The organism is Nocardia sp. NPDC058244 (genome assembly GCF_042882065.1).
Taxonomy (GTDB): Bacteria; Actinomycetota; Actinomycetes; order Mycobacteriales; family Mycobacteriaceae; genus Nocardia.
This window is the reverse complement of record NZ_JBHVWX010000007.1, coordinates 344,079-400,410: the sequence shown is the minus strand read 5'-3', so window position 1 is coordinate 400,410 and position 56,332 is coordinate 344,079. Positions and strand designations below refer to the sequence as shown.

General features: G+C 70.0%; 53 protein-coding genes and 1 tRNA gene (1 of these 54 running past the window's edge). 31 read left to right on the top strand and 23 right to left on the bottom strand.

Features of this window, described 5'->3' with window-relative positions; translation table 11 throughout:
• Positions 1 to 330 carry an acyl-CoA carboxylase epsilon subunit gene (locus ACFVW6_RS24045; RefSeq protein WP_355271681.1) on the top strand — a complete coding sequence of 110 codons (330 nt, stop codon included), beginning with the start codon at positions 1 to 3 and terminating at the stop codon, positions 328 to 330.
• Between the two features lie 7 nt (positions 331 to 337).
• Positions 338 to 973, top strand: a complete 636-nt coding sequence (locus ACFVW6_RS24040) for a nucleoside triphosphate pyrophosphatase (protein WP_365011019.1) — start codon at positions 338 to 340, stop codon at positions 971 to 973.
• Here ACFVW6_RS24040 and ACFVW6_RS24035 read toward each other — a convergent pair.
• Positions 899 to 1,678 carry a helix-turn-helix transcriptional regulator gene (locus ACFVW6_RS24035; protein WP_378829961.1) on the bottom strand — a complete coding sequence of 260 codons (780 nt, stop codon included), beginning with the start codon at positions 1,676 to 1,678 and terminating at the stop codon, positions 899 to 901. The two genes, ACFVW6_RS24040 and ACFVW6_RS24035, sit on opposite strands and share 75 nt — an antisense overlap.
• A 153-nt stretch (positions 1,679 to 1,831) precedes the next feature.
• Here ACFVW6_RS24035 and ACFVW6_RS24030 point away from each other — a divergent pair, with 153 nt between their 5' ends.
• The 5 genes from ACFVW6_RS24030 (at position 1,832) to ACFVW6_RS24010 (ending at position 7,725) form a co-directional block, all read left to right on the top strand.
• Positions 1,832 to 2,722 carry a sulfurtransferase gene (locus tag ACFVW6_RS24030; RefSeq protein ID WP_378829959.1) on the top strand — a complete coding sequence of 297 codons (891 nt, stop codon included), beginning with the start codon at positions 1,832 to 1,834 and terminating at the stop codon, positions 2,720 to 2,722.
• A 188-nt stretch (positions 2,723 to 2,910) separates the two neighbouring features.
• On the top strand, positions 2,911 to 4,716 hold the full coding sequence (locus ACFVW6_RS24025) for an acetyl/propionyl/methylcrotonyl-CoA carboxylase subunit alpha (protein ID WP_378829956.1): 1,806 nt from the start codon (positions 2,911 to 2,913) through the stop codon (positions 4,714 to 4,716).
• Between the two features lie 205 nt (positions 4,717 to 4,921).
• Positions 4,922 to 5,887: a patatin family protein gene (locus ACFVW6_RS24020; RefSeq protein ID WP_378829954.1), complete on the top strand. Its 966-nt coding sequence runs from the start codon at positions 4,922 to 4,924 to the stop codon at positions 5,885 to 5,887.
• A 101-nt stretch (positions 5,888 to 5,988) separates the two neighbouring features.
• Complete coding sequence (locus tag ACFVW6_RS24015) at positions 5,989 to 7,359, top strand: DoxX family protein (protein ID WP_378829952.1); 1,371 nt, start codon at positions 5,989 to 5,991, stop codon at positions 7,357 to 7,359.
• A gap of 21 nt (positions 7,360 to 7,380) precedes the next feature.
• The gene (locus ACFVW6_RS24010) at positions 7,381 to 7,725 is read left to right on the top strand and encodes a hypothetical protein (protein ID WP_378829949.1); all 345 of its coding nucleotides are present in this window, start codon (positions 7,381 to 7,383) and stop codon (positions 7,723 to 7,725) included.
• Between the two features lie 6 nt (positions 7,726 to 7,731).
• Here the strand turns inward: ACFVW6_RS24010 and ACFVW6_RS24005 are convergent, their stop codons facing one another.
• The 3 genes from ACFVW6_RS24005 to ACFVW6_RS23995 form a co-directional block, all read right to left on the bottom strand.
• Positions 7,732 to 8,934: a hypothetical protein gene (locus ACFVW6_RS24005; RefSeq protein ID WP_378829947.1), complete on the bottom strand. Its 1,203-nt coding sequence runs from the start codon at positions 8,932 to 8,934 to the stop codon at positions 7,732 to 7,734.
• Between the two features lie 161 nt (positions 8,935 to 9,095).
• A complete protein-coding gene (gene lat, locus ACFVW6_RS24000; RefSeq protein WP_378829945.1) occupies positions 9,096 to 10,436 on the bottom strand; it encodes an L-lysine 6-transaminase in 1,341 nt (446 codons plus the stop codon).
• 65 nt (positions 10,437 to 10,501) lie between these two features.
• Positions 10,502 to 10,954, bottom strand: a complete 453-nt coding sequence (locus ACFVW6_RS23995; protein WP_071926582.1) for an Lrp/AsnC family transcriptional regulator — start codon at positions 10,952 to 10,954, stop codon at positions 10,502 to 10,504.
• 114 nt (positions 10,955 to 11,068) lie between these two features.
• Here ACFVW6_RS23995 and ACFVW6_RS23990 point away from each other — a divergent pair, with 114 nt between their 5' ends.
• Complete coding sequence (locus ACFVW6_RS23990; RefSeq protein ID WP_378829942.1) at positions 11,069 to 12,592, top strand: aldehyde dehydrogenase family protein; 1,524 nt, start codon at positions 11,069 to 11,071, stop codon at positions 12,590 to 12,592.
• A gap of 52 nt (positions 12,593 to 12,644) precedes the next feature.
• A tRNA-Met gene (locus ACFVW6_RS23985) sits at positions 12,645 to 12,718 on the top strand.
• 45 nt (positions 12,719 to 12,763) lie between these two features.
• Here the strand turns inward: ACFVW6_RS23985 and ACFVW6_RS23980 are convergent.
• Entirely contained in the window at positions 12,764 to 13,312 is a 549-nt protein-coding gene (locus ACFVW6_RS23980) for a histidine phosphatase family protein (RefSeq protein WP_365011007.1), read from the bottom strand.
• Between the two features lie 123 nt (positions 13,313 to 13,435).
• Here ACFVW6_RS23980 and ACFVW6_RS23975 point away from each other — a divergent pair, with 123 nt between their 5' ends.
• Genes ACFVW6_RS23975 through ACFVW6_RS23960 form a run of 4 tightly spaced genes read left to right on the top strand, consistent with a single transcriptional unit; the run spans position 13,436 to position 20,817 of the window.
• Complete coding sequence (locus tag ACFVW6_RS23975; protein ID WP_378829939.1) at positions 13,436 to 18,604, top strand: DEAD/DEAH box helicase; 5,169 nt, start codon at positions 13,436 to 13,438, stop codon at positions 18,602 to 18,604.
• Positions 18,605 to 18,608: 4 nt separating this feature from the next.
• Positions 18,609 to 19,388, top strand: a complete 780-nt coding sequence (locus tag ACFVW6_RS23970; protein ID WP_378829936.1) for a DNA-formamidopyrimidine glycosylase family protein — start codon at positions 18,609 to 18,611, stop codon at positions 19,386 to 19,388.
• Between the two features lie 32 nt (positions 19,389 to 19,420).
• Positions 19,421 to 19,984, top strand: coding sequence for a TetR/AcrR family transcriptional regulator (locus ACFVW6_RS23965; RefSeq protein WP_378829934.1), 564 nt, complete (start codon positions 19,421 to 19,423; stop codon positions 19,982 to 19,984).
• On the top strand, positions 19,984 to 20,817 hold the full coding sequence (locus ACFVW6_RS23960; RefSeq protein WP_365011001.1) for an MBL fold metallo-hydrolase: 834 nt from the start codon (positions 19,984 to 19,986) through the stop codon (positions 20,815 to 20,817). The genes ACFVW6_RS23965 and ACFVW6_RS23960 overlap by 1 nt, the downstream gene beginning before the upstream one ends.
• Positions 20,818 to 20,824: 7 nt before the next feature.
• Here the strand turns inward: ACFVW6_RS23960 and glpD are convergent, their stop codons facing one another.
• On the bottom strand, positions 20,825 to 22,609 hold the full coding sequence (gene glpD / locus ACFVW6_RS23955; RefSeq protein WP_355271655.1) for a glycerol-3-phosphate dehydrogenase: 1,785 nt from the start codon (positions 22,607 to 22,609) through the stop codon (positions 20,825 to 20,827).
• Positions 22,610 to 22,844: 235 nt separating this feature from the next.
• Between glpD and glpK the strand changes: the two genes are divergently transcribed.
• Positions 22,845 to 24,341 (top strand): glycerol kinase GlpK, encoded by a 1,497-nt coding sequence (gene glpK / locus ACFVW6_RS23950; protein ID WP_355271653.1) that lies wholly within the window; start codon positions 22,845 to 22,847, stop codon positions 24,339 to 24,341.
• Between the two features lie 4 nt (positions 24,342 to 24,345).
• Here the strand turns inward: glpK and ACFVW6_RS23945 are convergent, their stop codons facing one another.
• The 4 genes from ACFVW6_RS23945 to ACFVW6_RS23930 form a co-directional block, all read right to left on the bottom strand.
• On the bottom strand, positions 24,346 to 25,518 hold the full coding sequence (locus ACFVW6_RS23945; protein ID WP_378829930.1) for a PLP-dependent aminotransferase family protein: 1,173 nt from the start codon (positions 25,516 to 25,518) through the stop codon (positions 24,346 to 24,348).
• Between the two features lie 94 nt (positions 25,519 to 25,612).
• A complete protein-coding gene (locus tag ACFVW6_RS23940; protein WP_355271649.1) occupies positions 25,613 to 26,896 on the bottom strand; it encodes a hypothetical protein in 1,284 nt (427 codons plus the stop codon).
• A gap of 71 nt (positions 26,897 to 26,967) precedes the next feature.
• Positions 26,968 to 28,038 (bottom strand): hypothetical protein, encoded by a 1,071-nt coding sequence (locus tag ACFVW6_RS23935; protein WP_378829927.1) that lies wholly within the window; start codon positions 28,036 to 28,038, stop codon positions 26,968 to 26,970.
• Positions 28,039 to 28,327: 289 nt separating this feature from the next.
• Positions 28,328 to 29,728, bottom strand: a complete 1,401-nt coding sequence (locus tag ACFVW6_RS23930; protein ID WP_378829925.1) for an NAD(P)H-quinone dehydrogenase — start codon at positions 29,726 to 29,728, stop codon at positions 28,328 to 28,330.
• Positions 29,729 to 29,936: 208 nt separating this feature from the next.
• On the opposite strand from ACFVW6_RS23930, the gene ACFVW6_RS23925 reads away from it, so the two are divergent.
• Positions 29,937 to 30,398 carry a gamma-glutamylcyclotransferase gene (locus ACFVW6_RS23925; RefSeq protein WP_022567362.1) on the top strand — a complete coding sequence of 154 codons (462 nt, stop codon included), beginning with the start codon at positions 29,937 to 29,939 and terminating at the stop codon, positions 30,396 to 30,398.
• A gap of 125 nt (positions 30,399 to 30,523) precedes the next feature.
• On the opposite strand, the gene ACFVW6_RS23920 is transcribed toward ACFVW6_RS23925, so the two are convergent.
• From ACFVW6_RS23920 to ACFVW6_RS23910, 3 genes are all read right to left on the bottom strand, one after another.
• Complete coding sequence (locus ACFVW6_RS23920) at positions 30,524 to 31,687, bottom strand: M20 family metallopeptidase (RefSeq protein WP_355271743.1); 1,164 nt, start codon at positions 31,685 to 31,687, stop codon at positions 30,524 to 30,526.
• Between the two features lie 125 nt (positions 31,688 to 31,812).
• Entirely contained in the window at positions 31,813 to 33,015 is a 1,203-nt protein-coding gene (locus ACFVW6_RS23915; protein ID WP_355271644.1) for a M20 family metallopeptidase, read from the bottom strand.
• A gap of 48 nt (positions 33,016 to 33,063) precedes the next feature.
• Positions 33,064 to 33,765, bottom strand: a complete 702-nt coding sequence (locus ACFVW6_RS23910; protein WP_378829922.1) for an enoyl-CoA hydratase-related protein — start codon at positions 33,763 to 33,765, stop codon at positions 33,064 to 33,066.
• A 115-nt stretch (positions 33,766 to 33,880) separates the two neighbouring features.
• Between ACFVW6_RS23910 and ACFVW6_RS23905 the strand changes: the two genes are divergently transcribed.
• Complete coding sequence (locus ACFVW6_RS23905) at positions 33,881 to 34,660, top strand: purine-nucleoside phosphorylase (protein WP_357349650.1); 780 nt, start codon at positions 33,881 to 33,883, stop codon at positions 34,658 to 34,660.
• Positions 34,661 to 36,169 carry a phospho-sugar mutase gene (locus ACFVW6_RS23900; RefSeq protein ID WP_378829919.1) on the top strand — a complete coding sequence of 503 codons (1,509 nt, stop codon included), beginning with the start codon at positions 34,661 to 34,663 and terminating at the stop codon, positions 36,167 to 36,169.
• Between the two features lie 9 nt (positions 36,170 to 36,178).
• On the opposite strand, the gene ACFVW6_RS23895 is transcribed toward ACFVW6_RS23900, so the two are convergent.
• Together ACFVW6_RS23895 and upp are read right to left on the bottom strand one after the other, a co-directional pair.
• Positions 36,179 to 36,577: a DUF4913 domain-containing protein gene (locus ACFVW6_RS23895; protein ID WP_357349654.1), complete on the bottom strand. Its 399-nt coding sequence runs from the start codon at positions 36,575 to 36,577 to the stop codon at positions 36,179 to 36,181.
• Positions 36,578 to 36,618: 41 nt separating this feature from the next.
• Positions 36,619 to 37,242: a uracil phosphoribosyltransferase gene (gene upp / locus ACFVW6_RS23890; protein WP_355271635.1), complete on the bottom strand. Its 624-nt coding sequence runs from the start codon at positions 37,240 to 37,242 to the stop codon at positions 36,619 to 36,621.
• 142 nt (positions 37,243 to 37,384) lie between these two features.
• On the opposite strand from upp, the gene ACFVW6_RS23885 reads away from it, so the two are divergent.
• Genes ACFVW6_RS23885 through ACFVW6_RS23865 form a run of 5 tightly spaced genes read left to right on the top strand, consistent with a single transcriptional unit; the run spans position 37,385 to position 40,806 of the window.
• Positions 37,385 to 37,711 (top strand): type VII secretion target, encoded by a 327-nt coding sequence (locus ACFVW6_RS23885; protein ID WP_355271633.1) that lies wholly within the window; start codon positions 37,385 to 37,387, stop codon positions 37,709 to 37,711.
• Entirely contained in the window at positions 37,708 to 38,838 is a 1,131-nt protein-coding gene (locus ACFVW6_RS23880; protein WP_378829915.1) for a C40 family peptidase, read from the top strand. The genes ACFVW6_RS23885 and ACFVW6_RS23880 overlap by 4 nt, the downstream gene beginning before the upstream one ends.
• A complete protein-coding gene (locus ACFVW6_RS23875; RefSeq protein WP_218717692.1) occupies positions 38,835 to 39,188 on the top strand; it encodes a hypothetical protein in 354 nt (117 codons plus the stop codon). The genes ACFVW6_RS23880 and ACFVW6_RS23875 overlap by 4 nt, the downstream gene beginning before the upstream one ends.
• 8 nt (positions 39,189 to 39,196) lie before the next feature.
• Positions 39,197 to 39,538, top strand: coding sequence for a YbaB/EbfC family nucleoid-associated protein (locus ACFVW6_RS23870; RefSeq protein WP_355271629.1), 342 nt, complete (start codon positions 39,197 to 39,199; stop codon positions 39,536 to 39,538).
• A 20-nt stretch (positions 39,539 to 39,558) separates the two neighbouring features.
• A complete protein-coding gene (locus tag ACFVW6_RS23865) occupies positions 39,559 to 40,806 on the top strand; it encodes a primosomal protein (protein ID WP_378829912.1) in 1,248 nt (415 codons plus the stop codon).
• Between the two features lie 51 nt (positions 40,807 to 40,857).
• On the opposite strand, the gene ACFVW6_RS23860 is transcribed toward ACFVW6_RS23865, so the two are convergent.
• The 3 genes from ACFVW6_RS23860 to ACFVW6_RS23850 form a co-directional block, all read right to left on the bottom strand.
• On the bottom strand, positions 40,858 to 41,955 hold the full coding sequence (locus ACFVW6_RS23860; protein WP_355271626.1) for an adenosine deaminase: 1,098 nt from the start codon (positions 41,953 to 41,955) through the stop codon (positions 40,858 to 40,860).
• A 195-nt stretch (positions 41,956 to 42,150) separates the two neighbouring features.
• A complete protein-coding gene (locus tag ACFVW6_RS23855) occupies positions 42,151 to 43,437 on the bottom strand; it encodes a thymidine phosphorylase (RefSeq protein WP_378829910.1) in 1,287 nt (428 codons plus the stop codon).
• A gap of 45 nt (positions 43,438 to 43,482) precedes the next feature.
• Entirely contained in the window at positions 43,483 to 43,884 is a 402-nt protein-coding gene (locus ACFVW6_RS23850; protein WP_355271622.1) for a cytidine deaminase, read from the bottom strand.
• Between the two features lie 290 nt (positions 43,885 to 44,174).
• Between ACFVW6_RS23850 and sdhC the strand changes: the two genes are divergently transcribed.
• The 4 genes from sdhC to ACFVW6_RS23830 are packed head-to-tail and all read left to right on the top strand — an operon-like array spanning position 44,175 to position 47,571.
• Positions 44,175 to 44,579, top strand: coding sequence for a succinate dehydrogenase, cytochrome b556 subunit (gene sdhC, locus ACFVW6_RS23845; protein ID WP_355271621.1), 405 nt, complete (start codon positions 44,175 to 44,177; stop codon positions 44,577 to 44,579).
• Between the two features lies 1 nt (position 44,580).
• Positions 44,581 to 45,015, top strand: coding sequence for a succinate dehydrogenase hydrophobic membrane anchor subunit (locus tag ACFVW6_RS23840; RefSeq protein WP_355271620.1), 435 nt, complete (start codon positions 44,581 to 44,583; stop codon positions 45,013 to 45,015).
• Positions 45,016 to 45,031: 16 nt separating this feature from the next.
• The gene (gene sdhA, locus ACFVW6_RS23835) at positions 45,032 to 46,801 is read left to right on the top strand and encodes a succinate dehydrogenase flavoprotein subunit (RefSeq protein ID WP_378829907.1); all 1,770 of its coding nucleotides are present in this window, start codon (positions 45,032 to 45,034) and stop codon (positions 46,799 to 46,801) included.
• Entirely contained in the window at positions 46,801 to 47,571 is a 771-nt protein-coding gene (locus ACFVW6_RS23830; protein ID WP_355271616.1) for a succinate dehydrogenase iron-sulfur subunit, read from the top strand. The genes sdhA and ACFVW6_RS23830 overlap by 1 nt, the downstream gene beginning before the upstream one ends.
• A gap of 62 nt (positions 47,572 to 47,633) precedes the next feature.
• Here ACFVW6_RS23830 and sph read toward each other — a convergent pair whose 3' ends face one another.
• The 3 genes from sph to ACFVW6_RS23815 all read right to left on the bottom strand — a co-directional run bounded on the left by sph (position 47,634) and on the right by ACFVW6_RS23815 (position 50,532).
• Positions 47,634 to 48,596, bottom strand: a complete 963-nt coding sequence (gene sph, locus ACFVW6_RS23825) for a sphingomyelin phosphodiesterase (protein WP_378829904.1) — start codon at positions 48,594 to 48,596, stop codon at positions 47,634 to 47,636.
• A 112-nt stretch (positions 48,597 to 48,708) separates the two neighbouring features.
• Positions 48,709 to 49,515: an alpha/beta fold hydrolase gene (locus ACFVW6_RS23820; protein WP_378829902.1), complete on the bottom strand. Its 807-nt coding sequence runs from the start codon at positions 49,513 to 49,515 to the stop codon at positions 48,709 to 48,711.
• Positions 49,516 to 49,578: 63 nt separating this feature from the next.
• The gene (locus tag ACFVW6_RS23815; RefSeq protein ID WP_378829899.1) at positions 49,579 to 50,532 is read right to left on the bottom strand and encodes a fructosamine kinase family protein; all 954 of its coding nucleotides are present in this window, start codon (positions 50,530 to 50,532) and stop codon (positions 49,579 to 49,581) included.
• A gap of 180 nt (positions 50,533 to 50,712) precedes the next feature.
• Here ACFVW6_RS23815 and ACFVW6_RS23810 point away from each other — a divergent pair, with 180 nt between their 5' ends.
• The 3 genes from ACFVW6_RS23810 to ACFVW6_RS23800 all read left to right on the top strand — a co-directional run bounded on the left by ACFVW6_RS23810 (position 50,713) and on the right by ACFVW6_RS23800 (position 53,934).
• On the top strand, positions 50,713 to 51,942 hold the full coding sequence (locus ACFVW6_RS23810; RefSeq protein WP_355271609.1) for a cytochrome P450: 1,230 nt from the start codon (positions 50,713 to 50,715) through the stop codon (positions 51,940 to 51,942).
• 28 nt (positions 51,943 to 51,970) lie between these two features.
• Positions 51,971 to 52,687 (top strand): TetR/AcrR family transcriptional regulator, encoded by a 717-nt coding sequence (locus ACFVW6_RS23805; RefSeq protein WP_378829897.1) that lies wholly within the window; start codon positions 51,971 to 51,973, stop codon positions 52,685 to 52,687.
• A gap of 77 nt (positions 52,688 to 52,764) precedes the next feature.
• Positions 52,765 to 53,934, top strand: a complete 1,170-nt coding sequence (locus tag ACFVW6_RS23800) for a hypothetical protein (RefSeq protein ID WP_387792726.1) — start codon at positions 52,765 to 52,767, stop codon at positions 53,932 to 53,934.
• Positions 53,935 to 53,937: 3 nt separating this feature from the next.
• Here ACFVW6_RS23800 and ACFVW6_RS23795 read toward each other — a convergent pair whose 3' ends face one another.
• Positions 53,938 to 54,606: a RadC family protein gene (locus ACFVW6_RS23795; protein ID WP_378829895.1), complete on the bottom strand. Its 669-nt coding sequence runs from the start codon at positions 54,604 to 54,606 to the stop codon at positions 53,938 to 53,940.
• Positions 54,607 to 54,672: 66 nt separating this feature from the next.
• The gene (locus tag ACFVW6_RS23790; RefSeq protein ID WP_378829892.1) at positions 54,673 to 54,900 is read right to left on the bottom strand and encodes a type II toxin-antitoxin system VapB family antitoxin; all 228 of its coding nucleotides are present in this window, start codon (positions 54,898 to 54,900) and stop codon (positions 54,673 to 54,675) included.
• Positions 54,901 to 55,157: 257 nt separating this feature from the next.
• Here ACFVW6_RS23790 and ACFVW6_RS23785 point away from each other — a divergent pair, with 257 nt between their 5' ends.
• Positions 55,158 to 56,054 (top strand): phenylalanine 4-monooxygenase, encoded by an 897-nt coding sequence (locus tag ACFVW6_RS23785; RefSeq protein WP_378829890.1) that lies wholly within the window; start codon positions 55,158 to 55,160, stop codon positions 56,052 to 56,054.
• 153 nt (positions 56,055 to 56,207) lie between these two features.
• Positions 56,208 to 56,332 carry the start of a SnoaL-like polyketide cyclase gene (locus ACFVW6_RS23780; protein ID WP_357349684.1) on the top strand. 559 nt of this gene lie beyond the right edge of the window, so only the first 125 of its 684 coding nucleotides appear in the window; its start codon is at positions 56,208 to 56,210; its stop codon lies beyond the right edge, outside the window.

The window sequence follows — 56,332 nt, the reverse complement described above, 5'->3', positions numbered from 1 at the left end:
GTGACAACTGTGGCAGAAGAAGACGTGTTGACCGCCGCCGAGCTCGAGCTCGCCGTCGAACCACTCGTCGACGAGGTCGAACTGTCCGCAAGCGCGGTTGCCGTCGAGCCCGCGGAGAGCCTCGGTGAGCCGATGTTCCGCATCGTGAAGGGCTCGCCGACCGATGAGGACATCGCGGCGCTGGTCGCCGTGCTGAGCGCGGCGGCCGCGAACGCCCCCGCCGGCGGCGCGACCGGCCCGACCGACAACTGGGGCAGGGCGACGCTGATGCACCGGGGCACGTCCCCGTTCTCGCCGTACGCGTACCCGCTGCTGTCGCACCTGCGCTGATGCACCGGTGACCCGGCTGGTTCTGGCCTCCGCGTCCCCGGCCCGCCTCGGGATCCTGCGTACGGCGGGTATCGATCCCGTCGTGCGTGTCTCGGGCGTCGACGAGGACGCGGTCTCGGCCGCGCTGCCCCCTGACACCTCCTCGCACGACGTCGTCGTCGCCCTGGCTCGCGCCAAGGCGGTCGACGTCGCCGCGTCGATTCCCGAATTCGCCGCCGACTGTGTCGTCGTCGGCTGCGATTCCATGCTGCTCGTCGACGGGCAGCTGCAGGGCAAACCGCACACGCCCGAGGTGGCGCGTGCCCGCTGGGCCGGCATGGCCGGTCGCAGCGCCGATCTGATCACCGGGCACTGCGTGCTGCGGCTGCGGGACGGCGCCGTCGTCGCCGAGTCGGCGGAGTGCAGCAGCACCACGGTGCATTTCGCCAAGCCTGCGCCCGACGAGCTCGACGCCTACATCGCCACGGGCGAGCCGCTGCAGGTCGCGGGGGCGTTCACCCTCGACGGGCTGGGCGGCTGGTTCGTCGACCGGATCGAGGGCGATCCGTCCAGCGTGATCGGGATCGGCCTACCGCTGTTGCGCAGGCTGCTCGAAGACGTCGGCGTCGGTGTCACGCAGCTGTGGCGGGACGCGCGGGCCTGACGGCGCGATCACCGGCTGCTCCCCGGTCGCGACCGGTCCGGCGGCCCGCTCCGGCGCGGAGTTCTCCGCGCCGAGGGTGAGTTCCAGGCGGGCCGTGCACAGTTCCGGCTCGACGAACGGGTGCAGTTGCACGTCGACCCGTCCGCGCGCGCCGTTGCGCTCGAGCACCTCCCGCATGAGCCCCATGTGCACCCCGCACACCACTTCGGCGTGCGAGCGGGCCAGTTCCCGCAGCGGGCAGGCGGTGAGGTTGATCTGCACGTGCTCGGCCGTCTCGCCGACCGGCTCCTTCTCCGGCGCGAAGCCGAGTTCCGACATCAGCGACATGGTGATGTCCCTGGCGTCGGCCAGCGTCTCCACCGGGTGCGTGCCGATGTCCATCCGGGCGCCCCAGGCGCGACCGGCGGCTACCGCGGCGGCCGAGCGGGTGACGGGATCGGGGCCGAGATGGTCGGCGAGGACCTGCGCGAGCTCCTGATAGCCCACCGAGCGCTGCACGGCGCGGTACCCGATGCGGGGACGGCCACGGCCGCGGGGCGGCTGCTGGAACTGCCGGACGAGGGATTCGCGGGTGAGGACATCGAGATGGAATCGGACGGTGGTGACATGCTGTCCGGTGATTCTGGCCAGTTCCTGGGCGTCGAGGGGCTCGGTGGCGCCACGTAGGATCGCGAGCAGTCGCCGTCGCGGCCAAGAATCGGACATAGCTCACCCCTCCTCTCCAGAGACTTTATCGGACAGCTCTGCGCTTTATTCGACCATTGTGTCGATTCGTGATGTGCCAACACAGACATACCATCGGCTACGACCCCAGCACACTGTCGCACCCGCCCATACTCTCGCGTGAAGGACCACACCGTGCCCGTCGCCCCGGATCCGCACCCCGCCTTCGGTTCCTACGCAGTCCCGCACCGATTGGTAACCACAGAATGGCTGTCCGCAAACATCGGTGTACCCGGTTTGAAGATCATCGAGTCGAACGATGACATCCTCCTCTATGACATCGGCCATGTGCCCGGCGCGGTCAAAATCGATTGGCGTGGCGACCTGAGCGACCCGGTCACCCGCGATTACGTCGACGGCGCCCGGTTCACCGAGCTGATGCGCGCCAAGGGCATCCGGCGCGACGACACCATCGTGATCTACGGCGACCGCGACAACGCGCAGGCCGCGCACACCGCCTGGATCTTCACCCTCTTCGGCCACGAGGACGTCCGCCTGCTCGACGGCGGCCGCGACGCCTGGATCTCCGAGGAACGCGACACCACGTTCGACCTGCCCTATCCGGCGCCCAGCGACTATCCCGACGTCGAGCGCGACGACACCGCCGCCCGCGCGTTCCGCGAGGAGGTGCTCGCCCGCCTCGGCAGCCCGCTGGTCGACGTGCGCTCGGCCCAGGAGTACTCGGGCGAGGGCGAGGACAAGCCACTCGACCAGGAGTACGCGACGCTGCGCGGCGGACACGTGCCGACCGCGGTGAACATTCCGTGGGCGCACGCCTGCGCCACCGACGGCCGGTTCCGGTCCAGGACCGAGCTGGACGAGATCTACGGCGCGCTGCCCGCCGAGGATCTGGTCGTCTACAGCCGGGTCGGCGAGCGGTCCAGCCACACCTGGTTCGTCCTGACCTTCCTGCTCGGCCGCAGGTCGGTGCGCAATTACGACGGCTCCTGGATCGAATGGGGCAATTCGGTGCGGCTGCCGATCAGCCGGGGCCTCGAACCGGGCAGCGCGAACCGGATCAATTGAAACGTGTTCACATCACAGCGCGCCGAGTACTGTGACCTGCGACCTACTCGACAGTAGGGCTAGCCGAGTTCGGGTCCAATTGGCAGACTGCCTACACTCGCCCGAGACGAAAGTTGTCGATACCGGGCACGGGGCCTACACGGCGACCCGTCCCCCGAAGCGACCAAAGATTGCACACAGGAGGCTCAGTGCCCAGCCATGCCAGCGCACGGATCACGAAGGTACTCGTAGCTAACCGCGGCGAGATCGCGGTCCGCGTGATCCGGGCTGCCAAGGACGCGGGGATCACCAGCGTCGCGGTGTACGCCGAGCCCGATGCCGACGCTCCCTTCGTGAAGCTCGCCGACGAGGCGTTCGCCCTCGGCGGTCAGACCTCGGCCGAGTCGTACCTCGTGTTCGACAAGATCCTCGACGCCGCCGCCAAGTCCGGCGCCGACGCGATCCACCCGGGATACGGCTTCCTCTCCGAGAACGCCGACTTCGCCCAGGCCGTCCTCGACGCCGGGCTCATCTGGATCGGCCCCTCGCCGCAGTCCATCCGCGACCTGGGCGACAAGGTCACCGCGCGCCACATCGCCGAGCGCGCCAACGCGCCGATGGCCGCGGGCACCAAGGACCCGGTCAAGAACGCCGACGAGGTCGTCGCGTTCGCCAAGGAGTTCGGCGTCCCGGTGGCCATCAAGGCCGCCTTCGGTGGCGGTGGCCGCGGCATGAAGGTCGCCTACACCATCGAGGAGATCCCCGAGCTGTTCGAGTCGGCGACCCGTGAGGCCATCGCCGCCTTCGGCCGCGGCGAGTGCTTCGTCGAGCAGTACCTGGACAAGGCCCGCCACGTCGAGGCCCAGGTCATCGCCGACCAGCACGGCAACGTGGTCGTCGCCGGTACCCGCGACTGCTCGCTGCAGCGTCGCTTCCAGAAGCTCGTCGAGGAGGCGCCGGCGCCGTTCCTGTCCGACGACGTCCGCGCCAAGATCCACGACTCGGCCAAGCGCATCTGCCGCGAGGCGGGCTACTACGGCGCAGGCACCGTGGAGTACCTGGTGCAGGGCGAGACCGTGTCCTTCCTCGAGGTGAACACGCGCCTGCAGGTCGAGCACCCGGTCACCGAGGAGACCGCGGGCATCGACCTGGTGCGTCAGCAGTTCGCGATCGCCAACGGCGAAGAGCTCTCGATCAAGGAAGACCCCACCCCGCGTGGCCACTCCTTCGAGTTCCGGATCAACGGTGAGGACGCCGGTCGCGGCTTCCTGCCCGCCCCCGGCCCGGTCAGCGTCTACCGCGAGCCCACCGGCCCCGGTGTGCGCGTGGACTCCGGCGTCGTCGAGGGCAGCGTCATCGGCGGTCAGTTCGACTCGATGCTGGCCAAGCTGATCGTCACCGGCGAGAACCGCGACCAGGCGCTGCAGCGCGCCCGTCGCGCGCTGGCCGAGTTCGAGGTCGACGGCCTGGCGACGGTCATCCCGTTCCACCGCGCGATCGTCGAGGACCCGGCCTTCGTCGGTGACGGCGAGAAGTTCGAGGTCTACACCAAGTGGATCGAGACCGAGTGGAAGAACACCGTCGAGCCGTTCACGGCCGGCGCTCCCGCCGACGACGAGGACGAGGATCTGCCCCGGCAGAAGGTCGTCGTCGAGGTCGGTGGCCGTCGCGTCGAGGTGTCGCTGCCCGGTCAGTTCACCCTCGGTGGTGGCGCCGCCGGTTCGGCCGGTAACGGTGCCGGTGTCATCCGCAAGAAGCCGAAGGCGCGCAAGCGTGGCGGCGCCGGTGCCGGCGCGGCCTCCGGTGACGCGGTCACCGCGCCCATGCAGGGCACCGTCGTCAAGGTCGCGGTCGAAGAGGGCCAGACCGTCGAGGCGGGCGATCTGATCGTGGTGCTCGAGGCCATGAAGATGGAGAACCCGGTCAACGCGCACAAGGCGGGCGTGGTCACCGGCCTGGCCGTCGAGGCGGGCGCCGCGATCACCCAGGGCACCGTCCTGGCGGAGATCAAGTAGCTCCCCCGCCTCCCCGCGACTCTTGCCGGTCGTAAGGAGGCAGCTCCCAATGCTCCGGGCCGCCTGATCAGCGGTGGTCCGGGGCTGGGTGTCCCCGACGAGTTACCCATGTGCCATCGAAATCAGTTGGTGCGTGAGTGAACGGCACCTGAAGACCCGTTGCCTTGGGCAGCGGGTCTTCTTCATTCAGGCATATCGTGAACTGATGACCAGCAGTGCGCGTATCGATCAGGACCCATCGGCACCGGGTCCGGCCACGGTCGCCGAGGTGATCCAGTCCCGCAGGCGCGCCGGGACCAGGGAGGACGGCCATCGCCTCGCGCTGGTGATCGAGGGCGGCGGCAGCCGCGGGGTCTACTCCAGCGGCATGGTGCAGGCGCTCGAGGAGCTCGGCCTGTCCGCGGTGTTCGACGCCGTGTACGGCACCTCGGCGGGCGCGATCAACGGCGCGTGGCTGCTGTGCGGGCGCGCGGCGACGGGCATGCGGTCCTGGACCGATTCGACGATCATGCGGCGCGTGGTCGACCCGGTGCGGATCTTCCGCGGCCGCCCGGTGTTCGACCTGCGCTACCTGGTGCACCAGGTCTACGACGGCATCGAGCCGATGGACTTCCCGGCCATCCTGGCCAACCCCACCACGTTCCACCCGATCGCCACCGACGTCCATACCGGGCAGTCGGTGGACCTCGGACCCCACATCGTCGACAAAACCACCCTGATGACCGCGCTACGGGCCTCCGCGGGCCTGCCCCTGCTGGCAGGTCCCCCCGTCGACCTCGGCGGCCGCAGCTACTTCGACGGCGGCCTGTCCGAGACCGTCCCGATCCGCAGCGCCGTCGCCGCGGGCACCACGCACGCGCTGGTGCTGCGCACCCGCCGCACCGACGAGGTCCGCCCGCCCGCGCCGCTGCTGCACCGCATCGTCGGCGGCGGCTACATGCGCGCCATCGCCCCCGGCGCCTTCCGCGCGTGGTCGCAGCGCCCTGGCCAGCAGGCCGTCGAGGACGACTTCCTCGCCGGCCTCGGCGACCGGGTCCTCCAGGTGCACCCGCCCGCCGACTCCCCCGCCATCGACAGCGCGGCCCGCGACACCGACCTGCTCACCCGCGCCCTCGACATCGGCCGCACGGCCGTCCACTCCCTGCTCGGCGCCCAACCCCGCCTGGCCTGACCCCGCCCCCGAGTTGTCGGGGCACCAACATTTCCGGATTCCCCAGTTCCCCACGCTCCCCTAGCGTTTCACCGGCACGACGGCCGACGGAGGAGTGATGGGTGCGTACAGAGGTGTTGACTCGACCGGAGTCCGAGGTCACCGGTCCCGGCCCCGCGCCGGAAACGACGCGATGGCACCCGGCCACCCGCATCCTGTTCCGGTTCGGATTCGTGTCCGTCGGCCTCGGGATGGCGGGGACGTGGCTGCTGCACGCGCTGCTGCGCACGCTGGGCCTGTCACTGGAGACCGTGACCGCGGTCGACAAGTGGACGACGCTGTACCCGCTCACCGAGTGGCTCGGCACGACCCTGTTCGGCATCCGGGTCGACTACACCGTCACCGGTAGCGGCGACACCGCCGCCAAATGGCTGGCCGCGTTCACCGTGATCCTGGTCGCGGTGCCGGTCACCGCCGTCTGGTCGGTGCTCGACCGCCGCCGCACGCACTACGTGCGCCTGGCCGTCCTGTTCCGGCTCCTGCTGCGCTTCGCCCTGGTCAGCGCGCTGCTGCTGTACGGGATGATCAAGATCCTGCCGACCCAGATGTCGTTCAATCTGGAGCGGCTGGTCGAACCGTACGGGCACATGAGCCCGATGGCGGTGCTGTGGGCGCAGTCCGCGCTGTCCGAACCCTACGAAATCGCGCTCGGCGCAGCCGAGGTCACCGCCGGTCTGCTGCTGATCGTGCCGCTGACCGCGGGGCTCGGGTCCGTGCTCGCGGTGCTCGTCGCCCTGCAGGTGGTGCTGGTGAACCTCACCTTCGATGTGCCGGTGAAGCTGTTCGCCCTGCAGATCCTGCTGTACGCGCTGGTGCTGGCCGCCCCCGACATCGTCCGGATCGTGCGGGCGCTGCTCGGACACGAAGTCCCCCCGCGGACTTTGCCGCGCACCACACCGCGCGGCGACCGGATCCTGGTGGGAGCCCAGGTGCTGCTGGGGTTGTGGCTGCTGGTCGCCACGACCGTCGAGGCCTACGACGGCTGGCACACCTACGGCAGTGCCCGCCCGAAGTCCCCGCTCTACGGCATCTGGGACGTCACCGAGTACTCGATCGCGGGCGAGCAGGTCCCGGCGCTCGTCGACTTCCGCGCCCCCACCGAGGGCAAGCCACCCAGCGCCACCGAACGCTTCCGCCGCATCATCTTCGATATCCCGCAGGGCATGACCGCGCAGCGGCTCGACGATTCGATCGTCTCCTTCCCCGCCCGGATCGACACCGATCAGCACACCATCACGCTGTCGCGCGACACCGCGCACCAGTGGAAGCTCGCGACGTTCGATTACACGCACACAGAGCCCGGTCGGCTGATCCTGGAGGGCACGCTCGGCGGTCGTCCGGTCCGGATGCGGCTGGACCAGGTCGACCTGGAGCGGTTCCCGGCCGTCGCCCGCGGATTCCACTGGGTGCAGGCCACGCCCTACTACCGGTAGCCGTCGCAGTACGCTGCCGGAGTGGAACCGATCGAGATCAACGCGGGCGCCTGGTACCTGCGCGCCCTGCGGGCCGACGAGCGCATCGACGACCGCCCCGCCCTGGCCGACGGTGGCATCACCGATCCCGGCTACGTGGCCACCCGTTCCGCGCAGTGGGCCGACGAAACCCACTTCTCCTGGGCCGTCTGCGTCCCGACGACCGCCGAGCTGGTCGCCGAGATCGGCGTGACGCCCGGCCCCGACAGCACGGCCACCGTCACCGGCTGGGCCCGCCCCGGCGAGGACGAGGCGCTGGCGGCGGGCCTGGCCTCGGTCCACCGGTTCGTCGCGGGCGCGCTGGGTCTGACCGCCGTCCCCGCCTGACGCGCGCTACCGCATGACCCCCGTGTGCCCGGTGGAATAGCGCCCTGGCTGCGGCCACACCGTCAACCCGTGCGGCCCGTGGTCGACGGGGATGCGCGCCAACAACTTCCAGTTCGCGATGTCGACCGCGTACACCTCGTTGTTGTGCCGCCCCGACACCCAGAACACCCGCCCGTCGGCGGAGATGTTGCCCATGTCGGGGCTGCCGCCGCCGGGGATGAACCACTTGTGCACCAGCCCGTTGGTGGCGAAATCCCACACCGAGATGCTGCCCTCGTGCCGGTTGGTGATCAGCATCTGCCGGGAGTCGCGGGTGATGTAGAGCCCGTGTGTCCCCTTGCCGGTGGGGATGAAGCCGGTGTTCTGGAAGGTGTGGGCGTCGATCGTGTAGATGCCGTCGGCCATCATGTCGGCCACGAAGAAGACGTGCCCGTCGGGCGAGAGCTTCACGTCCTGCGGCATGCCGCCGCGTCCGCCCGGCAGGTCGATCATCGTGATCAGGGTGCGTTGCGCGACGTCGAAAACCGCCATCCGCCCGATGAATTCGCAGCTGGCCACGGCGAAGCGGCCGTCGGCGGTGAAGTCCATGTGGTCGACGCCCGCGCACTCGGGCACCGGCAGCGCGTGCAGCTTCTGCCAGGTCACCGGGTCGTAGAAGTCCAGCGACTTGTCCGCCTCCGCGACGACGAGGGCGAACTGCCCGTCGGGCGTGTAATACATGTTGTAGGGATCGCGGACCGGGAACGCCGGGCCCGCGGGCGCTCCGGTGCGCGGGTCGATCGGCAACAGGCTGCCGCCGCCGATCGGCAGATCGTTGGTGGCGTAGAGCGTCTGCAGGTCGTACGACGGCACCACGTGCTGCGGCTCGGCGCCACCGGAGGAGAACGTGTCGAGCACCTGGAAGGTGTTCTGGTCGATCACCGTCACGGTGTTGGACTTGCTGTTGGGCACGTAGACCAGCGGCCGATGATCGGCGACCGCCGGGCTCAGTTCCCGGTTGGCGGCGTAGATGTCGACCGGGGACAGCGGCGGCGGCATGCCGGGCAGCAGGTCGGTCATGTGCGGTGGCATCGCGGTCGGCGTGGTGGTCGAGGTCGGCGGCGCGGCGGACGTCTCGACCGTCACGGCCTCGCTGTTCGAACAGCCCGCGGTCACGGCGAGCAGCAAGGCGGCAGCAATTTGTCCGATTCGCTCGGTTCGGCGGTTCACGCGCTGCACCGTTCCACGCCGGGATGAAGCCCGAATGACATGGAAGGGAAGCCTAGAAGCAAGCCCAGCGAAAATCTAGCAATTCGGACAGTGTGCCGCCCACAGCCACGGTGCGTCGTCGGTCGACACGCGGTGAACCGGCTATGGCGGCACCCGTTGCGCTACAGCTGCTCTCGCATCAGCACCGCGTCCAGCGCGTCGACGGCCCGCTCCAGTTCCTCCTCGGTGACCGTCAGCGGCGGCCGGAACCGGATGCCGCTGGTCCCGGTACCGAGCAGCAGCACGTGCTGACGTTCGCGCAGCGCCGTCACCACCCGGTCCCGCAGGTCCGGGGTGGCCAGCGTGATCGCGCACATCAGGCCGCGCCCGCGCGGTTCGCTCACCTTGTCCGGGTGCGCGGCGGCGAGCTGACCGAGCTGGTCGAGCAGGTAGGCGCCCAGCGGCACCGACTTCGCGATCAGCCGATCCCGTTCCAGCACTTCGAGAATGCGCCGGGTGCGCACCATGTCGGTGAGGTTGCCGCCCCAGGTGGAGTTGAGCCGTGAGCTCACCCGGAAGACGTTGTCGGGCACCTCGTCGACGCGACCGCCCGCCATGATGCCGCACACCTGGGTCTTCTTGCCGAAGGCGACGACATCGGGCTCGACCCCCAATTGCTGGTAGGCCCAGGTGGTTCCGGTCATCCCGACCCCGGTCTGCACCTCGTCGAGGACGAACAGCGCGTCGTTGTCGTGGCACAGGCGCTGCATGGCGCCGAGGAACTGCGGCCGCAGGTGCCGGTCGCCACCCTCGCCCTGGATCGGCTCGGCGATGAAGCAGGCGATGTCGTGCGGATGGTCGGCGAAGGCCCGCGCGGCCTGCGCGATGGCGTCGGCCTCCAGCGCGGCGATGTCCGGGCCGGCGAAGGTGTGCGGTGTGTCGATGCGTGGCCAGTCGAACTTCGGGAACCGCGCGGTCTTGACCGGGTCGGTGTTGGTCAGCGACATCGTGTAGCCGCTGCGGCCGTGGAAGGCGCCGGTCAGGTGCAGCACCTTGGTGCCGAGTTCCGGTGACCGGCCGTGCGACTCGTTGTGCCTGCTCTTCCAGTCGAACGCGACCTTGAGCGCGTTCTCCACCGCCAGCGCGCCACCGTCGACGAAGAACAGGTGCGGCAGGCGGGGGTCGCCGACGACGCGGGCGAAGGCCTCGACGAAGCGGGCCATCTCCACGGTGTACATGTCGGAGTTGCTCGGCTTGTTCAGCGCGGCCGTGGCCAGCTCGGCACGGAAGCGTTCGTCCGCCGCGAGCGCGGGGTGGTTCATCCCGAGCGCGTTGGAGGCGAAGAAGCCGAACATGTCGAGGTAGGCGGTGCCGTCTCGTTCGTCGATCAGTGTCCGGCCGTGCGACTTGTGCAGGTCGAGCACAAGGTCGAAGCCGTCCGCGAGGATGTGCGAGGACAGGATTTCGTGGACCCGGTTGGCGGGGGTGACCGCCGCGCCGGGGCGCTCCAGTTCGATGGTCACAAAACCGAGGGTACGCAAATATTTACGGAACCTCTACGGAATCGCGGAACAATTACGAGGAATCGTTACCTGTCGTAGAATGTCTGCAGGATGATGGTGCTGCGCGTCCGCACATTCGCGGTGGCCCTGATCTCCTGCAGCAGCTGTTCCAGGTGCCGCGGGGAGGCCACCCGGACCAGCAGGACGTAGCTCTCCTCGCCCGCCACCGAGTGGCACGCCTCGATGCCGGGGATGTGCTGCAACAATGCGGGCGCGTCATCGGGCTGGGACGGGTCGAGAGGAGTGATCGCGACGAACGCCGACAGCAGGTGCCCGAGCGCTTCGGGATCGACGTGCGCCGCGTACCCGCGGATCACTCCGCGCGCTTCGAGTCTGCGCACCCGTGACTGCACTGCCGAGACCGAGAGGCTGGCCTTCTCCGCCAGGTTCGACAACGTGGCGCGACCATCGCTCATCAGTTCTTTGATCAATAGTCGGTCGATGTCGTCGAGCTGGGGTCTAGCCGGTGTATCCGCCATCAGCGAAGGCTAACGCAGCACGGGGGTTGCGCGCGGAAAACTTCTTTCTGTTCCCCCACCGAATTCCACCGAACTTTTCCGTGAGCCCTACCAAACAGCAGAAGGTGAGCAGCGATGACCGACACCGTGACCGAGCACTTCTCCGAGCAGCTGGCACTGCGGGCCAGGGCGCTGCTGCACGGACTCGGCGCCGACTTACCCGAGTCCGGTGACCTGCGCGCCCGCACCCCCATCTCCGGCGGCGCCCTGCCGCAGCTCACCGCCGACACCACCGACGGCGTCGACGCCGCGATCGAGCGGGCGGCCACCGCGTTCCTGAACTGGCGCACGGTACCCGCGCCCGCGCGGGCGGCGCTGGTGCGCAGGCTGGCCCAGCTGCTGGTCGCCCACCAGGGCGAGCTGGCCGAACTGGTCACCCTGGAGGCGGGCAAGATCGGGCCGGAGGCGCTGGGCGAAGTGCAGGAGATGATCGACGTCTGCGAGTTCGCGATCGGGCTCTCCCGCCAGCTCTACGGCGCCACCATGCCCTCGGAGCGGCCGGGCCACCGGCTGATGGAGACCTGGCACCCGCTCGGCGTCGTCGGGGTGATCTCGGCGTTCAACTTCCCGGTCGCGGTGTGGGCGTGGAACACCGCGATCGCGCTGGTCTGCGGCGACACCGTGGTGTGGAAGCCCTCGGAGACCACCCCGCTCACGGCGCTGGCCTGCCACACCCTGCTGCGCCGCGCCGCCGTCGACGTCGGCGCCGATCCCGAAGTGCACCAATTGATCCAGGGCGACGCGGCGGTCGGCGAGGCCCTGGTCGACGACCCGCGGGTCGCGCTGCTCAGCGCCACCGGCTCGGTGCGGATGGGCGCCACTGTCGCCCCGCGCGTGGCCGCCAGGTTCGGTCGCTGCCTGCTGGAACTGGGCGGCAACAATGCCGCGATCGTCGCGCCGAGCGCGGATCTGGAGCTGGCGGTGCGCGGGATCGTCTTCTCGGCGGCGGGCACGGCGGGTCAGCGGTGCACCACCCTGCGCCGGGTGATCGCGCACCGGTCCGTCGTCGATCAGCTGGTCGATCGACTCACCGCCGCGTACGCCCAGCTGCGCGTCGGCAATCCGCTCGACGACGGCGTGCTGGTCGGCCCGCTGATCAACGAGCGCGCGTTCATCTCGATGCAGAAGGCGCTGTTGCAGGCCGAGGACACCGGTGGCGAGATCGTCTGCGGCGGTGCGCGGGTCGAGCTGGTCGGGCCGGACGCCTACTACGTGCGCCCCGCGATCGTGCGCATGCCCGCGCAGACCGAACTGGTCCGCGAGGAGACCTTCGCGCCGATTCTCTACGTCCTCGTCTACGACAACATCGACGACGCGATCGCCCTCAACAACGGTGTGCCGCAGGGCCTTTCCTCATCGATCTTCACCCTCGACCAGCGCGAGGCCGAGCGCTTCCTGGCCGGGTCGGACTGCGGCATCGCCAATGTCAACATCGGCACCTCGGGTGCGGAGATCGGTGGCGCGTTCGGCGGCGAGAAGCAGACCGGTGGCGGACGCGAATCCGGCTCCGACTCGTGGAAGGCCTACATGCGCAGGGCCACCAACACCATCAACTACTCGGCCGAGCTGCCACTGGCCCAGGGGATACATTTCGGCTGATCAGAAACCGATTTCGTCATCCACGCCGCGCCGTGTACAGTGGTGTTTACGACGCGGGATGGAGCAGCTCGGTAGCTCGCTGGGCTCATAACCCAGAGGTCGCAGGTTCAAATCCTGTTCCCGCTACTAGACGAAAGCCCCGGAGTTTCGACTCCGGGGCTTTCGTCGTTTCTACGAACCGCCCAGGCGCAGGGTCCAGTTGCCGCGGTAGTGCAGCCGGGTGACGCTCGCGGGCGGAACATCCATGCGCCAGAACGACTTCGGCGGCGCGTCGAGCACCACCAGCAGCACCGCCCTGACCACCGCCGGATGGGTCACCGCCACCGTGTCACGGCCCGCCGAAGCGATCTCGGCCAGCCAGAACCGCGCCCGCTCCACCAGATCGGTCACCGATTCGCCACCGTGTCCCCGGAATTCGGGGTCGGTGAGCCACGCGAACAGCTGATCCTGTGCCAGCCCGCTCATCTCGGTCCCGCGCCACGACCCCGCGTCGAGATCCCGTAATCGCGCGTCCAGCTCGCCGACCACGCCCAGCGCCTCGGCGGTCTCCCTGGCCCGGCGTTCCGGCCCGGTCCGCACCTGCGCGCCGTCGGGCACCGAATACGCGCGCAGCGCGTCTCGCCCCGACTCGTCCAGTGGTTCGTCGACAGGGAATCGCGCCTTACGTACCGCCTCGGTCAGGCTGTGGCCGACGAGGTCGACTCTGAGCACCGTTTGCACGAGAGCCCAGAGTAGCGTTCGTCACATTCACGCTGCCACCAGCCCGCCACCGGGCTCGGTGTGGTGGGGGCGCGGGCCGCGCGTCGACGGGGGTTGTCGGTGGGCCGGTGCACACTGAACGCTATGGATCGGTTCTCGCCCGCTACCGCGCAGTGGTTCGACGGGGCCTTCGCTGGGCCGACGTCGGCCCAGCTCGGGGCGTGGCGGGCGATCGCGGACGGGGAGCACACACTGGTCGTCGCGCCCACCGGGTCGGGCAAGACGCTCTCGGCGTTCCTGTGGGCCATCGATCAGCTGGCCACCCGGCCCGCGCCGGAGCCGGGGACGCCGCGCGGGACGTCGGTGCTCTACGTCTCGCCGCTCAAGGCGCTGGCGGTGGACGTCGAGCGCAACCTCAGGGCGCCGCTGGTGGGGGTCACGCAGACGGCGAAGCGGCTGGGGCTGGACCCGCCGGCGATCTCGGTGGGGGTGCGCTCCGGCGACACCACCCCCGCACAGCGGCGCGCGATGCAGCGGACCCCGCCGGACATCCTCATCACCACGCCGGAGTCGCTGTTCCTGCTCCTCACCTCGGCGGCCAGGGAGAGCTTGGCCCAGGTCGGCACGGTGATCGTCGACGAGGTGCACGCCATCGCCGGCACCAAGCGCGGCGCGCACCTGGCCTTGTCGCTGGCCCGGCTGGACCAGCTCACCGAGCGGCCCGCGCAGCGGATCGGCCTGTCGGCGACGGTGCGCCCGCCCGAGGAGGTCGGCCGGTTCCTGGTTGGCGCGGCGCCGATCACCATCGTGCGCCCGCCCGCGCCGAAGACCTTCGACCTCTCGGTGCGGGTCCCGGTGGCCGATATGACCGATCCCGGCGATTCCGAGCAGCCGGGGTCGATCTGGCCGCATGTCGACGAGGCCATCGTCGACCTGGTGCTCGAGCATCGGTCCTCGATCGTGTTCGCGAACTCGCGCAGGCTCGCCGAACGGCTGACCGCGCGGCTCAACGAGGCCTACGCGGCCCGGCTGGGCGAGCCGGTGGACACCGAGCACGCGCCGCCCGCCCAGCTGGGCCCGTCCACCGAGGTGATCCACGGTGCCGAGCAGCTGCTGGCCAGGGCCCATCACGGCTCGGTCAGCAAGGAGCAGCGCGCGATCATCGAGGACGACCTCAAGAGCGGGCGCCTGCGCTGTGTGGTCGCCACCAGCAGCCTCGAACTGGGCATCGATATGGGCGCGGTCGACCTGGTGGTGCAGGTGGAGGCGCCGCCCTCGGTGGCCAGCGGGTTGCAGCGGGTGGGCCGGGCCGGACACCAGGTCGGTGAGGTCTCGCGCGGTGTGCTGTTCCCGAAGCACCGCACCGATGTCATCCACTGCACCGTCGCCGCCCAGCGCATGCTCGCTGGCGAGATCGAACTGCTGCAGATCCCCGCGCATCCCCTCGACATCCTGGCCCAGCAGACGGTGGCGGCGTGCGCGCTCGAACCGATCGATGTCGACGGCTGGTTCGACATCGTCCGCGGCACCGGCAGTTACGCGAACCTGCCCCGCTCGGCCTACGAATCCGTACTCGACCTGCTCGCCGGCCGTTACCCGTCCGACGAGTTCGCCGAACTGCGCCCCCGGGTGGTCTGGGACCGCGACGCGGGCACCCTCACCGGCCGCCCCGGCGCACAGCGCCTCGCCGTCACCTCCGGCGGCGCCATCCCCGATCGCGGCATGTTCGCGGTGTTCATGGTGGGCGAGAAGGCTTCCCGGGTGGGCGAACTCGACGAGGAGATGGTCTACGAGTCGCGGGTGGGCGACGTGTTCGCACTCGGCGCCACCAGCTGGCGGATCGAGGAGATCACCTTCGACCGGGTGCTGGTCTCGCCCGCCTTCGGGCTCCCCGGCCGGCTGCCGTTCTGGCACGGCGACAGCCTGGGCCGCCCGGCCGAATTGGGCACCGCCCTGGGGGAATTCGTGCGGACGGCGGGTCAGGTGTCGGCCGACGAGCTGTCCCGGATCGTCGCGGACATGGGCGTCCGTCCCGGATCGGTTGCGTCACAGGACAATTCGACGACGCTCGGCGTACCCGCACCGAACGGGAGCGCGAAGAAGTCCAGTGGCGCGAAAGGCGCCGAGCGCCCGGACACCGCCGCGGCCCGGCTGGAACAGCTGGTCCGCACCGCGGGCCTGGACCAGAACGCGACCGCGAACATGGTCGGACTGCTCGAGGAACAGCGCGCCGCCACCGGTCGGCTGCCCACCGACCGCACCCTGGTCGTCGAGCGTTTCCGCGACGAACTCGGCGACTGGCGCCTGGTCCTGCACTCCCCCTACGGCACTCCGGTGCACGCGCCGTGGGCCCTGGCCGTCGGCGCGCGGCTGCAGGAACGCTTCGGCATCGACGCGGCCCCGACGGCGTCCGACGACGGCATCGTGGTGCGCCTGCCCGACACCACCGACGACCCGCCCGGCGCCGAACTGTTCGCCTTCGAACCCGACGAGATCGACGACATCGTCACCGAGCAGGTCGGCGGTTCGGCGCTGTTCGCCTCCCGGTTCCGCGAGTGCGCGGCCAGGGCCCTGCTGCTGCCGCGTCGCGATCCGGGCAAGCGCGCACCGCTGTGGCAGCAACGCCAGCGCTCGGCCCAATTGCTGGATGTGGCACGCAAGTTCCCGGACTTCCCGATCCTGCTGGAGACCGTGCGCGAATGTCTGCGCGATGTCTACGACCTGCCGTCCCTGCGCGACCTGCTCACCAAGGTCGCCCGCCGCGAGGTGCGGCTGATCGACGTCGAGACGGCCAGCCCGTCCCCGTTCGCCAATGCCCTGCTGTTCTCCTACATCGGCCAGTTCCTCTACGACGGCGACAGTCCGCTGGCCGAACGCCGCGCCGCCGCCCTGGCATTGGACTCGAGCCTGCTCGCCGAACTCCTCGGCCGCGTCGAATTGCGCGAGCTCCTCGACCCCGCCGTCATCGCCCTCACCGAACGCGAACTCCAGCGCCTCACCCCCGAACGCTGGGCACGCGACGCCGAGGGGCTGGCCGACCTGCTGCGCCTGCTCGGCCCCCTCACCCCCGCCGAGGCCGCCGCCCGCTGCGTACGGCGCGGTGGCGCCGCGCCCGACGCCGAAGCTCGGGACCGCGACGCCGCGCTCAGCGGCCCGCACGATCCGGCAGCCGACGGTCCTTCCCCTGGCACAGGCACCGCCGCGGCCGAGAGCGACACGGCCGATCGCCGATCGCCGATCGCGGACGCGCGCGACGACGACGACGCCGAGCACCCGTCCGACGTGCTCGCCAACTCCGACGCGCTCGCCAACTCCGACGCGCTCGCCAACTCCGACGCGCCCGCCGACTTCGACGCGCTGGCCAACTCCGACGCGCCCGCCTGGTTCGCCGACCTGCGCGATGCCCATCGCGCACTGGAGGTTTCGTTCGCCGGCCGCACCTGGTGGGTAGCGATCGAGGACGCCGCGCGCCTGCGCGACGCGCTGGGTGTGCCGCTGCCGATCGGTGTGCCCGCCGCGTTCATCGAACCGGTCCCCGACCCGCTCGGCGACCTCGTCGGCCGCTACGCGCGGACCCACGCGCCGTTCGGCACCGCCGACGTCGCCGCGAGGTTCGGCCTCGGCTCGGCGGTCGCCGCCACCGCACTGCATCGGCTGCTGGCCGAGAAGCGCGTGGTGGAAGGCGAATTCACGCCCGCGACGGCGGGTACCGAATGGTGCGATGCGCAGGTCCTGCGCCGGTTGCGCCGCCGGTCGCTGGCCGCCGCCCGGCACGAGGTGGAGCCGGTGTCGACCGCGGCGCTCGGCCGCTTCCTGCCCGCGTGGCAACACGTCGGTTCCGGCGAGCTGCGCGGCATCGACGGCGTCGCCACCGTGGTGGAACAGCTGGCGGGCGTGCCGATCCCGGCCTCGGCGTGGGAATCGCTGATCCTGCCGATGCGGGTGCGCGACTACTCCCCCGCCATGCTCGACGAACTGATGGCGAGCGGCGAGGTGATCTGGTCCGGGCACGGCGCGATCACCGCCCGCGACGCCTGGATCGCCCTGCACCTGGCCGACCAGGCTCCCTTCACCCTGCCGCCCCCGGACGACATCGACCCCACCGACATCCAGCTCGGCCTCCTGGCCGCCCTCGGCGCACAGCTGGAGCCATGGCCACCGCGCACCCCGCAACTGCCCACGGTCGACCTCGACGCGCCGGCGGCGTCCGGGCCTGCCGAATCCGAGGCCGCGCCGACCAACGGCGCCACCGCTCCCCTCACCACCAACGGTGACACCACCCGCAAGGCCCGCGGAAACGGCAGCACCGCCCGCGGAAACGGCAGCACCGCCCGCGATTCGGCCGCCGCAGCGACCGCGGGCCAGGACAACCCCCGCCTGCCACCCACCCTGCACGGCGGCGGCGCCTACTTCTTCCGCCAGCTCGCCGACACCACCGGCCTGCTCGACGACAAGGCCGTCGGCGACGCGCTCTGGCAACTGGTGTGGGCCGGGTACGTCTCCGGCGACACCTTCGCCCCCGTGCGCGCCCTGCTCTCCGGCACCGCCCGCAGCACCACTGCCCACCGCACCCCGCGCCGAGCCCCGCGCGGCCGCGCCTACCTGCCGCGCCCGTCGATGCCGACCCGCTCCGGCCCGCCGACCCTGGCCGGGCGCTGGTCGATCCTGCCGGAACGGGTGCGGGACAACACCCTGCGCGCCCACGCCACCGCCGACCAGCTCATCGAGCGCTACGGTGTGCTGACCCGCGGCTCGGTCCAGAACGAAGGCGTGCCCGGCGGTTTCGCGCTGATGTACCGGGTCCTGACCGAGTTCGAGGACCGGGGCCGGTGCCGCCGTGGCTATTTCGTCGATACCCTCGGCGGCGCCCAGTTCTCCACGACCGACACCGTCGACCGGCTGCGGTCCTTCGACACCGACCGCACCGCCGCCCAGCCCGGCGTCGCACTGGCCCTGGCCGCCTGCGATCCGGCCAACCCGTACGGCGCCGCGCTGCCGTGGCCGAAGGGCGACGCCGAGGGCGGCCACCGGCCCGGCCGCAAGGCGGGCGCCCTGGTGGTCCTGGTCGGCGGCGAGCTGGTGCTGTACGTGGAGCGCGGCGGCAAGACGCTGCTCAGCTTCACCGAGGACCCCGGGCTGCGCCGGCTGGCCGCGACCGCGCTGGCCGGGCTGGTGCACGACCGCCGGGTCGACGGCCTGGTGATCGACAAGATCAACGGGGAGACCGTGCACGGCAACACCTTCGCCGACGTGCTGGTGGAGTCCGGCTTCTCGATGACCCCGCGCGGTCTGCGGCTGCGCAGGCAGGTGTAACCGAATGCCCGAGGGCGACATCGTCTTCCGCACGGCCGAGCGCCTGCGCACCGCCCTGGCCGGGAAGACCCTCACCCGCAGCGACTTCCGCGTCCCCCGGTACGCGACGGTCGACCTGGTCGGCGATCTGGTGACCGAGGTCGGCAGCTACGGCAAGCACCTGTTCGTCCGCACCGACCGGGTGAGCATCCACACACACCTGAAGATGGAGGGCGAGTGGCGGGTGTTCCACTGCGGCCAGCGCTGGACGAAGCCGCGGGTCACCGCGCGCGTGGTGCTGGCCAACGACGAGGTCGAGGCGGTCGGCTTCGCCCTCGGCAAGGTCCAGGTGCTGCCCCGCGCCGAGGAACACACGGTGATCGATCACCTCGGCCCCGACCTGCTCGGCCCGAACTGGGACGCCATCGAGGCCCTGCGCAGGCTCGACGAGTACCCGCGCCGCCCCATCGGCCTCGCCCTGCTCGATCAGCGCAATCTGGCGGGCATCGGCAACATCTACCGCAGCGAGATCTGCTTCCTGCGCCGCGTCCATCCCGCGACGCCGGTCGGTGACATCGGCGACCTGCCCGCCCTCGTCGACGAGGCCCATCGGGTGCTCGGCAAGGCCGCGCACCAGCCCCCGTGGCGGCCGATGGCCTACGGCCGCACCCGCCGCCCCTGCCCACGCTGCGGGACCGCGATCGTCTCGCGCCTGCTCGGCGAGGACGACCCCGCCGATCGCATCACCCAGCGCGAACGCGGCATCTACTTCTGTCCCCGCTGCCAACCCGAGCCAACTAACTAGACCGGTCGTCATACTCGAGCTACGCTGAGCCGGTGACCCCACGCACGGACTCCCGGCAGCGTTTCCTCGACGCCGCCGCCGACCTGTTCCATACCCAGGGCTACCACGCCACCGGCGTCAACCAGCTGGTCAGCGCGGGCGGCGCGCCCAAGGGCTCGTTCTACTTCCACTTCCCCGGCGGCAAGGAACAACTCGCCGCCGAGGCCATCGTCCAGTCGGCCGACAGCCTGCGCGCACTGCTCACCGCCGCGCTCGAGGCGGGCGATCTGGACGGCGTCTTCGCCGCCCTCGGCGCGATGCTCACCGACTCGGACTTCCAGCGCGGCTGCCCGATCGCCACCATCGCCCTCGACGCGGGCGGCGACAGCGAACCGATCCGCGAAGCCTGCGTCACCGGTTTCGACTCCTGGCGCACCGCCATCGACGAATTCCTGCGCGCCAAGGGAATTCCCGACGCGCGCGCCGACGAGCTGTCCACCGTGGCGCTGGCCATGCTCGAGGGTGGACTGCTGCTCGCCCGCACCCGACGTGACCTCACCCCCCTGCGCGCGGTGGCCGACCACCTGCGCGCCACTCTCGAACAGGAGCTCTCCTGATGCGTCTGCACCACCTCGACGGCGGCACCATGCGTCCCTTCGGCGGCCGTCTACTCGACGGCGTCGGCGGCCTCACCCGCCGCGCCGAAATGGTCTGCCACTGCGTCCTCGTCGAACTCGACGACCGGCTGGTCCTGATCGAGACCGGCATCGGCGAGGGCGCGGTCCGGCGTCCCGACGAATGGCTGGGCCGTCGCTTCATCCGGATGACCCGCCCCGTGCTCGAGCTCGAGGGCACCATCGCGCGCCGGATCGAGGCGCTCGGTTACCGCCGCGAGGACGTCACCGACATCGTGCTCACCCACCTCGATCTCGACCACGCGGGCGGGCTCGCCGAATTCCCCCAGGCCACCGTGCACGTCTACCACGAGGAACTGCGCGCGCTGGAAGGGCACTACGGACCGCGCGAGAAGTTCCGTTATCGCGCAGCGCAATTCGCGCATCAGCCGCGCTGGCAGAGCTACGACGAACTCGGCGAGCCGTGGTTCGGCTTCGGCGCGGTGCGCCCATTGCGCGGCCTGCCCGCCGAACTGCTGATCATCCCGCTGGCCGGGCACACCCGGGGCCACGCCGGTGTCGCGATCGACACCGGGGCGGGCTGGAAGTTCGCCGTCGGCGACGCCTACTTCCACCCCGGTCAGCTCGATCTCGAGCACCCGCACCAGCCACCCGCCGCCGCGCTGTTCGAACGCCTGATGCAGACCGTCGGGCCTGCCCGGATCGACAATCAGGAGCGGCTGCGCGAACTGCTGCGCGGCCACGGCGACGAGGTCGAGGTGTTCTGCGCGCACAACGCCGTCGAACTGGCCGCCCTGCAGCGGGCGACCGTCTAGCGGCCGCTCACCGATCCTGCGGTACCGGCTCCAGCAGCTGGGGCCGTGGCTCCGGCGCCGCCGCCCGCAGCGCGTCGGCGGAGATGTCGTCGGGCTGGGTCTGCGATTCGATCTCGGCCCGCACCCGCGCCTGGTACGTGGTCACCTCGCGGTCGATCTCGTCGGCGTCCCAGCCCAGCACAGGCGCGACCAGGTGCGCGACCTGTTCGGCGCAGTGCGCGCCGCGATCGGCGTACTCGATCGAGATGCGGGTGCGCCGGGCCAGGATGTCGTCGAGGTGCAGCGCACCCTCGGCGGCGGCCGCGTACACCGCTTCGACCTGGAGGTAGGCGGGGGCGTCGGTGATCGGTTGCAGCAGTTCGGGTCTGCCCGCCGCCAGCGACAGCACCTCGTCGACCACCGAGCCGTAGCGGTCGAGCAGGTGGGTCATCCGGTAGGGGTGCACGCCGTAGTGCTCGGCCAGCTGCACGGTCTGGTTCACCAGGGCGAAGTAGCCGTCGGCGCCGATCAGCGCGACCTTCTCGGTGATCGACGGCGAGACCCGGGCCGGAATGTCCTGTGCCGCTTCGTCCATCGCGTCGGCGGCCATCACCCGGTAGGTGGTGTACTTGCCGCCGGCGATGCTCACCAGGCCGGGCGCGACGCGGGCCACCGCGTGTTCGCGCGAGAGCTTGGAGGTCTCGTCGCTCTCCCCGGCCAGCAGCGGCCGCAGGCCCGCGTAGACGCCGTCGATGTCGGCGGGGGTGAGCGGGGTGACCAGCACCTCGTTCACCCGGTCGAGCAGGTAGTCGATGTCGGCCTTGGTGGCGGCGGGGTGGGCGAGGTCGAGGTTCCAGTCGGTATCGGTCGTGCCGATGATCCAGTGCGCGCCCCACGGGATGATGAACAGCACCGAGCTGGTGGTGCGCAGGATGATCGCGGCATCGCTGACGATCCGGTCGCGCGGCACCACGATGTGCACGCCCTTGGACGCGCGCACATGGAACCGGCCACGCTGCCGCGACAGGCTCTGCACCTCGTCGGTCCACACCCCGGTCGCGTTGATCACCACATTCGCACGCGCCTCCCCGGTGCGCCCGTCCTCGGTGTCGCGCAGCTTCACCCCGACGACCCGGTCGGCCTCCCGCAGGAACCCGACGACCTGGGTGGAGGTGCGGATGACCGCGCCGTAGTGCGCGGCGGTGCGGGCCACGGTCATGGTGTGGCGGGCGTCGTCGACGACGGTGTCGTAGTAGGTGACACCGCCGATCAGCGCGTCCCTGCGCAACCCCGGCGCCAGCCGCATCGCGCCGTGCCTGGTCAGATGATGCTGTCCCGGAACGGATTTCGCGCCGCCCATGGTGTCGTAGAGGGTGAGACCGGCGGCCACGTACGGACGCTCCCACACCCGGTGGGTCAGCGGGTACAGGAATCGCAGCGGCTTCACCAGGTGCGGCGCCAGCGTCGACAGCGCCAGTTCGCGTTCCTTCAGCGCCTCCCGGACCAGCCCGAACTCGAGCTGCTCGAGGTAGCGCAGGCCGCCGTGGAACATCTTCGACGACCGGCTCGAGGTCCCCGACGCCAGATCGCGGGCCTCGACCAGCGCGACCGACAGGCCACGGGTCGCCGCGTCCAGCGCGATCCCGGCGCCGACCACGCCACCGCCGACGACCAGCACGTCGAACTGGTCCTTGCCGAGCCGCTCCCAGGCGGCGCGGCGCTGGTCGGGGCCGAGCTGACCGGGCCCGAGCCGTTGGCCGCCCGCGACCAGTTCCCCCGGGTGCAGGAACGGAAACTCCGGTGTCTGCGACATGCTCGACTCCTCGCCGCCGACCGCGCTCGGTCGGAATCAGCCGACAGTGGGTCGACGCCGTCCACGGTCCCGGCGCCGCTGCGTACAACCTCAACGTAGTGCCTGCGCGGCGCGCGGGCCGACCGTGGCGGGGCGTGGCAGCGAATTCGGTGCGGAAAACCAGCGAGCGCCGGCGCGGTGGTGTCATCCGACGAAGCCGGCGCAGCGCCGGTCCGGGGTTCGGTAGCCTGCATCAATGCGTCGCTATGTGGCCGCCATCGATCAGGGCACGACCTCGAGTCGCTGCATCGTCTTCGACCGGCAGGGCCGGATCGTCGGGACCGCGCAGCGGGAGCATCGCCAGATCTTCCCGAAACCGGGCTGGGTCGAGCACGCGCCTGCGGAGGTGTGGCGCAACACCGAATGGGCGCTCGGCGCGGCGCTGGGGCACGCGGGCTGCTCGGCGGGCGACCTGGCCGCCATCGGCATCACCAATCAGCGCGAGACCACCGTCGTCTGGGATCGCGCCACCGGCGAACCGGTGTACAACGCGATCGTCTGGCAGGACACCCGCACCGATCAGCTCTGCGCCGAACTCGCGGGCGATCAGGGCCCGCAGCGCTACGCCGAGCGCACCGGGCTGCCGCTGTCGACCTATTTCGCGGGCCCGAAGCTGCGTTGGATCCTCGACAATGTCCCCGGCGTCCGCGCCCGCGCCGAGGCCGGTGACCTCTGTTTCGGCACCATGGACAGCTGGGTGCTGTGGAACCTGACCGGCGAGCACCGCACCGACGTCACCAACGCCTCGCGCACCATGCTGATGGATCTGCGCACGCTGCAATGGGATCCGCGGATCTGCGCCGAGTTCGACATCCCGATGTCGCTGCTCCCGCAGATCCGCAGCTCCTCGGAGGTCTACGCCGAGATCACCCGCGGACCGTTCGCGGGCGCGCCGGTGGCCGGCATCCTCGGTGATCAGCAGGCCGCCACCTTCGGCCAGGCGTGCCTGTCGCCGGGCGAGGCCAAGAACACCTATGGCACCGGCAATTTCATGCTCCTCAACACCGGGACAACGCCGGTGATCAGCAAGCACGGGCTGCTGACCACCGCCTGCTATCAGCTCGGCGACCAACCCGCCGTCTACGCGCTGGAGGGATCGATCGCCGTCACCGGTTCGCTGGTGCAGTGGTTGCGCGACAATCTCGGCATCATCGCCTCGGCCGAGGAGGTGGAGCCGCTGGCCCGCAGCGTCGAGGACAACGGCGGCGCCTATTTCGTCCCGGCGTTCTCCGGGCTGTTCGCGCCGCGCTGGCGACCCGACGCCCGCGGTGTCATCGCCGGCCTGACCCGGTTCGTCACCAAGGCCCATCTGGCCAGGGCCGCACTGGAATCCACCGCGTTCCAGACCCGCGAGGTCGTCGACGCCATGCGCGCCGACGCCGCCGCCCAGCAGCTCGATCTGGAACTGACCACCCTCAAGGTCGACGGCGGCATGACCGGCAACGACCTGCTCATGCAGTTCCAGGCCGACATCCTCGACGTCCCGGTGGTCCGCCCGGTGGTCCGCGAGACCACCGCCCTCGGCGCCGCCTACGCGGCGGGCCTGGCCGTCGGCTACTGGTCCGGCCTCGACGACCTGCGCGCCAACTGGACCGCCGACCACACCTGGACACCCACCATGTCCGACGACGAGCGCATCCTGCGCTACACCGAGTGGAACAAGGCGGTCGAACGCACCTACGGCTGGGTCTGACGACTCAGAGCGCGCGACCCAGCCGGGCCACGGCCTCGGCCAGGGTCGCCTCGTCCGAGGTGGTGAAGCACAGCCGCATCGACGAGCGGTAGGCGTCCGCGACGGCGAAGGCCGCGCCGGGGACGTAGGCCGCGCCTGCGTCGAGGGCCTTGGGGAGCAGATCCGTGGTGTCGGTGCCGTCGGTGAAGTCGACCCAGACGAACATGCCGCCCATCGCGTCGGTGCTGCGCACCCGCTCGCCGAAGGTGTCGCGGACCGCCGAGACCAGCGCGCGGGCCCGGCTGCCATAGGCGGCACGGACCGAATCGACGTGGGCGGCAAGCCAATCGGTGTCGGTCAGCAGCTCGGTGGCGATCTGCTGGGTGAGCGCGGAGCCGCAGAGATCGGCGCCCTGCTTGAGCAGTTCGACGGCGCGACAGACGTGGTCGGGGGCGACCATCCAGCCGACCCGCAGGGCGGGCGCCAGGATCTTGGACGTGCTGGAGAGCCGGATCACCTGGGGCGAGTAGCTCGCGACCGGGTCGGGCGCGGGCCGGTCGAACCAGAGCTCGCCGTACGGGTCGTCCTCGATCACCCAGAAGCCGTGCGCCTCGGCGAGTTCGGCGAGGCGGCGACGGCGTTCGGGCGCCAGGGTGACCCCGCCCGGGTTGTGGAAGTTGGAAACGGTGTGCACGACGGCGGGACGCTCCCCCGCGGCGAGCAGCTCCTCCAGCGCGTCGACGCGCATGCCGTCGCCGTCCAGCGGCACCGCGACGATCCGCGCGCCCGCGGCCCGGAACACTTGCAGCGCACCGACATACGCGGGGTCCTCGACGATCACCAGCGCGCCCGGATCGAGCAGCACCTCGGCGAGCAGCGACAGCGCCTGCTGCGACCCGTGGGTGATGAACACGTCCTCCAGCGGCACCGCACGCCCGATCCGCGCGGACTCCCGCGCCGCGATCACCGCGCGCAGCGCGGGCCAGCCGGGCGACTCGGTGTACTGCAGCACCGCCGCGTCAGCCAGCGCGTTCTGCGCGGCGGCGGCGATCCGCTCGCGCGGCATCAGCGCCGCGTCGGGCAGCCCGCCCGCGAGGCTGATGATGTCGGCGCGCGCGGTGAGCTTGAGCAGGTCCCTGATCGCCGAGCTCTGCAGGCTCGCGAGCTTGCTCGCCAATGCTGGAGTTGTCGACAACATGGAAACCTCCCGGGAACGCCAAGGAACCGCAATCATCCCACGATTGCATACCGCTCGCCAGAATGTGAAATAGAAGTCTCAGATAGTGAGACTTCTACCGCGCCGTGATCGACTTGACCTGCCATTTCCCATCGGTGTTGGTGGTGACGATCTCCTGCTTGTAGACGATCGCCGAACCGTCGGGATGCCACTCGCGCAGTTCCACGTCGTAGCGGCCGGTGGCCGTCTCGCGCATCTTCACGCAGTGCTTGGAACCGGCGGGGATGAGCTCGTCGATCGCCTTCTGGATGGTCTCGGCCGTGGAGATGTTCTCCGCGTCGGGCGCCACGTAGTCGCGCACCTTCGCGCCGGACCGGTCGACGTAGAAGGCGTACTGGAAGCCCAGGATCGCCTTCGCGCCCGACGAGGTGTCGCCGGGGCCGTTGCCGACGGTGACGGCCGCCTCGGAGACCGACTTGCACTCGGTGGGCGAGGCGATCGACGGGATCGGGGCGGCGGTCACGCCGGGATCGCTGCCGCCACCGCGCTTGACCAGGGCGATCGTCAGGATCAGGGCGACGACGAGGAGCACCGCGGCCGCCGCGCCGCCGATGATCCAGCGCAGGCGGCGCTTGTCGGTGTCCTGCTTCTCGCTGACCGGTGTCACCGGGGTCTTCGGCGCGAGGCGACGGGCGATCGGGTCGTCGGCCCAGGACAGTCCGGGCTCCGACGGCGGCTTCGGGACCGCGCCGCCCTCGTCGGGACTGTTCCACCAGGCCTTGTCGTCGGACCTGGGCTCCTCGGCGATCGGCGCGCGCACCGTCTCCGGCGCGGGCACCCGCACGGTCTCGGGCGCGGGGGTGTCGGCGGGCGCCTGGGCGCGGGGTGTCGGCCGCTCGCGCCGGATCACCTCGGTGTGCTCCCGGCCCGAGTTGACCGGGACGGAGTCACCGAACGGCGAACCCTCCCGGCGCGGCAGCTCACCGGTGAAGCGGACCGTCTGGTCCTCCGACGGCGCGCTCATGCGCGGATCGGGGGCGCCGAACGGCGAGGAGGACTGCGGCGGGGTGGCCACGGCGTCACCGAAGACGGAGGTGGGCGCGGCGGGCTGGACCGGCGGGCGCGGGGGCATGGTCGGCGGACCGGGCGGCGGCGGGACCGGCGGCTGCCCGGCGATCGGCGCGCCGAACGGGCCGGGCGCGGACGACGGCGCGGCGGCCGGGCGCCAGCCCATCTCCGGGTGACCGCCGGGCGGCGCGGGCGGCGGCGCCGCGGCGAGCGGGCCACCGAAACCGGTGGCCGCGTCGTCCACGGGCGGCCCGAAATCGCCTACGGGAGGACCGAATCCGGCGGCGGGTTGCTTGTCGCCGCGCTCGTTGTCGTCACCGTCGGTGCCCAAATCCAATCCTTTCCCCAGGACACACGTGTGGGGCGGTCGCCATCCGACCGCCCCACACGACGTACTGCGTGTCAGTACTGGAGCGAGCCACCCCACTGGGTGGTGACACCTGCGACGTTCACCGTCTGAAGCAGCTCCCCCGGCACCGGAAGTGTAGCCTTCGCGGCCGCTTCCATCGCGGCGGCGCCACCCGGCTGCGCCTTGATCCAGTTCTCGACCGCCGCCTTGGCCAGGTTGGCCTGGGTGGTGTCGAGGACGGTCACGGTGGTGTTGTCGGCCCGGCCGTCGCCACCGTTGTAGGTGGTGACCTTCACCGAGTTCTCGCCGACGTACTCGACCGAGACGCCCGCGTCACCGAAACCGGTCGGCGTGCGGTAGCCGACGGTGCCGACGTAGCCGGAGGCGTTGTTGTAGTGGTGGGTGTTGACCACACCGGGCAGCACGCCGCCGCCGTCGATGGAGACACCGACCTCCTGGTGCGGGCCCTCCATCTCGACGACCGGCGCGGCCGGAGCGTCGGTGAAGTGCGGCGCCGTCCAGGTGGGCGTCTGCACGAGCTGGTCGGAGCCCTCGCCCTCGGTGGCCGTGCCCTGATCGGACGGCACGCTCGGCTGGGCCTGCGACGGCTGCGCGGGCTGACCCTGCGACTGCTGACCGGGCGTGGTACCCGGCTGGCCCGGGGTGGTGCCCTGCTGGCCGGGAGTGGTCTCCTGCTGCGGGGTGGTGCCCGCGCGCTCCGGCTGGACGGCCGGCTGCGCCTGGCTGCCCTGGCCGGTCTGACCCGGCACCGGCAGCGGCGCGACACGGGGGCTGGTGACACCCGGCTGGCTCGGGGTCGGGGTGGCAGGCGTGGCCTGACCCGGCTGACCCGGCGCGGGGCTGGTGACGCCCGGCTGGGCCGGCGTCGGCTTGGTCTGTCCGGGCTTGTTCTCGCCCGGCTTCACGTTCTCCGGCGTCTCCGGCTGCGTCTGCTCGGGGCCGCCGGTCTCCGGCGCCTCCTCCGAGGGCTGCTGGGTGCCCGGCTGCGCAGGCGCCGGGGTCGCGGGAGTGGTCGGCTGGTCGCTGGGGACCGCGCCGGCCGGAGCCGCGAGAATGGTTGCCACGGCGGCCGCAGCGGCCAGGGGCAACGACGTGCTGGCCATCGCTCGCTGCGCCCGACTCGGCTTACGATGCTTCACTTTTCGCTTATCCCTTTCCCGGAGGGAATCCCCCACTGCTCCACCACGCGACCACAACTGATCACGCCTCGGCCGTGAGTCAACCACATGAGCGCGGGACAGGCAACGCAGCAGTAAGTTTCGCACCGCCGCCGCTCCGCCTGCGGAAACACGCTCCGGGACCACCATCGGGAATCGACGACCACCGTTGTCGAACAAGACAATTCGAAACCTCGCCGATCAGTGATCCGACTCACATTTTTCGGCGCGGCGCTCAGTCCAGGTCGTCGTGGCGCATCAGCAAACGCCCGGCTTCGGTGACCGAACCGGTCAGCGACGGATACACCGAGAACGTCTGCGCGAGATCGGTGACGGTGAGGTTGTTCTGCACCGCCAGCGCGATCGGCAGGATCAGCTCCGAGGCGATCGGCGCGACGACAACGCCGCCGATCACCACGCCGGTCGCCGGGCGGCAGAAGATCTTGACGAAACCGCGCCGCAGCCCCGACATCTTCGCGCGCGGATTGGTGTTCAGCGGCAGCATCACCGTGCGCGCGGGCACCTCGCCGTTGTCGATCGCGGTCTGGCTGACCCCGACGGTCGCGATCTCCGGCCGGGTGAACACTGCCGAGGCCACCGTCTTCAGGCGGATCGGGCTCACGCCCTCGCCCAGCGCGTGATACATCGCGATGCGGCCCTGCATGGCGGCCACCGAGGCCAGCGGGAGCAGGCCGGTGCAGTCGCCCGCGGCGTAGACGCCGGGCACCGAGGTGCGCGAAACCCGGTCGACGCGAAGGTATCCGCCGCGATCGAGTTCGATGCCGACCCGGTCGAGGCCGAGGCTGTCGGTGTTCGGCGTCGAGCCGACGGTCATCAGCGCGTGCGAACCCGTCACGGTACGGCCGTCGGACAGCTTCACCACGATGCCGTCGGCGGTGCGCTCCACCGCGTCGGCACGGGCGTGCTTGACCAGTTCCACGCCACGCTCGGCCAACGCTTCCTCGAGCACGAGCGCCGCGTCGGCGTCCTCGCCGGGCAGCACGCGGTCGCGGCTGGAGACCAGCTTCACCCGCACACCCATCTCGGTGTACGCGGAGACGAACTCGGCGCCGGTGACACCGGACCCGACCACCACCAGCGTCTCGGGCAGTTCCTGCAGGTCGTAGAGCTGGCGCCAGTTCAGGATGCGCTCGCCGTCCGGCTCGGCGCCGGGCAGCACGCGCGGGCTGGCGCCGGTGGCGATGAGCACGACCTCGGCCTCGAACTCCTCGGTGCTGCCGTCGGCCAGCATCGCCTTGACCCGATGCGCCAAACCGGTCGCGGGACCGACCAATTCGCCCCGGCCCGCCAGCAGCTGCACCCCGGCGGCCTGCAACTTGGCGCGGATGTCGGCGGACTGGGCCAGCGCGAGCGCCTTGACGCGGCCGTTCACCTCGGGCAGGTGCACCTGGGCCTGGCTGGCGTCGAGGGTGATGCCCAGATCGCGGGCGCGGCGCAGATCGGTGCGCAGACCGGTGGAGGCGATGAAGGTCTTGGACGGAACGCAGTCCCAGAGCACGCACGCGCCGCCGATGCCGTCGGCGTCGACCAGGGTCACCGAGGCCCCGTGCTGGGCGGCCACCAGGGCTGCCTCATATCCCGCCGGTCCGCCACCGATGATCGCAATCCGTGCCACAGCCACGCTCCCTGTATTCGCCTGATCGGCCGCGTCCCTTGTGGGGACCCGTCCGTACTGTCGCTCCATCATTTCAGGTGCGTTGTGACGGTCCGGGGTCGGATCGGTGAACAAGTTCGGCGTGTCGAGACCCGCCACAACTGTGACCGTCAGCCGATCTGGGTGGGAGACAGGAATTCCGCTGCTGTTATTGGCTACAGTTCGTCAGGTGCCGATCTATGCCGCTTACGGGTCCAACATGGACTCGACGCAGATGCTGGAACGCTGCCCGCATTCGCCCATGTCGGGGACCGGGTGGCTGGAAGGTTGGCGCCTGACCTTCGCCGGTGACGACATCGGCTGGGAAGGGCCGTTGGCCACCGTCGTCGAAGATCCGGGCTCCCGGGTGTTCGTCGTCCTCTACGACGTCTCCCCCGAGGACGAGGACCGCCTCGACCGCTGGGAAGGCTCGGACTTCGGTATCCACAAGAAGATCAGGATCCGGGTCACCGGCACCCAGGGCGAGTCGCGGCTTGCGTGGCTCTACGTCCTCGACGCCTACGAGGGCGGGCTGCCCTCGGCGCGGTACATCGGCGTCATCGCCGACGCGGCCGAAAAGGCAGGCGCCCCCGAGGATTACGTCCATGCCCTGCGCACCCGCAACAGCAAGAACGTAGGCCCCGGCGCTTGAGCTGGACCGCCTCTCCGCGTATTTTGGCCGGACTCGCCAGCCGCTGACGTTGCGTCGGCGGCCGGCGGTCAGGAGTGGGTCGGGTCAGCCCGTGCCCGGTGAGTTACCCATGTTCTTCCGTGCTGCTATGCCTGCAGGATGATGTTCGTCAGGGTGCGGACGCCCACTGCCAGGGCGCGTTCGTCGATGTCGAACGTGGGCTGGTGCAGGTCGAGCTGGTCGCCGGTGCCGGACCAGACGCCGAGGCGGGCCATCGCGCCGGGGACCTCCTCCAGGTACCAGGAGAAGTCCTCGCCGCCGCCGGACTGCGGGGTGTCGGCCAGGGCGTCGGGGCCCATGGCCAGGACCGCGTTCTCGAACATCAGGGCCGAGGTCGCGTCGTTGACCACCGGCGGGACGCCGCGCTTGTAGTTGAGCTGGTAGCGCACCCCGGTCGGGGCGAGCAGGCCGTCGACGATCTCGCGGACCAGCGGTTCCAGCAGCAGCCAGGTGGCGTGGTCGCCGGTGCGGACGGTGCCGGTGAGCATGCCGGTCTGCGGGATCGCGTTCGGCGCCTTGCCCGCGCTGACCGCGCCCCACACCATCACGGTGCTGGTCCGCGGATCGACGCGGCGGCTCAGCAGACCGGGCAGGCCGGTGATGACCGTGCCGATCGCGTAGACCAGGTCGCTGGTCAGGTGCGGGCGCGAGGTGTGCCCGCCCGGTGAGTCGAGCACCAGCTCGACGGTGTCGGCGGCCGAGGTGATCGCCCCGGTCCGCAGCCCGACCTTGCCGACCTCCAGCCGGGGATCGCAGTGCAGCGCGAAGATCCGGTCGACACCCCGCATCGCCCCGGCGGCGACGGCGTCGAGCGCACCGCCCGGCATCACTTCCTCGGCGGGCTGGAACACCAGCCGCACCCCGACCGGCAGCGTGTGCTCGGCCTCGGCCAGCGCGAGCGCGGTACCGAGCAGCACCGTGGTGTGCGCGTCGTGCCCGCAGGCGTGCGACACGCCGGGCACGGTCGAGGCGAAGCTCAGGCCGGTGAACTCCTGCATCGGCAGCGCGTCCATGTCGGCGCGCAGGGCGATCCGCTGGGTGTCGGTCGGCCCGAGATCACAGGTCAGGCCGGTGCCGCCGGGCAGCACTTCCCAGCTCAGCCCGGCCTTGGTCAGCCACCCCGAGACGAACTCGGTGGTGGCGAACTCCGCGCGCGACAATTCGGGGTTGGCGTGGATGTGCCGCCGCCATTGCACGAGGTCGGCGGTGTGCTCGGCCAGCCACGCGTCGACGATCTCCGCTCCTGGCATATCGGTTCGTTCGGTGTCCGGCATGGTCGGACAAACCGCGTTCTCACGCATCATCGAGTGGGCTCCCACGCCCATCGATAGCGCGTCGGCGCCTGCGCGCGCGGTGCCCGAATAGCCGGAAATGCTCACCGAATGTCCTCCTGTCGTTCGACCAGCCGTTGCAACAACCTGTCCCTGTGTACTTCATCGCGCGCTATCGCGACAGCGGTACGCGCCAGTGCGCGGGCACCGTCGAGTACCGCACGATCGGCCGAGGCGTTCACCGCGGCGGCGGCGAAGTCCGGCTGATGGGTCACCGCGCCACCGGCGTCGATGCCGATCACCGGGTGGATACCGGGGATCACGTTGGTGACGTTGCCCATGTCGGTGCTCCCGAGTGGACGCAGCACCTCGAGCTCGGGCGCGATCGGCACCCTGCCCAATCCGGTGATCTGCGCGCGGTAGACAGCCGAAAGAACCGGATCGGGGGTGAGCTCGGTATAGGTGGGCGCGAGCGTCCGTATGTCGTGAGTGCAGCCGGTTGCCAGGGCGCCCGCCTCGAAACACGCCTTCGCTCGTCGCATCAGGTCGTCGAGTGACGCGGAATCGGCCGCGCGGAGGTAGTACAGCAACTCCGCCCGTCCGGGCACGATGTTGGGGGCTACGCCACCGTCAGCGACTATACCGTGCAGTTGCTGGCCAGGGCGTAGATGCTGGCGCAGCAAGCCGACGGCAACCTGGGTCAGGGTCACCGCGTCGCCGGCGTTGCGGCCGAGTTCCGGCGCGGCGCTCGCGTGCGCCTCGCGGCCGTGGAAGACGATCGACAGGTCGGCCAGGGCCAGCGAGCGGGCGCCGACGATGTCGGCGGGGCCGGGGTGGACCATCATCGCCATCGCGATGTCGTCGAAGGCGCCCGCCTCCAGCATGAGCACCTTGCCGCCGCCGCTCTCCTCGGCGGGCGTGCCGAGCACGACGACGGTCAGGCCGAGCTCGTCGGCGACCTCGGCCAGCCCGATCGCGGCACCGACCGCCGACGCGGCGATGATGTTGTGCCCGCACGCGTGCCCGATCTCGGGCAGGGCGTCGTATTCGGCGCAGATACCGACCGTGAGCGGGCCGCTGCCGTAGACGGCGCGAAACGCGGTCGGCAGGCCCGCCACGCCGGTGGTGACGAGAAAACCGCGCTCGGCCAGCGACGCGAGGATCTTGGCGACGCTGCGCGTCTCGGCGAAGGCGAGCTCGGGTTCGGCGTGGATCGCGTGCGAGAGCCCGATCAGTTCATCCGCCGCCGCGGTGATCGCGGCATCGGATGCGGTGGCCGAGAGTTCGCCGGTGCGCGAGGGTGCCATACCCCCAGTCTCGCATCAGGGGGTGTCAGCGGCGCACCGGCGAGCGGCTCAGTTCCCGAACGGGAGGTTCTCGGCGGTGACCGGGGTGGCCAGCGCGGCGAGGGTCTCGGCGTGCAGCGCGGTCTTGATGACGGGGGTGATCGGCTTGCGCAGGCTGGTCAGCGCGGCGGCGCGCTCGATCGCGGCGGACAGCACCTGCTCGGCGTCGGCCTTCGCGTCGACAATGCCCGCGGCGATCGCCTCGTCGGCGGCGAACCGATGACCGGTCGTCATCGCCTGCACGCACACCTGGTTGCTCAACCGGCCCTTGAGCAGGCCGTTCATGCCGATGGTGAACGGCATGCCCAGGTGCACCTCGGGCAGCGACCAGAAGCCGCGGTCGCCGCGCATCACCCGGAAGTCGTGCGAGGAGGCCAGCATCGCGCCCGCGCCGAACGCGTGGCCGTTGATCGCGGCGACGGTGGGCATCGGGAAGGTCAGCAGCCGGGTGTACAGGGTGTGCACGCGGTCGAGGTAGCCGTGGATCTTGTCCAGGTTGCCGAACACCCAGTCGGTGTCGAGACCGTTGCTGTAGTACTTGCCGGTCGCGACCGTGACCAGCGCGGCAGCGCCCTCGGACGCCTCGACCTCGTCGAGGGCGGCGTGGAAGGCGTCGATCCAGCCCGGCGAGAAACGGTTCTCGTTGTCGGTCTCCCCCTCGTTTCCGAGGTACAGGACGAACACATCACCGGAGCGCTCCAAATACGGCATGACGGGAAGGATAAACCGCAGCTCGGCAGCTACCTACTTGCGGGTAGCCACCCGCCCGCCCCGCAGCCCTCCGGTGCCGCGAACACGCGGCGCCCGCGCCGCATAGACTCACCTCATGCTTGCCGAACAGGCCGCTCAGGCGATCGCCGAACGTACGGGAGTGCCGCGTCATCGCGTGGCCGTGGTGCTGGGATCGGGGTGGCAGGAGGCCGCCGCCGAGATCGGCGCGCCGCAGGCCTCGATCCCCATGCCCGAGTTACCCGGCTTCGGGAAACCCAGCGCGCAGGGCCACGGCGGCATGGTGCATTCGGTCACCGTCGACGACAACGACGTGCTGCTGCTGATGGGCCGTCAGCACCTGTACGAGGGCTACACACCGCAGCAGGTGGTCCACCCGGTCACGGCGGCGATCGCGGCGGGCGCCGAGATCGTGCTGCTCACCAATGCCGCGGGCGGGATCAGGCCCGGCCTGCAGGTCGGCGAGCCGGTGCTCATCGCCGATCATCTCAACCTCACCGCGCGCACGCCGCTGGAAGGCGCCCGCTTCGTCGACCTGGTCGACGCCTGGGACCCCGAACTGCGCGCACTGGCCAGGGAGATCGACCCCAGCCTGACCGAGGGCGTCTACGCCGGGCTCACCGGACCGCAGTACGAGACCCCCGCCGAGATCCGCATGCTGGCCACGATCGGCGCCGACCTGGTCGGCATGTCGACGGTGCTCGAGGCGATCGAGGCGCGCTCGCGCGGCGCGCGGGTGCTCGGCATCTCGCTGGTCACCAATCTGGCGGCCGGGGTCACCGGTCAGCATCTGTCGCACGCGGAGGTGCTCGCCGAGGGGCAGGCGGCCGCGCCCCGGCTCGGCAAGCTGCTGCGCGGGATCCTGGAGCGCGTGTAGATGCTGCGCTTCGGGACCGCGGGCCTGCGTGGACCGCTGCGCGACGGCCCGGACGGCATGAACGTGACCACCGTGTCGCGGGCGAGCGCCGGGGTCGCGGCCTGGCTGCGTGAGCGGTGCCTCGGTGGCGGCGCGGTCGTCGTCGGGCGCGATGCCAGGCACGGCTCGGCCGAGTTCGCCACCGCCACCGCCGAGATCTTCACCGCGGCGGGCTTTCCGGTGACGCTGCTGCCCGACCCGGTACCGACGCCGGTGGTGGCGTTCGCGGTCCGGCAGCTCGGCGCGGTGGCCGGGGTGCAGATCACCGCGTCGCACAATCCGCCGGCCGACAACGGCTACAAGGTGTACCTCGACGGCGGGTCCCAGCTGATCGCGCCCGCCGACACCGAGATCGAACGGTGCATCGACGCCGTCGTGGAACCTGTTGCGCGGGAGTCTGTTTCCCCGTCCGGTGCCGAACTGGTCGACCGCTACCTCACGCGGGTCGCCGAGCTGCCCGGCGTGCTCGGCGGCGCGGGTGAGCGGGCGCCGGTGCGAATCGCGCTGACCGCGCTGCACGGTGTCGGCGGTGCGCTCGCGGTGCGGGCACTGGCGGCGGCAGGGTTCACCGATGTGCACGTCGTCGACGAGCAGTTCGCCCCGGACCCCGACTTCCCCACCGTCGCCTTCCCGAACCCGGAGGAGCCCGGCGCGGCCGACCTGCTGCTGGCCCTGGCCGAGCGGGTCGACGCCGACCTGGCGATCGCGCTGGACCCCGATGCCGATCGCTGCGCTCTCGGCGTGCGCGGCGCGCGGGGCTGGCACATGCTGCGCGGCGACGAGACCGGTGTCCTGCTGGCCGATTACGTGCTGCGCACCGCCGCCGCCGACCCCCTCGTCGCGACCACCATCGTCTCCTCGCGCCTGCTGTCGAAGCTGGCCCCGGCCCGCTCGGCCCGCTACGCCGAGACCCTCACCGGCTTCAAATGGCTGGCCAGGGCGGGCGAGGGCCTCATCTACGCCTACGAGGAGGCGATCGGCCACTGCGTCGATCCGGCCACCGTCCGCGACAAGGACGGCATCTCCGCTGCCGTCTCGGCCGCCGACCTGGTCGCCCTGCTGAAGGCCCGGCACCGCACCCTCCAGGACGAACTCGACTCCTACGCCGTCGAATTCGGCCTGCACGCGGGCGACCAGGTGTCCCTGCGCCTGGCGGATCAGGCCGCGGCGGGCGCGCTCGCCGCCGCCCTGCGCGCGGACCCGCCCAGCGAGATCGCCGGAACACCGGTGAAATTCACCGACCAGGCCCAGGTCCGCGGCCGGATGCGCACCGATGCCCTGATCTTCGACGCCGACGACTTCCGCATCGTCGTCCGGCCGTCGGGCACCGAACCGAAACTCAAGTGCTACCTGGAGGTCTTCGCCCCGGTCGGGGAAGCCGCCGACCTCCCGCGGGCTAGGGCGTCCGCCGCCGACCGACTCGCCGAGCTGGCCGCGTACTGCCGGTCCCTCGGTCCGGCGACCGGGTAGCCACCCCCGTCACCGGGTGCCGCGCACCGCCGGACCGTCGAAGAATCCCAGCGCTGCCTCGGGCGGCTCGGCCACCGGCAACGGCTCGGTCGCGCGGTGGCCCCGCTCTATCGAGCAGTGCCGGAACGGCCCCGACGACGAGAGCAGCACGCGGACATGGGGATCCATGTGATCGAGGAGCCACACGCTGATGCCGAACCCGCCGCCCCGCCGCAGGTCCTCCCACGCCTTCCACAGCGCGTCGAGCCGGACCACGGCACCGGCATGTCGCCACCATTCGGGGCACCAGTGCACCTGCTCACCCGGCCGGTATCCCACGCTGTCGCCGGCCAGCGCGACGAAATACCCCGACACCCACTCCATCACATCGGCGTACACCGGATCGACCGGTTCGTCCACACTCCCCATAGAGGCAGGATGACACAGATCGCCCGGTCGGCGACGGGATTTCAGCGGGGGCCGAACTGGCGGTCACCCGCGTCGCCGAGGCCGGGGACGATGTAGGCGTTCTCGTTGAGCTTCTCGTCGACGGCGGCGGTGACCAGCCGGACCGGCAGACCGGAGTCGGCCAGGGCCGCAATGCCTTCGGGAGCGGAGACGACGCAGACGGCGGTGATGTCGGTGGCGCCACGGGCGACGAGCAGCTCGAGGGTGTGGCGCATCGAGCCGCCGGTGGCGAGCATCGGGTCGAGGACGAAGACGGGCAGGCCGGTCAGGTCGGCGGGCAGCGATTCCAGATAGGGCACCGGCTGGTGGGTCTCCTCGTCGCGGGCGATGCCGACGAAACCGACCCGGGCCTGCGGCACGAGATCGGCGGCGGCGTAGACCATGCCGAGACCGGCGCGCAGCACCGGAACCAGCAGCGGCGGCGCGGCCAGCCGGACACCCTCGGTGACCGCCACCGGCGTGTCGATCGGCGCACGCACGACGGGCGCGTCGCGCAGCGCCTCGTACATCAGAATGCCGGTGAGGTCGCGCAATGCCGTGCGGAAGGCGGCGTTGTCGGTACGGGCGTCCCGCATGGTGCTCAGCAGGGTCGCGGCCAGCGGGTGGTCGACGGTGTCGGTGCGCATGAAAAAACGATAGGGTCACCAGGCGCTCCGGGTACGGCTGCTGGGGAAATTTTCGCGGTCGAGGGAACCGAATGCGGCCTCGGTGCGTCCAAGCAATGGAGTGACGTACTCTGCCCGGGAACTCGAGGATGGGGGAAGTTCGATGACGAAGATGTCGGCCGATGCGGAGGGCATCGTCGCCTACAGCGCGACCGCTGGGGTCATGTCCACCGACCTGGCGACGGCGGTCGCCGGATCGGTAGCCTCCGCGCCCGGCTTGCTCGGCCCGATCATGGGTCTGATCGGCGGCGATTTCGTCGCCGCGTACTCGGCGGCGCACGCCGGTCACGTGGCCGCGATCGGCCAGCTCTCCGCGGTCATGGCGAGCATGAGCGCGGCCACCGCGAGCGCGGCCACCACTCTGGTCGACACCGACGCCGACTTCGCGGGCGGGCTCGGCTCGGCGGGCGAGATCGGCACCGACGCATGATCGACCTCAGCGGACTGGCCCAGCCCCTGCTCGATCTGCTGTCCAGCTTCGGCACCGGCGTGCTCGGCACCGACGGCACGTCCGACGGCCTGCGCTCCACCTCGACCAATCTCGACCAGATCTACGAGCTCGGCCGCAACAGCATCAACAACGTGAACACCGCCTGGGACGGCATGGCGGTCGACGCGGCCACCTCCAAGGCGCTGCGCGTGCAGACATCCTCGGCCACCCTGTCCGACACCGGCAACGAGATGGCGACGGTCGTCGACCAGGCCGCGGCCTACGTGGAGACCGGGCAGAAGGATCTCGACACCATCGTCAACTCCTTCCTCGCCGACGTGTCGGCGCTGAGCCCCACCCTGGCCACGCCCGTCGGCCTGGCCGCGGTGGTCAGCTCGGCGATCGACCACATCGGTCAGGGGCTCGGCGTCGTCAGCCGGGTCGAGGAGGAGCTGGGCACCCAGACCGCGGCGATCCAGGAGCTCACCCCTGCACCGTCGAGCACCTCGCTGGCGAGCACGTCCTCGGGCATCTCCAGCCTGGCGTCCTCGGCCTCGAGCCTGCTGTCGGGCACCGGCGGCTCGGTGCTGAGCGCCGTCACCTCGGGTCTGTCGAGCGCGCTGAGCGGCACTTCGAGCAGCTCGAAGTCGACCACCACCGGCACGACGAACAACGGCAGCAAGACCTCGACCGGGTCCTCGTCGGGATCGTCGACCGGGTCGACCGGCACCGGGGTCAAGATCACCCTGCCCGACGGCAGCACCGTCGAGGCGCCCAACGAGGAGGCCGCGACGGCGGTGCGCTCGGCGATCAGCGCCGTCGGCACCCCGTACGTGTGGGGCGGCAACAGCCCGGGCTCCGGCATCGACTGCAGTGGGCTCACCCAGTACGCCTACGGCGAGGCGGGGGTCGACCTGCCCCGGCTCGCCCAGGAACAGCACATCGGACATCCTCAGGTGTCCCCCGGTGACCTGATGCCGGGCGATCTGGCCGTGTGGGACGGCCATGTCGCCATGGTCGTCGGCAACGGGCAGCTCGTCGAGGCAGGCGATCCCGTCTCGATCAGTTCCATCCGAACGGAGAACAGTGGCATGGAGTTCTACGGCTTCTACAGGCCTACCGCATGACCGGCACGCCGATCCCCGAGGTTCCCAATGTGGAGTCCGCGGTCAGCACCAACCGGTCCGGAACCATCTCGGTCCGCGCGACCAGCATGGGCCTGCCGATCGCGATCAAGTTCGAACGCAGCGAGTACCAGTACGGCGCCCAGGCGCTCGCCGATGAGATCCTCCGCCTGACCAGGCGTTCGACCATCGCCGCCGCGGCCCGCCTGCGCGAGATCTACAGCGAGCAGGCCGAGATCCCGGACCACCTGCTGGACCGGATGAACCTGCCCACCCGGCGCCAGGCGGTCGACGAGCTCGATCGCATCGACGACGCCGACACCGGTCAGACGAGTTGGATGAGGCCACTGTGAGCGCGGAAATGGATGCCCTGGTCGCCGGGGTGACCGGAAAGCTGGAGGCGCTGGAGGCGGCGCTGTACGGGTTGAAGCAGGTCAACGGGCGATTCACGACCGAAGACGGACTGGTCACCGCCGAGGTCAACAGCGACGGCGCCCTGGTCGCGCTGTCCCTGGACGAGGGGATCACCGCACTGGCCCCCACCGAGGCCGCGCAGCTCATCCTGACGGCCTGCAAACAGGCGACCGAGACCGCCGGTGCGGCACGTTCCAACATCATTGCGACACTGAACGAATCGCTCACCGGGTCCGCCCCGCAGGGGTCGGAGCAATTAGCACCCGGGCCGGATAGTGCCCGGCGCTGAAGGTCGATAGGCTTCGCGTCATGGCTTCTGGAGACATCGTCCCGATCGAGCTCGGTCTGACCGATGGCGATCTCGTCACCCTGTGGGCACCGCGCTGGCGCGACGGTGACGACGAGTGGGAGGCGTTCCTCGGTCACGAGGACGACCTCTACGGATTCGAGTCCGTGGCGGAGCTGGCGGCGTTCATCCGCACCAACTCCGACAACGACCTCGTCGACCACCCGTCCTGGGCGATCATCGCCGGTCTCTCGGCCGCCGAGCTGGAGCCGGAGGAGAACTTCAGCTTCGATCTGGTCGCCGTGCCCGAGCTGGCCGCGGGCGACCCGGACGTCGATGTCGTCGGCGAGCTCGAGGACACCCTGGCGATGGTGCGCAACATCGGCGAGGTGTGCGAGCTCGACGTGGTGACCAAGTTCTTCGGGTCCAACCCGGTGCTCGGCGCGCTGGCCAGCGGCGCGAACACCTTCGTCGGCCGCGACGGCGAAGAGCTGTGGGACCAGGTCGGCGCGGCCATCGTCAAGGGCTGGGACGACGTGCTCGACGCGATCGACAGTGTCGTCAGCACGCCCGAGGTCGACGCGGCCGCGGTCGCCGTCGCCGAGGCCGAACTGCTGGCGGCCGAGGAGAACGAGGTCGACGCCGACGACGCCGCCGAGGAGGACGAGGAGTTCGAGAACGTCGACCTCGACGCCGAGGACGACGACGAAGAGGACGAGGACGACTCCTTCTGGCACGAGGTCGGCATCGACCCGGTCAAGATCGTCACCTCCGACGGCGAGCACTTCACCCTGCGCTGCTACCTCGACGACGAGCCGATCTTCCTCGGCGACGGCCGCACCATCACGGTGTTCGGTTCCGAGCGCGCGCTGGCCCGCTACCTGGCCGACGATCACGAGCACGAGCTGGGCCGGGTCTCCACCTTCGCCGAGGTGCAGACCGCGGCGGTGGACGGTTCGCTCGAGGTCGAGGTGACCGACGAGAACGTCTACGTGCTCACCGGTCTGGTCGATGATCTGGCCGAGGGCCCGGAGGCCGTCGACATCGAGCAGCTCGACCTGGCCGTCGAACTGTTCAGCGACGCCGCCGACTACGCCGACGACGACAGCGTGGAACAGGCGCTGGCACAGTCGAATCCGCTCGGCTGGTACGTCTCCTACCTGCTGAACCCGGACCCCAACCGGATGGCGCCGAACCCGCCGTTCGCCGCGGAGGCCCAGCAGTTCCGCGACCTGCAGCGCGCGTTCGAAGCGCGGCTCACGCAGCAGTAACGAGCTCGACGGAACAGGGCGGTGCCGAGACGGCACCGCCCTGTTCGCGTTTCAGCCGATGAGCACGGCGTAGCCCGGTTTGATCACCTCGTCGATGATCTTCAGCCGGTCCGGGAACGGGATGAACGCCGACTTCATCGCGTTGATGGTGAAGCGTTCCAGGTCGCTCCAGCCGTAGCCGAAGGTGTCCACCAGCTTGAGCATCTCCGCGCTCATGGTGGTGTCGCTCATCAGCCGGTTGTCGGTGTTGACGGTGACCCGGAAGCGCAGCCGCGCGAGCAGGTCGAACGGATGCTTGTCCAGCGAGGGCACCGCGCCGGTCTGCACATTCGACGACGGACACAGTTCCAGCGGGACGCGCATGTCGCGCACGTAGTTGGCGACCAGGCCGAGCTGGGCGTCCTCGATATTGCCGGGCACGGTGATGTCGTCGGTGATCCGCACGCCGTGGCCGAGTCGATCGCAGCCGCAGAACGCCAGTGCCTCGTGGATCGACGGCAACCCGAACGCCTCACCCGCGTGAATCGTGAAGTGCGCGTGATTGGCTCGCAGGTATTCGAAGGCGTCGAGGTGGCGGGTGGGCGGGAAGCCCGCCTCGGCGCCCGCGATGTCGAAGCCGCCGACGCCGCGATCCCGGAAGCGGACCGTGAGCTCGGCGATCTCCCGGGACCTGGCCGCGTGCCGCATCGCGGTGAGCAGGCAGGTCACCCGGATGAGGTCGCCCCGCTCGGCCGCGATCGCCTCGCCCTCGCGGAAGCCGGCGATGGTGTGCTCGACGACCTCGTCGAGGGTCAGGCCCTTCTCCAGGTGCTGTTCGGGCGCGAACCGCACCTCGGCGTAGACCACGCCGTCGGCGGCGAGGTCGATCGCGCACTCACGGGCGACCCGCCGCAGGCCCTCGGGGGTCTGCATCACGGCGACGGTGTGGGCGAAGGTCTCCAGGTAGCGCTCCAGCGATCCGCTGTCGGCGGCATCGCGGAACCACGCCCCGAGACTCTCGGCATCATGGGCGGGTAATTCGTCATAGCCGCAGTCGGCGGCGAGCTCTAGCACCGTCTCGGGCCGCAGACCACCGTCGAGGTGATCGTGCAGCAAAGCCTTCGGTGCGCGTCGGATCGAAGCAAGGTCTAGGGGCGCCGGTCCAGTCATGTATCGACGGTAGCGGGGCGCGCGGCTTCCGGCAGCGAACTCGCCCCGTGGCAACCGTCTCGTTGATTATCCGCCCTGCGACGGACTATTGCGGGTCACCCGCGCGGGCTTCGGCCGGGCAGTTCCGGCACGGCTCGACCGGTCGGCTCGGAACCGGCGCCTTCGCCCGAATCCGGCCATCCGCGCCCGGCGTTCTCAGCCGATCCGGTCGATGACCAGGTCTCCCGGCTTCGTCTCGTCGGTCGGCGCGACGGTGACCGCATCGACGAGGGCGGCCAGCGCGCCGTCGAAGGCCTCCGGTGTATCGGTGTGCAGGGTGAGCAGTGGCTGGCCTGCGATCACGGCGTCGCCGGGTTTGGCGTGCATCTCGATCCCGGCGCCCGCCTGGACCCGCTCGCCCTGCCGGGCGCGACCGGCGCCGAGGCGCCAGGCGGCGATGCCGACGCCCATCGCGTCGAGCCGGGTGAGGACCCCGGTGGACTCGGCCCGGACGACCTCGGTGTGCCGGGCGACCGGCAGCGGCGCGTCGGGGTCGCCGCCCTGCGCCTGGATCATCGCGCGCCAGTGGTCCATGGCCCGTCCGTCGGCGAGGACGTCGGCCGGGTCGACGTGCAGTCCGGCTTGGGCGACCATCTCGCGGGCCAGGGTGAGCGTCAGCTCGATCACGTCGGCCGGGCCGCCGCCGGCGAGCACCTCCACCGACTCCGCGACCTCGAGCGCGTTGCCCGCGGTCCGGCCGAGCGGGGTGTCCATCGCGGTGAGCAGCGCGACCGTCCGCACGCCCGCGTCCCGGCCGAGCTCGACCATCGCCGTCGCCAGCTCCCTGGCACCGTCGACGGTCTTGAGGAAGGCGCCGGAGCCGACCTTCACGTCCAGCACCAGCGCCGCCGTCCCCTCGGCGATCTTCTTGCTCATGATCGAGCTCGCGATCAGCGGGATCGACTCCACCGTGCCGGTGACATCGCGCAGCGCGTAGAGCCGTTTGTCGGCGGGCGCCAGATCGGCACCCGCCGCGCAGACCACCGCGCCGATCGCGGGGTCGGCCAGGATCTCACGCATCCGCGGCACCGTGACATCGGCGCGCCAGCCCGGGATCGACTCGAGTTTGTCGAGGGTGCCGCCCGTGTGCCCGAGCCCACGGCCCGACAGCTGCGGCACCGCGGCACCGCAGGCCGCCACCAGCGGGGCCAGCGGCAGCGTGATCTTGTCGCCGACCCCGCCGGTCGAATGCTTGTCCACGGTGGGCCGGGGCAGGTCGGTGAAGTCCATCCGGCTGCCCGAGCCGATCATCGCCGCCGTCCAGCGGGCGGTCTCGCGCCGGGTCATCCCCCGCCACACGATCGCCATGGCCAGCGCCGACATCTGCTCGTCGGCGACGATCCCCCGGGTGAAGCCATCCACCACCCAGTCGATCTGCGCGTCGGAGAGCTCCCCGCCATCGCGCTTGCCAGTGATGACCGATACCGCATCCAGTGCCGTCATGCGCCAAGTCTGGCACCGCGGCGGGACACGGGCAGCGCGGGAGGGCTACCGGCGCCCGGCCGCCAGATCGTCCGGTCCGAACGCGTACGGCAGCAGCTCGCTCAGCGGCTTGGGTCCCGCGGCATGGTCGACGAGCAACTCCGCGCCGCCGTGCTCGAACAACAGCTGACGACAGCGCCCGCACGGCATCAGGATTTCGCCCCGGGAATCGGTCACCGAGACGGCCACCAGACGGCCGCCACCCGAGGCGAATAAGTTACCGACGAGTACACATTCGGCACACAGCGTTAGCCCATATGAGACATTTTCCACATTGCAACCGCTCACAATTCGGCCGTCCGCCGTGAGAGCCGCCGCACCGACCGGGAAACCCGAGTACGGGGCATACGCCGACCCCATAGCGCGAATTGCCATGTCATGCAAGGTATTCCAGTCGATTTCGGGCATCGCGAACCTCCAGCCGATCCCGCCGAACGCGTCGACAAACGGGCCTTCGCACCAGTATCCGGCAAGGAGAAAGGTAAACCTAACTCGGCCGATTCGCACGCAACGCACGGCACGCCGAATTAGTTCCGCGAAACAGAGAGGATTAGAGTCAGCCGAAGATCGGTTCAGGTTCCCGGCGGCGGGCCAGCGCTCGCGAACACAGCGCAGCCACCTGGGCATTTGCCTCTCCACGCACGCCGGCGTCGGATCTGTGACCGGGTCCATCAACGACGTTGGAGGCACCGCACTCTATGACCACGATAGAAGCTCCGGCTCCGGCCCAGCCGAAGCGGAAGACGCTGTACCGCGGCGACCCTGGCATGTGGTCGTGGGCGCTGCACCGAATCACCGGTGTCACGATCTTCTTCTTCCTCTTCGTGCACGTGCTGGACACGGCACTGGTCCGGGTCAACCCGGTCACCTACGACGAAGCGATCGAGCTGTACAAGAACCCGCTCGTCGCGCTCATGGAGATGGGTCTCGTCGTCTGCGTGCTGTTCCACGCTCTCAACGGCGTCCGCGTCATCCTGGTCGACTTCTGGTCGCAGGGCCCGCGCTTCCAGAAGCAGATGCTGTGGATCGTGCTGACCATCTGGGTTCTGGTCTCCGCCGCCGGCGTCGGCCGCCAGTTCTTCTACCTGCTGACGGAGCACTGATATGTCTGCACCTGTCCTCGGCAAGTCCTACGACCGCCCGGCCAGCCTCGACGCTCCCCGCTCCCCCCGGGCCAAGGCGAACGGCAACTTCGAGAAGTACGCGTGGCTGTTCATGCGCTTCTCCGGCCTGCTGCTCATCGTGCTGGTGCTCGGCCACATGTTCATCATGCTGATGATCGACGGTGGCGTGAACCGGCTGAACTTCGCCTTCGTGGCCGGTCGCTGGTCCAGCCCGTTCTGGCAGTTCTGGGACCTGACCATGCTCTGGCTGGCCCAGCTGCACGGCGGCAACGGTCTGCGGACCGTCATCGATGACTACTCCCGCAAGGACTCCACCCGGTTCTGGCTCAAGACCATTCTCGCGGTCTCGATGATCCTGGTGATGAGCGTCGGCACGTACGTCATCTTCACCTTCGACCCCAACATCACCGGTTAGGAACAGGCCACCTCGCATGAGTGAATCCCGTCCGATTCAGGAGCATCGCTACGACGTCGTCATCGTCGGCGCCGGTGGCGCGGGTATGCGCGCGGCGATCGAGGCCGGTCCCCGGGCTCGCACCGCGGTCCTGACCAAGCTGTACCCGACGCGCAGCCACACCGGCGCGGCCCAGGGCGGCATGTGCGCCGCGCTGGCCAACGTCGAAGAAGACAACTGGGAATGGCACACCTTCGACACCGTCAAGGGTGGTGACTACCTGGTCGACCAGGACGCCGCGGAGATCATGGCCAAGGAGGCCATCGACGCGGTGATGGACCTGGAGAAGATGGGCCTGCCGTTCAACCGCACGCCCGAGGGCAAGATCGACCAGCGTCGTTTCGGTGGCCACACCCGTGACCACGGCAAGGCGCCCGTGCGTCGCGCGTGTTATGCCGCCGACCGCACCGGTCACATGATCCTGCAGACGCTGTACCAGAACTGCGTCAAGCACGACGTCGAGTTCTACAACGAGTTCTACGTGCTCGACCTGGTGATGACCGACACCGAGCGTGGCCCCGTCGCCACCGGCGTCGTCGCCTACGAGCTGTCCACCGGCGAGATCCACGTCTTCCACGCGAAGTCGATCGTGTTCGCCACCGGCGGCTCGGGCCGCATGTACAAGACCACCTCGAACGCGCACACGCTGACCGGTGACGGCATGGCGATCGTGTTCCGCAAGGGCCTGCCGCTCGAGGACATGGAGTTCCACCAGTTCCACCCGACAGGCCTCGCGGGCCTGGGCATCCTCATCTCCGAGGCTGTTCGTGGTGAGGGTGGCATCCTGCGCAACGCCTCCGGTGAGCGCTTCATGGAGCGCTACGCCCCCACCATCAAGGACCTCGCGCCGCGCGACATCGTCGCCCGCTCGATGGTGCTCGAGGTGGCCGAGGGCCGCGGCGCCGGTCCGAACAAGGACTACGTCTACATCGACGTGACCCACCTCGGCGAGGACGTGCTCGAGGAGAAGCTCCCCGACATCACCGAGTTCGCGCGCACCTACCTGGGCGTCGACCCGGTCAAGGAGCTCGTGCCGGTCATGCCGACCTGCCACTACGTGATGGGCGGTATCCCCACCCGCATCCGTGGCGAGGTGCTGCGCAACAACACCGACGTGGTCCCCGGCCTGTACGCCGCCGGCGAGTGCGCCTGTGTCTCCGTGCACGGCGCGAACCGCCTCGGCACCAACTCGCTGCTCGACATCAACGTGTTCGGCAGGCGCGCCGGTATCGCCGCCGCCGAGTACGCCCAGCGCACCGAGTTCGTCGAGATGCCCGAGGACCCGGCCAAGATGGTGCAGGACTGGCTGGCGCTGATCCTGTCCGACCACGGCAACGAGCGCGTGGCCGACATCCGCACCGAGCTGCAGGCCACGATGGATGCCAACGCGGGCGTGTTCCGCACCGAGGAGACCCTCAAGAAGGTCCTCACCGACATCCACACGCTCAAGGAGCGCTACACCCGGATCACGGTGCAGGACAAGGGCAAGCGCTACAACAGCGACCTGCTCGAGGCCGTCGAGCTGGGCTTCCTGCTCGAGCTGGCCGAGGTCACCGTCGTCGGCGCGCTCAACCGCAAGGAATCGCGTGGCGGCCACGCCCGCGAGGACTACCCGGACCGCGACGACGTCAACTTCATGCGGCACACGATGGCCTACAAGGAGGGTCCGGAGCTCATCTCCGAGATCCGCCTCGACTTCAAGCCGGTGGTGCAGACCCGCTACGAGCCGATGGAGCGTAAGTACTGATGACTGCTGTAGCCGAACCCACCACGCAGAAGCCGGCTCCCGTTCCCGAGGGCTCGGTCATGGTCACCGTCAAGGTGGCCCGGTTCAGCACCGAGGACGACAAGGGCGCGCACTGGGATTCGTTCCAGGTGCCGGTCCTGCCGACCGACCGTTTCCTCAACGTGCTGATCTACATCAAGTCCTACCTGGACGGCACCCTCACCTTCCGGCGCTCCTGCGCCCACGGTGTGTGCGGTTCGGACGCGATGCGGATCAACGGCGTGAACCGGCTGGCCTGCAAGGTGCTGATGAAGGACCTGCTGCCCAAGGGCGACAAGACCCTCACCATGACCGTCGAGCCGATCCGCGGCCTGCCCGTGGAGAAGGACCTCGTGGTCGACATGGAGCCGTTCTTCGACGCGTTCCGTGCCGTCAAGCCGTACCTGATCACCTCGGGTAACGAGCCCACCCGCGAGCGCATCCAGAGCCAGCACGACCGTGCCCGGTTCGACGACACCACCAAGTGCATCCTGTGCGCCTGCTGCACCACCTCCTGCCCCGTGTACTGGAGCGACGGCAGCTACTTCGGCCCGGCCGCGATCGTGAACGCCCACCGCTTCATCTTCGACAGCCGTGACGAGGCCGCCCGCGAGCGTCTCGACATCCTCAACGACGTCGAGGGCGTGTGGCGCTGCCGCACCACCTTCAACTGCACCGACGCGTGCCCCCGTGGCATCGAGGTCACCAAGGCCATCCAGGAAGTCAAGCGGGCCCTGCTCTTCACCCGCTGACCCTCCCCCGGTCCACGAAGGCCGCCTTCATCTTTCGAGATGAAGGCGGCCTTCGTCGTCGGTCAGCCGTTGGAGCCGAACACCGGGTAGTGGTCGCTGTAGTCGGTGTAGGTGTACGTGGTGCCAGCGGCGGTGACGCTCCAGGAGGGGCTCTTCACGCGGCGGGTCTCGTTGACGTAGCGCTTGGGGACGGGGTGACCGTTGATGGGCAGCACGTAGTCGAGGTGCTCGGAGGCGTATTCGGGGCCGTACTGGTCGAGGCAGACCGAGTTGTCGGCGCAGTCCCACGAGTGCGGGTGCCCGGTGTGCTCGGGACCGACGGCGCCGAGTTCGGCGAGCATGGCGGGATATTCGGCGCTGGATTCGATGACGTTCATATCGCCCGCCACGTAGACCGGCTCGCCGGCGGGGATGCGCTCGGCGGCGAGGAAGGCGGTGATCTGCGCGCGCTGCTTGGCCCGCACGTGACCCGGCTGGCCCGCGCTGCACCCGTCGTCCTCGGACTGCATGTGCGTGCCGATCACATGGATGGCACCGCCCGGCGCGGCCAGCTTCACGTAGGCGAAGCCCTTGTTGGAGAACCAGTCCGCGCCGCACGCGTCCTTGTACACGAACTGCACCTTGCGACTGATCGGCCAGCGGCTGACGATGGCGACACCGCCGTCCTCGGGCGTGGTCGCGGAGTACGAGCCCTGGGTCGCGTCCCAGCCCGAGCGCGACCGGCCGACCACCGACGTCTGATTCGGGTGGGTCCGCCGCAGATCGTTCAGCAGCCGGTCACCGCCCTCGTTGTGGAACAGCTCCTGGAGCACCACCACGTCCTGATCGGCCAGTACGTTCTGCTGCGCGATCAGATCGGCACGCTGCTCCTGCCCCCAGTTGGGGTAGAGCGCCTCCGGCAGCATGAAGACGTTGTAGGAAGCGATCTTCGCCGGTGGGCCCGCGTGTGGCGCGGCGCCGGCGGGAGCGACGGGGAGCAGTGCGGCCGCACCGCACAGAGCGGCGAGTGCCAGTCGTTTGAACATGAGGCATTTTGATCATGCGCCCACCTTCGCGGCCGACACTCGGGAAGCTCTACATCTAATCGTTACAGGAAACGTAAATCTGTAATCCTGAATCCAGGGGCGTCACGACGCGCTACCGATCCGCCACGAAGGCGGTGATCGCCGCGGCGAGACCGGCGGTATGGGTGAGGGCGAGACCGTGGTCGGCGTCGGCGAACAGCACCGATTCGGCCCGCGGGAACCAGGTGGTGATCAGCTCGGCGACCTCGGCGAACCACGGGCCGCTCGCCGTCCCGCCGAGGTAGAGCACCGGCGCCTGGACCCGGGCCGCGTCGGTGGCGGTGAAGGTCCAGGTCAGCAGCGCGGGCAGGTCGGTGGCGAAGAAGATTTCGGCGTCGGCCGTCGCCTGTTCCCGCGCCCCGGGCAGCTGCCGATCCAGGAGGTCGCGCCAGCCCGATCCGCTGACGATGCCCATCAGGTGGTCGAGGGCGACGGCGCTCCCCGCCGCCCGGTACTCCCGCTGGAGTTCGGCGTTGACGGAACGGAATTCGGCGACGTGGACCGGCGGCGGCTCGATCAGGACGAGCGAGCGGACCCGCTCCGGCGCGTCGGCCGCCAGCTGGAGGGCGACGGCCCCGCTGTAGGAGAGCCCGAGCACGTGCGCGGAGTCGATACCCAGCGCGGTCAGCAGGGCCGCGCAGTCTCGCGCGTCGCGGCCGATCGAGCCGGGGCCCGACACCGGGTCGCTGCCCGCGTACCCGCGACGGTGGTAGCGGATCGTGGTGAAGTCACGATCGAGCGCGGTCGCCAATGGCGCGCATTCCTCGGCGAGCAGCCCGGTTTGGATCAGGACGAGCGGCGCCCCGGCGCCACCGATGATCACCTCCAGGCCGACCTCGCCCGCACGCACCCGGCGAGCACCGCCGCGATGGCTGGACATAGCGGCCACCTCGATCCATCGAGCTTGCTCAGCCAGTCTATCCGGGCAGCGGCGATCGACTCGCTATCGATAGCGCCGCGCGGCGTCGAGGACCGCCGCACGGTACGAGCGGCCGAACAGGGCGGCGTGGACCAGCAGGATCGGCAGGGTGTGGAGCGCGATGCGGTCCTTCCAGCCGGGGGCGAGGGGATGGATCTCGTTGTAGGCGGCGATGATTCGGGACAGGTGGGGGGCACCGCCGAAGAGGGTGAGGGTGGCCAAGTCGGTTTCGCGGTGGCCACCGTGGGCGGCGGGGTCGATCAGCCAGGGGGTGTCGGCGCAGCCCCAGATGATGTTGCCGGGCCACAGGTCGCCGTGGATCCGGGCCGGGGGTTCCGACGGCGCCTCGATGCGGATCGTTGCGACGAGCGCGGCGTCGGCGGGGTCGAGACCGCCCGCGTCGACGGCGAGTTCCAGCAGCGGCAGGATGCGATTCGCACGGAACCAGGTCGGCCAGTCCTCGCCCGGGGTGTTGTCCAGGGGCAGGCCCGCGAGGAATCCGGCCGGCACGGCGGCATCGGGCGTGCGGGAGGGCTGCCCGGGACCCGACGGGGCGGGGTGGAGTGACACTGCCGCGCCGAAGCAGGGCGCGCCCGCTCGATGGGTGGCGGCGAGCCGGCGCCCGAAACGCTCGGCGGCGGTGGCACTCGGCTCGGCGTGCTCGATCCACTCCAGGAGCAGCAGTTCGCCGGTGACCGCGTACACCTCGGGCACCGCGACCCCGCCCGCCTCCCGCAGCCAGCGCAGCCCATCCGCTTCGGCCGCGAAGAGACCGGCGGGCGCGGCGGTGGCCTCGGCCGTCGGCGCGGCGGACACGCCGCCCGGCCAGGTCTTGAGAAACAACTGGGTGCCGTCGTCGAGCCCGATCCGCTCGGCGACGCTGATCGAGCCGCCCGGCACGGGCGTCGTGCGCAGCCGCTGGTGCGCGAGAAAGGTCGGCAGCAGATGCGGGTTCGCGCGCAGAAACGGCAGGTCCACGCGGTCATCTTGCCCAGCGGGCGGGGATCGCGGACGGTGAACCGCCCGATTCTGTTCGACAGGTTTTGTAAACAGGTATTACTAAACACTGTTCATAAACGGGTCGGACGTGGTTTCATCATCACGAACGTGTTCCACATCACGTTGTGACGTCCGCGCACCGGACCGGAGGAGACAGCCGTGACCAGCACCAACATCCCCGCGGGGTTCGATTTCACCGATCCCGATCTGCTCGCAAGCCGACTGCCGATCGAGGAGTTCGCGCAGCTGCGGCGCACCGCCCCGGTCTGGTGGTGCGCCCAGCCGGACCGCGCCAGCGGATTCGACGACGGCGGCTACTGGGTGGTGTCCAAGCTCGCCGACATCAAGGAGATCTCCAAGAACCCCGACGACTTCTCCTCGCACGAGAACGGCGCGATCATCCGGTTCAACGAGGAGACCACCCGCGAGCAGATCGACATGCTCGGCAACATGCTGATGCTGAACCTGGATCCGCCGCAGCACACCAAGATCCGCCGCATCGTGTCCAAGGGCTTCACCCCGCGCGCGGTGGAGAACCTGCGCGCCGCGCTCACCGAGCGGGCCGAACGGATCGTCTGGGAGGCCAAGAAATCCGGGCGGGGCGACTTCGTCGAGCAGGTGGCCGTCGAACTGCCGCTGCAGGCGATCGCCGAACTGCTCGGCGTCCCGCAGGAGGATCGTCGCAAGATCTTCGACTGGACCAACCAGATGATCTCCTACGACGATCCGGAGTTCGAGGGCAACCACCACGTGGCCACCGCCGAGGTGATGGGCTACGCCTGGAACATGGCCGAGCAGCGCCGGGGGTGTCCGGCCGCCGACATCGTCACCCAGCTGGTCAACGCCGACGTCGACGGCGAGCACCTGGGTTCCGACGAGTTCGCCTTCTTCGTCATCCTGCTCGCCGTCGCGGGCAACGAGACCACCCGCAACTCGATCACCCACGGCATGAAGGCCTTCGTCGACAACCCCGCCCAGTGGGAGCTCTACAAGGAGCAGCGCCCGCGCACCGCGCCGGACGAGATCGTGCGCTGGGCGACCCCGGTGACCGCGTTCCAGCGCACCGCCACCCGCGACCTGGAACTGGGCGGGCAGCAGATCGAGAAGGGCCAGCGGATCGGGCTGTTCTACAGCTCGGCCAACTTCGACGAGGAGGCCTTCACCAACCCGTTCGAGTTCGACGTGCTGCGCAACCCGAACCCGCATGTCGGCTTCGGCGGCACCGGCACGCACTACTGCGTCGGGGCGAATCTGGCCCGCCTGGAGATCGACCTGATGTTCAATGCCATTGCCGACGCGATGCCGAACCTGCGTCAGGTCGCCGACCCCGTGCGGCTGCGCAGCGGCTGGCTCAACGGCATCAAGCGCTGGGAGGTCGAATACGCTTGAACCGAAACATGATCGAGGGGGTGGCCGGGTGACGGGCAAGGCGCGTGGGCGCGCGCCCCTGGTGACCGACGCCGATATCCGGCGGGTCGCCAGGGCGCTGCTGGCCGCGCAGGGACCGGACGCGGTCACCCTGCGCGCGATCGCCCGCGAGCTGGGCGTCACCGCGCCCGCGCTCTATCGGCACTACGCCTCGCGCGACGAGCTGATCGAGCGGTTGCGGGTGGAGTTCTGCACCGATCTGGCCGCGTTCCTCTCGACCGAGATCGCCGTGCTGTCCGACGACGGCGCGGTGCAGTTCCTGGCCATCTGCCGCGGTTTCCGGCGGTGGGCGCTGGCGAATCCCCGGGAGTTCACCCTGGTGTTCGCCTCGCCCACCTCGGGCCGGTCGATGATGCGCCGGTTCGACGAACCCTTCGGCCGGATCTTCCTCGCCGCGGCGGGCAGGCTGCTGGTCGGCTTCGAGATCGCCACCCCGCCCGGTGAGACCATCCCGCCCGCGCTGCGCGAGGATCTCGTCGCCTTCCAGACCGATCTGCTGGCGATGCTCTCGGAGTCCGGCCAGAAGTTCCCGGCCGAGAAGCTGGATCTGGGCGTCACCTATCTGATGGTGCAGATCTGGGCCAGGCTGTTCGGCCACGTCACCCTCGAGGTGTTCGGCAACTACCCCATCCCGCTGGCCGACCCGGAGATCATGTTCGACGCCATGCTCGCCGACCTGGCCAGGACCACCGGTTTCGCCGACTGAGTGACCGACGCCTCGACAGTGTCGGTGCCGTCGGTCAAGATCGACGGTAACCGACAGGGACGGGGAGTGACGCGGCGATGGAACGCGAGCAGTTCGTGGAAACCGTGATGACGACTGTGCGCGCGCACGGGATCGGCGACGCCGAGTACTCGGCCGAGGACTTCAGCGTGCATCACAGTGACGGCCGGGTGATCTTCCTGGACAACATCTTTCGTGAGTGCCAGCAGCTCGGCGCGGCGGAGCGGGAAGAACGCATCACCGCGTTCATCGCGGCGATGACCGGATCCGACGATGTGCCGGGCGACTGGGAATCGGTGCGCCCGATGCTGCGTTCGGTCCTGCGTCCGGTGACGCTGGGCCAGGACGGCCCGCGGCCGCTGCACCGCGCGGCGTTCCCGTTCATCGACGAGATCGTCGTCGTCGATCTGCCGCGGACCAGGTCGTTCGTGTCCGTCGATCAGGTCGCGAGCTGGGGTGTTGACGCCGAGCAGGTCTTCGCCGCGGCGCGCGACAATCTCACGGCGCTGAGCAAGCCCGGCTCCCCCGCCGAACTACAGATCCTGCGGTTCGTCGACGACGGCGATTCCTACTTCGCCTCCTGGCTGCTGGTGCCGGGCTGGCTGGCCGGGTACGCGGGTGGCGAGGCAAGGCCGGTCGCGTTCATCGCCGAGAACGATTCCCTGCTGGTCGTTCCCGACGATCCGGAGCTGCTCGTCGAGGTGTTCGAGATGATCGAGCAGCAGTACCGCGACGCGGCCCGTCCGGTCTCGCCGCAGGGCTACACGGTCGACGAGCACGGCACCGTCGTCCCCTTCGACGAGGCGGGCCCGCACCCGTCGATGCCGCTGGCGCTGCGGGCGCGCGCCGGCCTGGCCGCGACCGAATACAGCATCCAGACAGACCATTTGAACGACCTGTTCGAGGAGTACCTGGAGCTGCCCGACCTCGACATCGCCCCCGCCTACGCCGCCACGGTCAACTACGAGGAGTCCTCCGACGGCGCCTTCACCTCGGTGGTCTGGGGCGAAGGGGTGGAATACCTGCTCCCGGAGACCGATGTCGTGCGCTTCCTGCGCCGCGACGACAACGACGAGGTCGAACTGCTCTGCACCGTTCCCTTCCCCACGGTCGTCGAGATCCTCGGCCTCACTCCCCTTCCCACCATCGAGCCCACCCGCTTCGAAGCCCGCCACTGGCCCGACCCCACCGCCCTGGCCCGCCTCCGCGCCGCCGACATCGAGCAGTAGGGGTCAGTCCAGAGGTGGGGCGGTGGACCAGGATTCGCCGGCGATGACGAGGTGGTCGAGGTAGCGCAGGCCGACGAGGTCGGCGGCGCGGGCGAGCAGGGTGCCCGCGCGGCGGTCGTCGGCGCTGGGGGTCGGGTCGCCGGAGGGGTGGTTGTGCACGACGGCGAAGGCGCGGCCGTCGTGGCGCAGGACGGTATTGAGGATTTCCCGGACCGGGACGGCCACGTGGTCGATGGCGCCCTCGGCGACGAAGGCGCGGTGGCGCAGGCGATGCTGGGTGTCGCAGATCAGCACGAGCAGGCGCTCGACCCTGGCGCCGGCGAACAGCGGCACCGCGACGCGGGCGATATCGGCGGGTGAGCTCAGCCGCGGCACCGATTCGGTGATCCGCGAGCGGGTGCCGAGATGGAACGCGGCGATCACCGTCGCCGCTTTGGCCGGACCGATGCCCGCCCTGCGCGCCAGCTCCTCCGGGCGGGCGGCGGCGAGCTCGGCCAATCCGGCGTACTCGCCGAGGAGCTGCGCGGCGAGCTCCAGCGCCGACTGCCCGCGCGTGCCCTGCCCGAGCAGCAGCGCGAGCAACTCGACATCGCTGAGCGCGTGCGGGCCGAGCAGCAGCAAGCGCTCACGCGGGCGTTGGGCGACGGGCAGATTCGCGATCGGTACCGACATCGTTCCCCCTGCGGATCGGCGACGGGACCGATGATTCCAGCGGGCACCGACACATTCGCGCCCGAGCTATCCTTCGGCCACCCCGTCCGCGGCCATGATCGGCGCCTGCTGGTCCTCCCGCGGGGTGCTGAAGATCGAATCGGCCATCAGCCGTTCGAGATTGCGTAGTTGCCGCTCGTGTACGACGATGCGCCGCAACGCCTCGTTGACGGTCGCGTTGCTGTCGGCGGTGCCCATGATGTCGGCCGCCGCGGCCAGCAGGTGCTGATCGAGATCTATCCGCAGGGATCGCAATCGTCCTCCTTCGTCGATCGCAATCTTGCGTTATTCGCACCGGGCGCGTGCGCCGATTCACCGCGTCGTTACCGAATACCCGCGTTCGCAAGTCCGCACAGCGATCGGCGGCGGGCACCGCGATCGGTCGCCAGCAAGCGCACAGAAAACCCTGATGATCGCCGGAATCAGCGAATTTTCGCCACGATAACTGTGCAGTTTGCGCAGTTGTGCGCGTCGTTGTTGTCGACGGGAACGCGCGGTGCTTGCCTGGAGGCATGTTCACCGAGGCCCAGCTGTACTCGCCGGTGACGCGCGAGCGCGACGGCGATGTGACCGTGCATCTGAGCGCGGATCACCCCGGTGTGAACGACGAGGACTACCGCACCCGCCGCAACGCCATCGCCGCGATCGCGCTCGACTACCGGCCGGGCGGCCGTGTCCCGCAGATCGCCTACACCGAGGACGAGCAGCGGGTGTGGCGGATCGCCTCGGCGGAACTGGCCCGCAAGCACGAGATCTACGCCTGTGGCGAGGTCCGCGACGCGGCGGCGGCGCTGGCCCTGCCGCGCGATCACATCCCGCAGCTGGACGAGGTGTCGCGCCTGCTCGCCCCGCTGACCGGCTTCAGCTACGTGCCCGCCGCCGGGCTCGTCCCGCTGCGCGAGTTCTTCGGTTCCTTCGCCGAGCGCACCTTCCACTCCACCCAGTACATCCGCCACCACTCGGCCCCGCTCTACACCCCCGAGCCCGACGCGATCCACGAGATCATCGGCCACGCGAATCAGATCGCGAGCCCGAGATTCGCCGCGCTCTACGAGACGGTCGGCGCCGCGGTGGCCCGGCTGGAGACCGAGACGGCGCTGAAATTCCTGGCCGACGTCTTCTGGTTCTCTTTGGAGTTCGGCGTAGTCCGTGAGGCCGGCGAGATCCGCTGTTACGGCGCCGGATTGCTGTCCTCCTACGGTGAGATCGATGAATTCCGGCACGCCCGGCTACGTCCGCTCGACGTCGCCGCGATGGGCACGATCGACTACGACATCACCCACTACCAGCCGGTGCTGTTCTGCGCGGAATCGGTGGATCAGATCGTCGGCGTGCTCGGCGAATTCTTCGCGACCATGGATGACGAGACCCCGGCCCGCCTCGGGCACCATCCCCACCCCGTCGCATAGCGTTTCCGAAAACGTTGTCACAGAACACAGTTCGACATTTCGCGATTCTCATCTGCTGAGACGCGGCAGGCGCGGCGGAGCGGTCGCTGTTACCTTCGACCGGTTCTACGAGCTTTTCCGAAAGGGTCGGGTAGACCGAAAATGACTGTGGATGTGACAGATACGCAAGCCGATCAGAATCCCGAGCCGGAGGCCCCGCTGTGGCTGCAGGGCCGCGAAGCGGTGATCGCCGCGGCCGCGCCGACCGAATGGCGCGGCAATGTCCCGGACTACGAATT

Excerpts from the sequence above, each read along its gene's own strand:
- ACFVW6_RS24035 (WP_378829961.1), bottom strand. The coding sequence starts at position 1,678 with ATGTCCGATTCTTGGCCGCGACGGCGACTGCTCGCGATCCTACGTGGC.
- ACFVW6_RS24020 (WP_378829954.1), top strand. The coding sequence starts at position 4,922 with ATGACCAGCAGTGCGCGTATCGATCAGGACCCATCGGCACCGGGTCCG.
- ACFVW6_RS23995 (WP_071926582.1), bottom strand. The coding sequence starts at position 10,954 with ATGGCGGATACACCGGCTAGACCCCAGCTCGACGACATCGACCGACTA.
- ACFVW6_RS23990 (WP_378829942.1), top strand. The coding sequence starts at position 11,069 with ATGACCGACACCGTGACCGAGCACTTCTCCGAGCAGCTGGCACTGCGG.
- ACFVW6_RS23975 (WP_378829939.1), top strand. The coding sequence starts at position 13,436 with ATGGATCGGTTCTCGCCCGCTACCGCGCAGTGGTTCGACGGGGCCTTC.
- ACFVW6_RS23970 (WP_378829936.1), top strand. The coding sequence starts at position 18,609 with ATGCCCGAGGGCGACATCGTCTTCCGCACGGCCGAGCGCCTGCGCACC.
- ACFVW6_RS23960 (WP_365011001.1), top strand. The coding sequence starts at position 19,984 with ATGCGTCTGCACCACCTCGACGGCGGCACCATGCGTCCCTTCGGCGGC.
- glpD (WP_355271655.1), bottom strand. The coding sequence starts at position 22,609 with ATGTCGCAGACACCGGAGTTTCCGTTCCTGCACCCGGGGGAACTGGTC.
- glpK (WP_355271653.1), top strand. The coding sequence starts at position 22,845 with ATGCGTCGCTATGTGGCCGCCATCGATCAGGGCACGACCTCGAGTCGC.
- ACFVW6_RS23945 (WP_378829930.1), bottom strand. The coding sequence starts at position 25,518 with ATGTTGTCGACAACTCCAGCATTGGCGAGCAAGCTCGCGAGCCTGCAG.
- ACFVW6_RS23935 (WP_378829927.1), bottom strand. The coding sequence starts at position 28,038 with ATGGCCAGCACGTCGTTGCCCCTGGCCGCTGCGGCCGCCGTGGCAACC.
- ACFVW6_RS23920 (WP_355271743.1), bottom strand. The coding sequence starts at position 31,687 with ATGCCAGGAGCGGAGATCGTCGACGCGTGGCTGGCCGAGCACACCGCC.
- ACFVW6_RS23915 (WP_355271644.1), bottom strand. The coding sequence starts at position 33,015 with ATGGCACCCTCGCGCACCGGCGAACTCTCGGCCACCGCATCCGATGCC.
- ACFVW6_RS23910 (WP_378829922.1), bottom strand. The coding sequence starts at position 33,765 with ATGCCGTATTTGGAGCGCTCCGGTGATGTGTTCGTCCTGTACCTCGGA.
- ACFVW6_RS23905 (WP_357349650.1), top strand. The coding sequence starts at position 33,881 with ATGCTTGCCGAACAGGCCGCTCAGGCGATCGCCGAACGTACGGGAGTG.
- ACFVW6_RS23900 (WP_378829919.1), top strand. The coding sequence starts at position 34,661 with ATGCTGCGCTTCGGGACCGCGGGCCTGCGTGGACCGCTGCGCGACGGC.
- ACFVW6_RS23895 (WP_357349654.1), bottom strand. The coding sequence starts at position 36,577 with ATGGGGAGTGTGGACGAACCGGTCGATCCGGTGTACGCCGATGTGATG.
- upp (WP_355271635.1), bottom strand. The coding sequence starts at position 37,242 with ATGCGCACCGACACCGTCGACCACCCGCTGGCCGCGACCCTGCTGAGC.
- ACFVW6_RS23885 (WP_355271633.1), top strand. The coding sequence starts at position 37,385 with ATGACGAAGATGTCGGCCGATGCGGAGGGCATCGTCGCCTACAGCGCG.
- ACFVW6_RS23880 (WP_378829915.1), top strand. The coding sequence starts at position 37,708 with ATGATCGACCTCAGCGGACTGGCCCAGCCCCTGCTCGATCTGCTGTCC.
- ACFVW6_RS23875 (WP_218717692.1), top strand. The coding sequence starts at position 38,835 with ATGACCGGCACGCCGATCCCCGAGGTTCCCAATGTGGAGTCCGCGGTC.
- ACFVW6_RS23870 (WP_355271629.1), top strand. The coding sequence starts at position 39,197 with ATGGATGCCCTGGTCGCCGGGGTGACCGGAAAGCTGGAGGCGCTGGAG.
- ACFVW6_RS23865 (WP_378829912.1), top strand. The coding sequence starts at position 39,559 with ATGGCTTCTGGAGACATCGTCCCGATCGAGCTCGGTCTGACCGATGGC.
- ACFVW6_RS23860 (WP_355271626.1), bottom strand. The coding sequence starts at position 41,955 with ATGACTGGACCGGCGCCCCTAGACCTTGCTTCGATCCGACGCGCACCG.
- ACFVW6_RS23855 (WP_378829910.1), bottom strand. The coding sequence starts at position 43,437 with ATGACGGCACTGGATGCGGTATCGGTCATCACTGGCAAGCGCGATGGC.
- ACFVW6_RS23850 (WP_355271622.1), bottom strand. The coding sequence starts at position 43,884 with ATGCCCGAAATCGACTGGAATACCTTGCATGACATGGCAATTCGCGCT.
- sdhC (WP_355271621.1), top strand. The coding sequence starts at position 44,175 with ATGACCACGATAGAAGCTCCGGCTCCGGCCCAGCCGAAGCGGAAGACG.
- ACFVW6_RS23840 (WP_355271620.1), top strand. The coding sequence starts at position 44,581 with ATGTCTGCACCTGTCCTCGGCAAGTCCTACGACCGCCCGGCCAGCCTC.
- sdhA (WP_378829907.1), top strand. The coding sequence starts at position 45,032 with ATGAGTGAATCCCGTCCGATTCAGGAGCATCGCTACGACGTCGTCATC.
- ACFVW6_RS23830 (WP_355271616.1), top strand. The coding sequence starts at position 46,801 with ATGACTGCTGTAGCCGAACCCACCACGCAGAAGCCGGCTCCCGTTCCC.
- sph (WP_378829904.1), bottom strand. The coding sequence starts at position 48,596 with ATGTTCAAACGACTGGCACTCGCCGCTCTGTGCGGTGCGGCCGCACTG.
- ACFVW6_RS23820 (WP_378829902.1), bottom strand. The coding sequence starts at position 49,515 with ATGTCCAGCCATCGCGGCGGTGCTCGCCGGGTGCGTGCGGGCGAGGTC.
- ACFVW6_RS23800 (WP_387792726.1), top strand. The coding sequence starts at position 52,765 with ATGGAACGCGAGCAGTTCGTGGAAACCGTGATGACGACTGTGCGCGCG.
- ACFVW6_RS23795 (WP_378829895.1), bottom strand. The coding sequence starts at position 54,606 with ATGTCGGTACCGATCGCGAATCTGCCCGTCGCCCAACGCCCGCGTGAG.
- ACFVW6_RS23785 (WP_378829890.1), top strand. The coding sequence starts at position 55,158 with ATGTTCACCGAGGCCCAGCTGTACTCGCCGGTGACGCGCGAGCGCGAC.